50 protein-coding genes, 3 tRNA genes, 1 other RNA gene and 1 pseudogene (1 of these 55 cut by a window edge) are annotated in these 57,184 nt (G+C 70.7%); 27 read left to right on the top strand and 28 right to left on the bottom strand.

What is annotated here, in order from left to right; translation table 11 throughout:
- On the bottom strand, nt 1-4 hold the beginning of the coding sequence (locus AC1DV7_RS04300; protein ID WP_477594932.1) for a (Fe-S)-binding protein. The gene continues 761 nt to the left of window position 1, outside the view; the window shows 4 of its 765 coding nt (coding positions 1-4); it begins with the start codon at nt 2-4; the stop codon falls past the left edge of the window.
- On the bottom strand, nt 1-1,122 hold the full coding sequence (locus AC1DV7_RS04295; protein WP_477594930.1) for a ring-opening amidohydrolase: 1,122 nt from the start codon (nt 1,120-1,122) through the stop codon (nt 1-3). Before AC1DV7_RS04295 ends, AC1DV7_RS04300 begins: the two co-directional genes overlap by 4 nt.
- Complete coding sequence (locus tag AC1DV7_RS04290; protein ID WP_477594928.1) at nt 1,112-2,527, bottom strand: amidase; 1,416 nt, start codon at nt 2,525-2,527, stop codon at nt 1,112-1,114. Before AC1DV7_RS04290 ends, AC1DV7_RS04295 begins: the two co-directional genes overlap by 11 nt.
- On the bottom strand, nt 2,524-3,222 hold the full coding sequence (locus AC1DV7_RS04285) for a GntR family transcriptional regulator (RefSeq protein ID WP_477594926.1): 699 nt from the start codon (nt 3,220-3,222) through the stop codon (nt 2,524-2,526). Before AC1DV7_RS04285 ends, AC1DV7_RS04290 begins: the two co-directional genes overlap by 4 nt.
- Nucleotides 3,223-3,253: 31 nt before the next feature.
- Nucleotides 3,254-4,492, bottom strand: a complete 1,239-nt coding sequence (locus AC1DV7_RS04280; RefSeq protein ID WP_477594924.1) for a CaiB/BaiF CoA transferase family protein — start codon at nt 4,490-4,492, stop codon at nt 3,254-3,256.
- Nucleotides 4,479-5,369 (bottom strand): enoyl-CoA hydratase/isomerase family protein, encoded by an 891-nt coding sequence (locus AC1DV7_RS04275; protein WP_477594922.1) that lies wholly within the window; start codon nt 5,367-5,369, stop codon nt 4,479-4,481. Before AC1DV7_RS04275 ends, AC1DV7_RS04280 begins: the two co-directional genes overlap by 14 nt.
- A complete protein-coding gene (locus AC1DV7_RS04270; protein WP_477594920.1) occupies nt 5,369-6,385 on the bottom strand; it encodes an ABC transporter permease in 1,017 nt (338 codons plus the stop codon). Before AC1DV7_RS04270 ends, AC1DV7_RS04275 begins: the two co-directional genes overlap by 1 nt.
- Nucleotides 6,382-7,947, bottom strand: a complete 1,566-nt coding sequence (locus AC1DV7_RS04265; protein WP_477594918.1) for a sugar ABC transporter ATP-binding protein — start codon at nt 7,945-7,947, stop codon at nt 6,382-6,384. Before AC1DV7_RS04265 ends, AC1DV7_RS04270 begins: the two co-directional genes overlap by 4 nt.
- On the bottom strand, nt 7,948-9,126 hold the full coding sequence (locus AC1DV7_RS04260) for a sugar ABC transporter substrate-binding protein (protein ID WP_477594916.1): 1,179 nt from the start codon (nt 9,124-9,126) through the stop codon (nt 7,948-7,950).
- A 174-nt stretch (nt 9,127-9,300) separates the two neighbouring features.
- Nucleotides 9,301-9,698, bottom strand: an RNA gene (gene rnpB / locus AC1DV7_RS04255) — RNase P RNA component class A.
- Nucleotides 9,699-9,779: 81 nt separating this feature from the next.
- Nucleotides 9,780-11,228 carry an RNB domain-containing ribonuclease gene (locus AC1DV7_RS04250; protein WP_477594915.1) on the bottom strand — a complete coding sequence of 483 codons (1,449 nt, stop codon included), beginning with the start codon at nt 11,226-11,228 and terminating at the stop codon, nt 9,780-9,782.
- A gap of 103 nt (nt 11,229-11,331) precedes the next feature.
- On the opposite strand from AC1DV7_RS04250, the gene AC1DV7_RS04245 reads away from it, so the two are divergent.
- Both AC1DV7_RS04245 and AC1DV7_RS04240 read left to right on the top strand, forming a co-directional pair.
- Nucleotides 11,332-12,078, top strand: coding sequence for a YaaA family protein (locus AC1DV7_RS04245; RefSeq protein WP_477594913.1), 747 nt, complete (start codon nt 11,332-11,334; stop codon nt 12,076-12,078).
- 24 nt (nt 12,079-12,102) lie between these two features.
- Complete coding sequence (locus tag AC1DV7_RS04240) at nt 12,103-13,200, top strand: SLC13 family permease (protein WP_477594911.1); 1,098 nt, start codon at nt 12,103-12,105, stop codon at nt 13,198-13,200.
- 89 nt (nt 13,201-13,289) lie between these two features.
- On the opposite strand, the gene AC1DV7_RS04235 is transcribed toward AC1DV7_RS04240, so the two are convergent.
- The 6 genes from AC1DV7_RS04235 to AC1DV7_RS04210 all read right to left on the bottom strand — a co-directional run bounded on the left by AC1DV7_RS04235 (nt 13,290) and on the right by AC1DV7_RS04210 (nt 17,840).
- Nucleotides 13,290-14,477, bottom strand: a complete 1,188-nt coding sequence (locus AC1DV7_RS04235; protein WP_477594909.1) for an O-succinylhomoserine sulfhydrylase — start codon at nt 14,475-14,477, stop codon at nt 13,290-13,292.
- On the bottom strand, nt 14,474-14,887 hold the full coding sequence (locus AC1DV7_RS04230; RefSeq protein ID WP_477594907.1) for a rhodanese-like domain-containing protein: 414 nt from the start codon (nt 14,885-14,887) through the stop codon (nt 14,474-14,476). Before AC1DV7_RS04230 ends, AC1DV7_RS04235 begins: the two co-directional genes overlap by 4 nt.
- 80 nt (nt 14,888-14,967) lie before the next feature.
- The gene (locus tag AC1DV7_RS04225) at nt 14,968-16,131 is read right to left on the bottom strand and encodes a bifunctional RNase H/acid phosphatase (protein ID WP_477594905.1); all 1,164 of its coding nucleotides are present in this window, start codon (nt 16,129-16,131) and stop codon (nt 14,968-14,970) included.
- A 4-nt stretch (nt 16,132-16,135) separates the two neighbouring features.
- A complete protein-coding gene (locus tag AC1DV7_RS04220; RefSeq protein WP_477595068.1) occupies nt 16,136-16,828 on the bottom strand; it encodes a zinc ribbon domain-containing protein in 693 nt (230 codons plus the stop codon).
- 44 nt (nt 16,829-16,872) lie between these two features.
- Entirely contained in the window at nt 16,873-17,766 is an 894-nt protein-coding gene (locus AC1DV7_RS04215) for a Nif3-like dinuclear metal center hexameric protein (RefSeq protein WP_477594903.1), read from the bottom strand.
- 1 nt (nt 17,767) lies between these two features.
- Nucleotides 17,768-17,840 (bottom strand) — tRNA-Val (locus AC1DV7_RS04210).
- Nucleotides 17,841-18,142: 302 nt separating this feature from the next.
- Here AC1DV7_RS04210 and AC1DV7_RS04205 point away from each other — a divergent pair.
- Nucleotides 18,143-20,992, top strand: a complete 2,850-nt coding sequence (locus AC1DV7_RS04205) for an immune inhibitor A domain-containing protein (RefSeq protein ID WP_477594901.1) — start codon at nt 18,143-18,145, stop codon at nt 20,990-20,992.
- Between the two features lie 113 nt (nt 20,993-21,105).
- On the opposite strand, the gene AC1DV7_RS04200 is transcribed toward AC1DV7_RS04205, so the two are convergent.
- The 4 genes from AC1DV7_RS04200 to AC1DV7_RS04185 form a co-directional block, all read right to left on the bottom strand.
- Nucleotides 21,106-21,582: a peroxiredoxin gene (locus AC1DV7_RS04200; protein WP_477594899.1), complete on the bottom strand. Its 477-nt coding sequence runs from the start codon at nt 21,580-21,582 to the stop codon at nt 21,106-21,108.
- A gap of 20 nt (nt 21,583-21,602) precedes the next feature.
- A complete protein-coding gene (locus AC1DV7_RS04195) occupies nt 21,603-22,028 on the bottom strand; it encodes a DUF3052 domain-containing protein (protein ID WP_477594897.1) in 426 nt (141 codons plus the stop codon).
- Nucleotides 22,029-22,363: 335 nt separating this feature from the next.
- Complete coding sequence (locus tag AC1DV7_RS04190) at nt 22,364-23,818, bottom strand: PH domain-containing protein (protein ID WP_477594895.1); 1,455 nt, start codon at nt 23,816-23,818, stop codon at nt 22,364-22,366.
- Nucleotides 23,815-24,336 (bottom strand): PH domain-containing protein, encoded by a 522-nt coding sequence (locus tag AC1DV7_RS04185; RefSeq protein WP_477594893.1) that lies wholly within the window; start codon nt 24,334-24,336, stop codon nt 23,815-23,817. Before AC1DV7_RS04185 ends, AC1DV7_RS04190 begins: the two co-directional genes overlap by 4 nt.
- 86 nt (nt 24,337-24,422) lie before the next feature.
- Here AC1DV7_RS04185 and fdhD point away from each other — a divergent pair, with 86 nt between their 5' ends.
- The 3 genes from fdhD (at nt 24,423) to AC1DV7_RS04170 (ending at nt 29,118) form a co-directional block, all read left to right on the top strand.
- Complete coding sequence (gene fdhD, locus AC1DV7_RS04180) at nt 24,423-25,259, top strand: formate dehydrogenase accessory sulfurtransferase FdhD (RefSeq protein ID WP_477594891.1); 837 nt, start codon at nt 24,423-24,425, stop codon at nt 25,257-25,259.
- Nucleotides 25,260-25,392: 133 nt separating this feature from the next.
- Nucleotides 25,393-28,158 carry a pyruvate dehydrogenase (acetyl-transferring), homodimeric type gene (gene aceE, locus AC1DV7_RS04175; protein WP_477594889.1) on the top strand — a complete coding sequence of 922 codons (2,766 nt, stop codon included), beginning with the start codon at nt 25,393-25,395 and terminating at the stop codon, nt 28,156-28,158.
- An 87-nt stretch (nt 28,159-28,245) separates the two neighbouring features.
- Nucleotides 28,246-29,118: an NAD-dependent epimerase/dehydratase family protein gene (locus AC1DV7_RS04170; RefSeq protein WP_477594887.1), complete on the top strand. Its 873-nt coding sequence runs from the start codon at nt 28,246-28,248 to the stop codon at nt 29,116-29,118.
- Nucleotides 29,119-29,289: 171 nt separating this feature from the next.
- On the opposite strand, the gene AC1DV7_RS04165 is transcribed toward AC1DV7_RS04170, so the two are convergent.
- Nucleotides 29,290-30,432 (bottom strand): glycerophosphodiester phosphodiesterase family protein, encoded by a 1,143-nt coding sequence (locus AC1DV7_RS04165; RefSeq protein WP_477594885.1) that lies wholly within the window; start codon nt 30,430-30,432, stop codon nt 29,290-29,292.
- Nucleotides 30,433-30,584: 152 nt separating this feature from the next.
- Between AC1DV7_RS04165 and AC1DV7_RS04160 the strand changes: the two genes are divergently transcribed.
- From AC1DV7_RS04160 to fabF, 5 genes are all read left to right on the top strand, one after another.
- Nucleotides 30,585-31,799 carry a PucR family transcriptional regulator gene (locus tag AC1DV7_RS04160; protein ID WP_477594883.1) on the top strand — a complete coding sequence of 405 codons (1,215 nt, stop codon included), beginning with the start codon at nt 30,585-30,587 and terminating at the stop codon, nt 31,797-31,799.
- 67 nt (nt 31,800-31,866) lie between these two features.
- Nucleotides 31,867-32,832, top strand: coding sequence for an ACP S-malonyltransferase (locus AC1DV7_RS04155; RefSeq protein WP_477594881.1), 966 nt, complete (start codon nt 31,867-31,869; stop codon nt 32,830-32,832).
- A gap of 1 nt (nt 32,833) precedes the next feature.
- Nucleotides 32,834-33,853 (top strand): beta-ketoacyl-ACP synthase III, encoded by a 1,020-nt coding sequence (locus AC1DV7_RS04150; protein ID WP_477594879.1) that lies wholly within the window; start codon nt 32,834-32,836, stop codon nt 33,851-33,853.
- Between the two features lie 113 nt (nt 33,854-33,966).
- Nucleotides 33,967-34,215 (top strand): acyl carrier protein, encoded by a 249-nt coding sequence (locus AC1DV7_RS04145; RefSeq protein WP_477594877.1) that lies wholly within the window; start codon nt 33,967-33,969, stop codon nt 34,213-34,215.
- Between the two features lie 100 nt (nt 34,216-34,315).
- A complete protein-coding gene (gene fabF, locus AC1DV7_RS04140) occupies nt 34,316-35,560 on the top strand; it encodes a beta-ketoacyl-ACP synthase II (protein WP_477594875.1) in 1,245 nt (414 codons plus the stop codon).
- 135 nt (nt 35,561-35,695) lie between these two features.
- Here fabF and AC1DV7_RS04135 read toward each other — a convergent pair whose 3' ends face one another.
- Together AC1DV7_RS04135 and AC1DV7_RS04130 are read right to left on the bottom strand one after the other, a co-directional pair.
- Nucleotides 35,696-36,319 (bottom strand): hypothetical protein, encoded by a 624-nt coding sequence (locus AC1DV7_RS04135; RefSeq protein ID WP_477594873.1) that lies wholly within the window; start codon nt 36,317-36,319, stop codon nt 35,696-35,698.
- 115 nt (nt 36,320-36,434) lie between these two features.
- A complete protein-coding gene (locus AC1DV7_RS04130) occupies nt 36,435-36,950 on the bottom strand; it encodes a DUF3145 domain-containing protein (protein ID WP_477594871.1) in 516 nt (171 codons plus the stop codon).
- Between the two features lie 230 nt (nt 36,951-37,180).
- On the opposite strand from AC1DV7_RS04130, the gene AC1DV7_RS04125 reads away from it, so the two are divergent.
- From AC1DV7_RS04125 to AC1DV7_RS04095, 7 genes are all read left to right on the top strand, one after another.
- Nucleotides 37,181-37,254 (top strand) — tRNA-Ile (locus tag AC1DV7_RS04125).
- Between the two features lie 450 nt (nt 37,255-37,704).
- Complete coding sequence (locus tag AC1DV7_RS04120; protein ID WP_477594869.1) at nt 37,705-38,802, top strand: right-handed parallel beta-helix repeat-containing protein; 1,098 nt, start codon at nt 37,705-37,707, stop codon at nt 38,800-38,802.
- A gap of 439 nt (nt 38,803-39,241) precedes the next feature.
- Nucleotides 39,242-39,895 (top strand): ABC transporter substrate-binding protein, encoded by a 654-nt coding sequence (locus AC1DV7_RS04115; RefSeq protein ID WP_477594867.1) that lies wholly within the window; start codon nt 39,242-39,244, stop codon nt 39,893-39,895.
- A gap of 212 nt (nt 39,896-40,107) precedes the next feature.
- A complete protein-coding gene (locus AC1DV7_RS04110) occupies nt 40,108-40,767 on the top strand; it encodes a hypothetical protein (RefSeq protein WP_477594865.1) in 660 nt (219 codons plus the stop codon).
- A gap of 108 nt (nt 40,768-40,875) precedes the next feature.
- Complete coding sequence (locus tag AC1DV7_RS04105) at nt 40,876-42,912, top strand: APC family permease (RefSeq protein ID WP_477594863.1); 2,037 nt, start codon at nt 40,876-40,878, stop codon at nt 42,910-42,912.
- Between the two features lie 4 nt (nt 42,913-42,916).
- Complete coding sequence (locus AC1DV7_RS04100) at nt 42,917-44,386, top strand: sensor histidine kinase (protein WP_477594862.1); 1,470 nt, start codon at nt 42,917-42,919, stop codon at nt 44,384-44,386.
- On the top strand, nt 44,383-45,057 hold the full coding sequence (locus tag AC1DV7_RS04095; RefSeq protein WP_477594860.1) for a response regulator: 675 nt from the start codon (nt 44,383-44,385) through the stop codon (nt 45,055-45,057). The genes AC1DV7_RS04100 and AC1DV7_RS04095 overlap by 4 nt, the downstream gene beginning before the upstream one ends.
- Before the next feature lie 14 nt (nt 45,058-45,071).
- Here AC1DV7_RS04095 and AC1DV7_RS04090 read toward each other — a convergent pair whose 3' ends face one another.
- The gene (locus tag AC1DV7_RS04090; RefSeq protein ID WP_477594858.1) at nt 45,072-45,923 is read right to left on the bottom strand and encodes a hypothetical protein; all 852 of its coding nucleotides are present in this window, start codon (nt 45,921-45,923) and stop codon (nt 45,072-45,074) included.
- A gap of 184 nt (nt 45,924-46,107) precedes the next feature.
- Between AC1DV7_RS04090 and AC1DV7_RS04085 the strand changes: the two genes are divergently transcribed.
- From AC1DV7_RS04085 to AC1DV7_RS04070, 4 genes are all read left to right on the top strand, one after another.
- Nucleotides 46,108-46,848: an amino acid ABC transporter ATP-binding protein gene (locus AC1DV7_RS04085; RefSeq protein ID WP_477594856.1), complete on the top strand. Its 741-nt coding sequence runs from the start codon at nt 46,108-46,110 to the stop codon at nt 46,846-46,848.
- Between the two features lie 26 nt (nt 46,849-46,874).
- The gene (locus AC1DV7_RS04080) at nt 46,875-47,720 is read left to right on the top strand and encodes a glutamate ABC transporter substrate-binding protein (protein ID WP_477594854.1); all 846 of its coding nucleotides are present in this window, start codon (nt 46,875-46,877) and stop codon (nt 47,718-47,720) included.
- Nucleotides 47,721-47,813: 93 nt separating this feature from the next.
- Nucleotides 47,814-48,476, top strand: coding sequence for an amino acid ABC transporter permease (locus tag AC1DV7_RS04075; protein ID WP_477594852.1), 663 nt, complete (start codon nt 47,814-47,816; stop codon nt 48,474-48,476).
- The gene (locus AC1DV7_RS04070) at nt 48,473-49,351 is read left to right on the top strand and encodes an amino acid ABC transporter permease (RefSeq protein ID WP_477594850.1); all 879 of its coding nucleotides are present in this window, start codon (nt 48,473-48,475) and stop codon (nt 49,349-49,351) included. Before AC1DV7_RS04075 ends, AC1DV7_RS04070 begins: the two co-directional genes overlap by 4 nt.
- 65 nt (nt 49,352-49,416) lie before the next feature.
- On the opposite strand, the gene AC1DV7_RS04065 is transcribed toward AC1DV7_RS04070, so the two are convergent.
- The 3 genes from AC1DV7_RS04065 to dnaG all read right to left on the bottom strand — a co-directional run bounded on the left by AC1DV7_RS04065 (nt 49,417) and on the right by dnaG (nt 52,125).
- Nucleotides 49,417-49,489 (bottom strand) — tRNA-Asn (locus AC1DV7_RS04065).
- Between the two features lie 168 nt (nt 49,490-49,657).
- Nucleotides 49,658-50,176 (bottom strand): hypothetical protein, encoded by a 519-nt coding sequence (locus tag AC1DV7_RS04060; protein WP_477594848.1) that lies wholly within the window; start codon nt 50,174-50,176, stop codon nt 49,658-49,660.
- The gene (dnaG, locus tag AC1DV7_RS04055; protein WP_477594846.1) at nt 50,176-52,125 is read right to left on the bottom strand and encodes a DNA primase; all 1,950 of its coding nucleotides are present in this window, start codon (nt 52,123-52,125) and stop codon (nt 50,176-50,178) included. Before dnaG ends, AC1DV7_RS04060 begins: the two co-directional genes overlap by 1 nt.
- Nucleotides 52,126-52,293: 168 nt before the next feature.
- Here dnaG and AC1DV7_RS04050 point away from each other — a divergent pair, with 168 nt between their 5' ends.
- The 5 genes and pseudogenes from AC1DV7_RS04050 to AC1DV7_RS04030 form a co-directional block, all read left to right on the top strand.
- Entirely contained in the window at nt 52,294-53,322 is a 1,029-nt protein-coding gene (locus AC1DV7_RS04050; RefSeq protein WP_477594844.1) for an iron ABC transporter substrate-binding protein, read from the top strand.
- Nucleotides 53,323-54,873 (top strand): ABC transporter permease, encoded by a 1,551-nt coding sequence (locus AC1DV7_RS04045; RefSeq protein ID WP_477594842.1) that lies wholly within the window; start codon nt 53,323-53,325, stop codon nt 54,871-54,873.
- The gene (locus AC1DV7_RS04040; protein ID WP_477594840.1) at nt 54,870-55,904 is read left to right on the top strand and encodes an ABC transporter ATP-binding protein; all 1,035 of its coding nucleotides are present in this window, start codon (nt 54,870-54,872) and stop codon (nt 55,902-55,904) included. The genes AC1DV7_RS04045 and AC1DV7_RS04040 overlap by 4 nt, the downstream gene beginning before the upstream one ends.
- Nucleotides 55,905-55,985: 81 nt before the next feature.
- On the top strand, nt 55,986-56,369 hold the full coding sequence (locus AC1DV7_RS04035; protein WP_477594838.1) for a YciI family protein: 384 nt from the start codon (nt 55,986-55,988) through the stop codon (nt 56,367-56,369).
- A 183-nt stretch (nt 56,370-56,552) separates the two neighbouring features.
- Nucleotides 56,553-57,184, top strand: a pseudogene (locus AC1DV7_RS04030) (hypothetical protein); the annotation flags it as partial.

Raw genomic sequence — 57,184 nt, 5'->3', positions numbered from 1 at the left:
TCACGACGTCGGCCTGACGATGACGGCCAGCGGGTTGCCGTCGGGCGGGCCTTGGTGGGAGTTCTGCTCTCCCCCGCTGACGAAGACCTCCGTGCGGCCAGTCGTCGACGCCAGCAGGAAACCGCCCATCGCCTTGGCGACGTGGTAGCCCACCTGGTCCTCGAGCAAGGTGATGCGGCGCCCGTTCAGCTCGCTGGTGCCGGGCATGATCATCTTGGCCAGGGCGTACACGAGGCTCTCGGATGCCTTGCGGGTGTCACCGTCCTCGACCTCGACACCGGCCGACTCCAGCGCACCCGCCACGGCAGAGCCGTCGATGATGCTGAGCATCGACCGGTGCCCGATCCGCAGGCTGCTCGACGACGTGGTCGAGTTGCCGAGCAGGAGCACCTCGGCGTGCGTCTTCTCACCACCGGACGACGTGAGGGCGACGTCGGAGAAGACCGAGTAGTCGCGACGGACCATGTCGTCGTGGACGTCCTCGTCATGGGCCTCGCCCAAGGCCAGGGCAACGCCCAGCGCGGAGGCGTCGTTGGAGTAGCAGATGGCGCCCTCGGGGCCGATCGAGACGTCGTGGGTCACGGTGTCGTGGCCACGCTGCCTGGCATCCGCGATGCTCTCGGGGCTCAGCGACGGGGCCTTGACGAGGACGGCGTGGACGTCGGCAGGGTCCTGCACCCCGGCGTCGGCCAGCGCCTGCTCGACGGCGGCGCGCACCTTGGTGATCTGACCCATCCGGCCGATCTCCTCGGGCAGGATGTCGGCGGAGTGGGCCAGACCCGCCACCAGTCGTGGCTGCCCGACGGCAGGCTCCGCGGGGTCGTCCGTGCGGGCGAAGACGGCGATGTGGGGGGTGATCACGCCGGGGCTGCCGCCCGACAGCACGATGCAGAGCTGGTCCGCGACGTCGTCGGCGGTGGTGCCGAGCCGTGCGGCCAGGAGCTCCTTGATGGCCCGGTCGGCGGCCTCGCGGCCGGTGTCCTTGCCGAGACCGGTGCCCTCCGACTTCCCGACCAGCGCGATCACGTGCTCGGGCGACACCGTGCCCTCGTCGAAGAGACGCGCGAGCTCCGAGACGTCACCGGGGGTTCGCATCTGGCAGACGTGGACGTCAACGCGCACCTAGCACCTCCCCGGAGTCGCGCCCGGAGTCGGGGGCGGAACCCGCCGCACGGGGAAGCAGCTCCGCGAGGCGGGCGCAGACCGCCAGCGCGATGTCCTCGCGGAACGCGGGCGCCACGACCTGGACGGAGATCGGCGATCCGAGGCGTGACGTGGCGACCGGCACCGAGACCGCAGGTACCCCGAAGAGGCTGATGGCTCGGCTGGGCGCGAGGAGGTGGAAGTCGGCGACCCGACCCGTCAGGTCGTGCGGCGCCTCAGTGCTGACCGGGAGCAGCAGGGCGCGCTCACCGCTGAGCCACTCGCCCAGTCCGGAGATGAGGGCGTCGCGCTCGTCCCACAGCTCGGCGAGCTCGGCGTCGGTGAGGGAGACCCGCGCGTCGAGCATTCCCTTGATGGGCTTGCCGATCAGGTCGGGGTCGGCGTCGAAGAGCTGCTGCACCGCGCGCATCGGCTCGGCCGACCGCAGACGGTCGTAGACGGCGAGGCCGCGGTCGATCTCGGTGGGCACTCCCCTGGCCACCCGGACGCCCGAGCGGGCGAGGGTGTCGGCGGCCAAGGCCACCGCCTCCGCGACCTCGGCGTCGACTTCGACGTCGCCCACGGTCGGGGCCCACGCCAGCTCGAGGTTCTCGACACGCAGGTCGCGGTAGTCGTGGAGCGGCTCGTCGGCGACGAGCGGATCGCGGCCATCAGGGCCGGAGATCACCTGCAGGACGGTGAACACGTCCTGGACGGTTCGTCCGATGGGGCCGACGACCTGCACCGTGTCCTGGAAGGAGCGCGTGGACTCGACGGGGGTCGCGGGCTGCTCACCGTGACGCGAGACCCTGCCCACCGTGGGGCGCAGGCCGATCAGCCCGGTGCACTGGGCCGGCCAACGCAGCGAGCCGCCGTAGTCGCTGCCCAGCCCAACCAGGGACATGCCGGAGGCCACGGCAGCCGCCTCGCCACCGCTCGACCCGCCAGCGGTCCACGGCCCCAACGGGTTCCGCGTGGGACCGAACAGCTCGTTGTCCGTGTCGACGCCGAGGGCGAACTCAGGACAGTTGGTCTTGCCCACCAGCACGGCGCCGGCGGCCCGCATCCGTGCGACCGCGGTCGCGTCCTCACCGGTCAGGTTGCCCTCGAGCGCCCGCGACCCGCAGGTCGTGGGCAGGTCGAGGGTGGCGAGCATGTCCTTGGCAGTGAAGGGGATTCCGACGAGGGCGCCACCGGAGCGCGCGGTCGAGGGCAGCTTGCGTGCCTCTTCGACGGCGGCCTCCCCACGGTCGGCGACGACGGCGTTGAGGCGGGGGTTCTCCTGGGCGATCCGCTCCACCGCAGCACGCACCAGGTGGCTCGTGTCGGCCGACCCCGCGCGGATCTCGTCCGCCGAGCTCACGATCGAGGGAGCAGGACTCACGTGGCCGGCCCGATCAGCTCGTCGAGGTTGTCGAGGATCGACCGGTTGCCGTGGTTGGCGATCTCGTGCAGGACCGCTTCCTTGTCGCCACGCTCGATGCTCTCCAGCAGCCGCGCGTGGCGCGGGTGCACGTCGCCCCGGTCGCCGTAGAGGCGCTCACGGAACTTGAGGTTGTAGGCCATGCACAGCTCCAGCTGCAGCCGGAGCCCTTCGTATGCCGCGATGAGGCGCCCGTGGCCGGCCAGCGAGACCAGCCCCATGTGGAACCTGCTGTTTGCGGCGAGGACCGCGTTGTCGTCGCCGCTGTCCGCTGCGGCCTTCATGTCGGCGAGCGCAGCACGGATCGGCTCGAGGCGGGCCGGGTCCTGGACGGGGACCCCGAGCTCGATGGCGAGCCGCTCGAGGGCGAAGCGGAGCGAGTAGATCTCGCGCACGTCCTCGGCCGTGATCGGGGTGACGATGTAGCCGCGCCGGGGCAGGCTCTGCACCAACCCGTCACGCTGCAGGATCCGCAGCGCCTCACGCAGCGGCGGCCGGCTCACGCCGAACATCTCGGTGAGGCGCTCCTCGACCAGACGGTCGCCCGGCCGCACGTCACCCGACACGATCAGGGCCCGCAGGCGCTGGACGACGGCCTCGACCATCGACGGGATCTCGACCTTGCCCTGCTCCGTGCGGAATGCCTCAGCAGCCATCATCGTGTCCTCCCTGTGTCCCCGGTGCGGCTCATTGTGCAGCATCGATCGTCGAGTCCGGGTCGGGGTGGACGTGCTGCAGGTCGGCGATCACCCGGGCCTTCAGGAGCCTCTGGATGACGTCCTCACCGATGCCGGACTCACGGGCCACCTCGATCGAGTGCTCGCCCAGCATCGGGGCGGCGCGACGCAGCCAGCCCTTCTCGCTGCCCTCGACCTTGACCGCCTGACCGAGCACCTTCATCGGGCCGAGCTCGCGGTGCTCGACGGTCTCGACCATGTCGAGCGCCTCGGTGATCGGGTGGTTCAGCGCCTGCTCGAGGTCGAGCACCGGACCGCACGGGACACCGGCCGCGTTGATCTCCGGGATCCACTCCTCCGCGGACTTCGCGGCGAGCACCTCCTCGATGGTGTGCCGCAGCTCGCCGCGGTTGACCATCCGGGCCGCGTTGTCGACGTACCGCGGGTCCTCGGCGAGCTCGTCGACGCCGAGCGCCGAGCAGAGCCGGCGCCACATCTTCTCGTTGCCCGAGGCCAGGGTGATCGAGCCGTCGCCGGTCTTGAACGTGCCCTGCGGGAACATGATCGGGTGGTCGTTGCCGTCGCGCCCGGGGACGATCCCGAGGCTGAGGTACTTCTGCGCCTGGTACGACATGAGAGTGAGCGTGGACTCCATGAGGGAGGCCTCCACCACGGCGCCGTGACCCGAGCGGTTGCGCTCGTGCAGGGCGGCCAGCACCCCCACGGCGGCGAAGACGCCGGTCGACGAGTCGCTGACGGCGATGCCGACGCGCAGCGCGCCCGTCTCCTGCGTGCCGGTGACGCTCATCAGCCCGGACATGGCCTGGGCCGTCTGGTCGAACCCGGGCAGGGCGTCGCCGGGCGGCCGGGTGCCGAACCCGCTGATGTTGACGTAGATGAGCTTGGGGTTGCGGGCCCGGAGGGTCTCGGCTCCCAGGCCCATGGCCTCGGCGGTGCCGGGGCGGTAGTTCTGGACGAAGATGTCGGCGTCGTCGATGAGCCGCAGGAGCAGCTCGAGGCCCTCAGGCTGGCGCAGGTCGACGGCGAGCGACCGCTTGTTCCGGTTGGACGCCAGGTAGTAGACGCTCTCCTCGTCGTGGAACGGCCCCGACTGCCGGGCCGGGTCCCCCGTGGGCAGCGTCTCGACCTTGACCACGTCGGCTCCCAGGTCGGCGAGCAACATCGTGAGCGTGGGGCCCGAGAGATAGCGGGTGAGGTCGACGACCTTCAGTCCGTCAAGCGCTGCCATGACCAGAGGTCCTCTCGGTGGTGAACTCGGGAGCGCGGCCCGCGAGGAATGCCGCGACGCCCTCCTTCAGGTCTGCTCCGCCGTAGGCCTGCTCGTGGAAGGCGCGGAGCGTGGGGTGGTCGTCGGTGACGGCCGGGTCGAGACCCAGGGCTGCCGTCACCTTGGTGGAACGGATGGTGACCTCGGAGCTGGCCGCGATGTTCGCCACCAGGGCGTTCACCTCGTCCTGCAGGAACTCGGGCTCGACGACCGCCTGCACGAACCCCATCGAGGCGGCCTGGGTGGCGTCGATCAGCTTGCCGCTGGCCACGAGGTACATCAGGTTGGCCCGGCCGAGGGCACCGGCAACGGCCCGCGTCTCGGTGAGGCCCAGCGTCACACCGAGGCGTCCGATCGGGATGCCGAACCGCGAACGGGAGGACGCGATCCGGATGTCACAAGCTGCCGCGAGCTCGCAGCCGCCGCCGACCGCGAGGCCGTCGACCATCGCGATGACCGGCACCGGCAGCGCCTGGACGGCCTGCAACGCCCGGGCGATGGCAGCGTTGTAGGTGTCGGCGTCGTCCGCGGTGAGCCGCTTCGCGGGGAACTCGCTGATGTCGGCTCCGGCGCTGAACGCCCGGCCTCCCGCACCGCGGACGACCACGGCCCGAAGGGACGTGTCGTCCAGCAGGCTCTCGAAGACCTCGCCGATCCGGAGCCAGCCCGCCAGGCTGAGCGCGTTGTGCTGGGCCGGACGGCTGAGGGTGACCACCGCAGTCGTGCGGCCCGCCCCCACCTGTGCGAGCTCGAGCCCGATCATTCCCTCGACACACTCGTCGGACGCCTCTCCTGCGAGGACGGTCCGCAGCGGGGTGTGCTCCGTCATCGTGGTCATCACCCGTTGTCCAGCGGCACGCGGCCACGGGCCAGCTGCGACAGCGCAACTGCGACGAGAAGGGCGCCACCGTAGAAGAGCTGCTGCACGTAGGACTGGACGCCCATGAGCTGGAGCCCGGTGATGCCAGTGACGAGGAAGTACACCGCGATCGCGGTGCCCCACGGGTTGAACCGTCCCGGCATGATGCTGGTCGCGCCGAGGAAGGCGGCGGCGAAGGCCGGGAGCAGCAAGGTCGAACCCGAGCTGGGGTCGGCGCCACCGGAGGTCCCGGCGTAAAGCACACCGGCCAGGGCAGCCAGGGCGGCCGAACCCATGAGGGCACCGACCCGCACGCGGCCCACTCGCACACCGCTGAGCTTCGAGACGCTGCGGCCGCGGCCGACGAAGAGCAGGCGGCGACCGACGGAGGTGTACTCGAGGACCCACCACAGCAGGGCGCAGAGGGCGATCGCGTAGAAGAAGGCCAGCGAGATCCCGGCGAACCGCTTGACGATCACGTAGTCCACGAGCGTCTGCGAGATGCCCGAGATCGTGGCGGAGTCGCTGGCCCACAAGGTGATTCCCGTGAGGAGCGTGCCCATGCCAAGGGTCACGATGAGCGACTCGATGCCGAAGAAGACCATGATGAGGCCGTTGACCAGGCCGACCACGAGCCCCATCACCAGGGCCGCGACGATGGCGGCCCAGATCGGCCAGCCGTGCTGGACGTTGAGGATCGCGACCATCATCGCCGACAGCGTCAGCACACCGGCCACGGACAGGTCGTAGTCACCGGCCGTCAGCGGCACGATGAGCGCGAGCGTCAGGACGAGGAGCACGGCCTGCGAGCCGAGCATGGTCTGGAACGTCGCCGCGGTCAGGAAGACGCCGGGGTTGGCGATGCCGAAGCCGACGATGAGCAGCAGCCAGGCGACCGGCAGCGCGACGCGCTGCACCATGTCGAGGCGGCTCACGCCCTTGCTCGTGGCCTCGCCCTTGCTCGTGGCGTCGCCCCTGGCCGTGGCGGCACTCACGACGCCACCTCCGTCACCGGCGCCTGGGTCGGCTCCAGGGCCGACGGCACCGTCTCCTGCACCGCGTACGAGAGCTCCGAGATCCGCTCCTTGCTGATCTGGTCCCCCGTCAGCTCCGCCACGATCCGGCCCTGTCGGAAGATCAGGACCCGATCGCAGATCAACGCCAACTGTTCGTGATCGCTGCTGGCGCATAGCACGCCCATCCCTTCTGCGGTCGCTGACCGCAACACTGAGAAAATCTCTTCGCGGGCGCCGACGTCGACACCCTGCGTGGGTTCATGGACCATGAGGACGGTGGGCCGGGTCTGGAGCCACTTGGCCATCAGGACCTTCTGCTGGTTGCCACCGGACAGGCTCGAGCACGGCAGGGTCGGGTCGTTCGGTCGCACGTCGAACGACGACAGGACCTTCCGAGCCTCCTCGCGCATCTTCTTGCGCCGCAGGAACGGCCCCTGCTGGTAGGTGCGCAGGGTCTGCATGCTGACGTTGTCGAGCACTGACAGGGTCAGGATCGCCCCGTCGCGCGGTCGGTCCGCCGGCACGAGGGCCAGCCCCTGGTTGAACGCCCTGGTGGGGTTCTGGCGGCGCAGTTCCGTTGCTGCAGAACCGATCTCGATCCGACCTGAGTCGGCACGCTCGGCACCGAACATCAGGTAGGGCAGGTCCTCGAAGCCCGAGCCGGACAGACCGGTCACGCCCAGGACCTCGCCGCGGTGGACCACGAGGGACGCGTCGACGACGAGTCCTCCGCGAGCACCCGTGACCGTCGCCGCCACCTCGGAGGCGGCGAGCTGGGCCGCGCTGCGGTGACTGACTGCCTCGAGGTCGTGGCCGACGATGAGGCGCACGATCTCCTCGCGGGTGTGGTCCGCCGTGGCGCCGCCACCCACCACTCGCCCGTCACGGAACACCGTGAAGCGGTCGGTGAGCTGCTTGACCTCCTCGAGGTCATGCGACACGAAGAGGACGCCGGTGCCCGTGGCCGCGACGTTGCGCGTCACGTCGAAGAGCATCTGGGTGTCGTCCTGCGGCAGGAACACCGTCGGCTCGTCGAGGACGAGCAGGCCGTTGCTCGGCGCGTTCGCCACCGCCCGGACGATCGCGAGCAACGCTCGCTCCACCGGACGCAGGTCGCTGACGAGCTTCGACGTCCCGAGGCTCACGCCATACCGGTCGAAGAGCTCGCGGGCCTTGCCGCGCCACTGCTTCCAGGGGATCGACACCGATCCCTCGGTGGCGAGCTCGTCCAGGAAGAGGTTCTCCAGGACGGTCAGGGACGGGATGAGCCCGAGGTCCTGGTGCACGAACCGCATGCCCAGCGCCTTGTACTCGCCGGGCGCGAGCGGCAGGGATACCTCCGTGCCGTTGATGCGCAGGCGACCACCGGGGTCCGGCTGGTGGAATCCGGCCAGCACCTTGATGAGGGTGGACTTGCCCGACCCGTTCTGGCCGAGCAGGCCGTGGATCTCGCCGGCTCGCACCGTGAGGTCCACGCCCTGCAGGGCCTTCACGCCACCGAACGTCTTCGCCAGACCTTCGATTGTGAGGACGTCAGGCATCTACTTGAGTCCCCACAGGGTGCGGTACCCGTCCTTGAACTGGTTCGGGTCGCCATACCCGTCCTTCTGGTTGACGGGCTTGCCGGCCTCGTCCACGTTGCTGGCGTCGAACACGCGCAGCGGGGTCTTCTCGCTCGCGAGCGGCTCGACGCCGGACAGCACGCGCAGGACCTGGTCCATGTTCGCCCAGCCGAGCCACTCAAGCGGCTCGCCCACCTCGGCGACGACGAGGTTCTTGTCCTGGATCATCTTCATGACCGAGGCCGTGCCGTTGTAGGCGACGATCTTCACGTTGCCGGTCTTGCCGGCCTGGGTGATGCCGGTGGTGAGGAAGGGCGTCATGCCGTCGAAGACAGGGACCGCGTAGTTGATGGACGGGTCCTTCAGCAGCGCCGTCTGCACCTGCGTGGGCACCTTGGTGGCCCAGTCCGAGATCGGGATGTTCACGACCTGCGCCTTGCAGGTGGAGGGGCACTTGGCCGCCAGCTCGTCCTTGAACGCCTTGGCGATACCGGCTGCGGGCTGGACCTCGTTCGAGGTCACGAAGTAGGCGTTGACGTGGCCGCCGGAGTTGACGATTGCGTAGTCGGCCATGAGCGTGCCGGCCCGGTAGTGGTGGGCGTCGACGAAGGCCGCGACGTTCGGCTGGTCCTTCTTGGCGTTCTCGACGTACGACTCGTCGTAGAGGTGCGTGCTGATGACGGGGATGCCGGCGGCCTTGGCGGCTGCGAGCTGCGGTCCGAGCAGCTTCGGGTCCGGCGAGCCCTCGAGCACGATGGCGTCCGCCTTCTGCGCGATGCCGCTCTGGACGCCTTGGATCCACTGCGAGACCTGGCCCTGGTTGGTGAACTGGACGACCTTGACGCCGGCTTCCTTGCCCGCCTCGCCCATCGCCGCGTCGACGATCTGGTTGAACGGGACGGTGCTGTTCAGGCTGACGTTGACGATCGTCTTGCCCTTGGCCTTCGACGCGTCGAAGGTCGGGCCGGGTGCCGTGAACGACGGGAGGGCCTTGGCCTTGTCGATCTCTGCCTTGGCGGCCGACGTGTCGACCGCGGCGCCCGAGCCGTTCGCGGCGGACGCCGTCGGGCTCGTGCCCTCAGAACAACCTGCCAGGCCGAGTGCCGCGACGACCGCCAGAGATGCGGTCAGTCCGTGCGCTCCGAAGTTTCGCCGCATTGCGGTCCTCCATTGAGTCCGAGGGCGGCGAGCACCGTTGCTCACCGCGTGGTGGCATCACCGTAGGGGCCTCGAACGCAGATTGTCTACAATATTCAAGCGACAATCTGCAATTGGCGGAGATCCGCCGCACCGGCCTTCACCAGGGCAGCGTTGGATGGGGTTCGGCTGGGGTGGATGAGTCGGTCGATACGCCGGGTTCTGTCACCGCTGGCCGTTACCAGCCAGCGGGAGACGGTCATCCATCTAGGACAGCCGTTGCCGACTGCCTCCAGCGCCCTACCCGTGCACTCGGGCGGGCCGCCCTCGAACGCGCACTGTCTGAGCTTGCTCCAGGTGGGGTTTACCTAGCCGGTGTGGTCACCCACACCGCTGGTGGTCTCTTACACCACCGTTTCACCCTTACCGCGGTGCCTGTCCGGCCGGAGCCGGGTGGTCCACCGTGGCGGTCTGTTCTCTGTGGCACTGTCCCGCGGGTCACCCCGGGTGGCCGTTAGCCACCACCTTGCCCTGTGGAGCCCGGACGTTCCTCGGCGGTGGTTTCCCACCGACGCGACCGCCTGACCGACTCATCCGTCGCCAAGGATAGGGCAGGTATGCCGCGTGGCCGGCCACGCGGCATACGTCACCACCGCCCCGGCACACGAACCTGCCTAGCGGACGATCTCGAACCGCACCACGCCGGTCGCGACGGTGGCCTCGACGAGCTTGGCCTTGACCCAGCTGCCGAGCTCGGCCGGTCCCTTGGCGTTGGCGAGGACGGCGGGGTCCTGCACCTGCAGCTGCACCGAGCCCTTCTCGCGCTCGTCGACCACCATCGCGTCGAAGACCTCCCCCACCCGGTCCGACAGCGCGGCGGCCTCGACGGCGTCGGCGCACGCGCGCTCGACGGCTGCGGCCAGCTTGTCGGTGGCCGCCATGACCTCGGGCAGGGACGGCAGCGCCTCCCGCGCCCAGGCAGGCACCTCCGTGCCGCTGCTCAGCGCCTCGCAGATCGCCAGGCCGAAGCGGTCGACCAAGCGGCGCAGCGGCGCCGTCACGTGCGCATAGGGAGCGGCAACGGCGGCGTGCTCCGACTGCTCGGGAACCGTGCCGTCGACGGGCGTGTAGCCGGCCCCACGGAACAGTGACGTCGCCTCGTGGATGAGGGCAAGGTGCTTGGGTTCGGTGCGGTCGAGGGTGCGCAGGAACTCGCCGTAGGGCGTGCCCTGGTGCCACTCGACGCCCAGGGCCCGGCTCGCGTGGCGGAAGCGGCCGACGGCGTTTTGGTCCGGTGCTGGCATGGTCCGCAGGATCCCGACCTTGGCCTCGATCATCATCTCGGCCGCGGCCATCCCGGTCATGAGGGAGATCTGGGCGTTCCAGTCCTCGACCTCCAGCGGCGGGCGGAAGTGCAGGCGGTAGTGACCCTGGTCGTCCTCGGTGACCTCCTGCTCGGGCATCGGCAGGCTCGCACCACCGCGGCGGCGCTCGAGCTCGAGCCGCTTCAGCCCGACCTCCTTGAGCAGCAGCAGCCGCTCGTCGGCGGACCCGTCGTCGATGGCCTTCTGGACCCCCGCATAGTCGAGCCGGTCGGTGCTCCTGACCAGCGCGCGGTAGACCGTGGCCTGCGTGCCCTCGCCGTCGCGCGAGAGCGTCATGTCCCAGACGAAGGCCGGCCGCGTCTCCCCCGCCAGCAGGCTGGCGGCGTCCTCGCTGATCACCGGGGGGTGGAGGGGGGTGCGCTTGTCGGGGGCATAGATCGTCTGCCCCCGCTTGCGGGTCTCGGCGTCGACGGCGCCACCGGGCTTGACGAAGGCGGGCACGTCAGCGATCGCGTAGCGGACCCGGTAGCCCTCACCGGCCCGCTCGAGGTGGACCGCCTGGTCGAGGTCCATGGACCCGGGTGGGTCGATGGTCAGGAAGCGCACAGCGGTCTCGTCACGCTCGGGCACCTGGGGTGCCTGCGCAGCGGCCGAGGCCTCGCTCTCGACCTCGGGCGGGAAGGACTCCGGGACCGCGAGCTCGGCGCGGATCGCCTCGAACCTCGCGGTCAGCTCGGCGGACTGCTGGACGGCCGTGTCGCTGCTGGGTTGCTGGACCTGGATCTGGCGCTTGGGCATGGCCCCAACCTAACCAGCCGCTCACGCCCCGTGCCGTGGGACGGGCCAACGACGACGCGGGCCCTCGGATCCCGCGCCGGATTGCGCCACCTAGGCTGTCCCCGTGCTGATCCTGTTGCCGCCCTCGGAGTCCAAGACGGGGCGCACCCGAGGCGGTGCAGTGGTCCACGAACGGCTGTCGTTCGCCGAGCTCAACGGCACCCGCCAGGCCGTCGCCGAGGCGCTGGCCTCGGTCAGCGCCCACCCCGACGCCGCCGCCACGCTCGGCGTCAGCCCGAACCTCACGACCGAGATCGCGCGCAACCTCGTGCTCCACACCGCGCCTGCCGCGCCGGCCTCGCGGGTCTACTCCGGCGTTCTCTACGACGCCCTCGACCACGCGACCCTGGACGGCGCGGCCAAGCGCCGGGCGAACCGGTGGCTGGTCGTCGTCTCCGCGCTCTACGGCGCCGTGCGTCCCACCGATAACATCGCGCCCTACCGCCTGTCGATGGCCGTCAACCTGCCAGGTGTCGGCCCGCTCGCCAGCGCCTGGAAGCCCGGTCTGGGCAAGGTCCTGCCGGTCGCCGCGGGCCGTGGGGTGGTCGTGGACTGCCGTTCCAGCACGTATGCCGCGGCGTGGACGCCCGAGGGCGACCTCGCCGAGCGGTGGGTGCAGGTGCGGGTGCCGGGGGCGACCCACATGGCCAAGCACACCCGCGGACTCGTCGCCCGACACCTGTGCACCGCCGGGCGCGACGTGCGCCGCGTGCCCCAGCTCGTCGACGTGCTGTCCGGCGCCTTCGACGTCGCCCTGACCGAGCCGGCGCGGGCCGGTCGCCCGTGGGTCCTCGACGCGACAGCACGGTGACCGCGTGAACCCGGCCACCACCTCGTGACCAGCACCGAGCTCACAGACCTCGCCGCCCGGGTCCTGCCCGTCCTGGTGTTCTTCGTCGCGATCACGGTCGTGGCCGAGATCGCCGACACCGCAGGGGTGTTCGACGTCGCCGGGCACTGGACCGCACGGGCTGCCCGGCACCGCACGCCCGTCGTGTGGCTGCTGTTCGTCACCCTCGCGGTGGTCTGCACTGTCTTCCTCAGCCTCGACACGACGGCCGTCCTGCTCACACCGGTCGGCCTGGCGGTCGCCGCCCAGCTCGAGATCTCGCCGGTTCCCTTTGCGCTGGCCACCCTGTGGCTGGCCAACACCGCCAGCCTGCTGCTGCCGGTGTCGAACCTGACGAATCTCCTTGCCCTGCATCATTTCGAGCGCCTCGGGCTGGGTCATGGCGGATACCTGCGACTCGCCGCGCTGCCGGCGTTCGGCGCGGTCGTCGGCACGATCGCCGTCCTGTGGGTGCTGCACCGCCGCGAGATCCGCGGGCGCTTCCTGCTCGACGCGCCTCCCGACCCGCACGACCGGGTGCTGCTCGCGATCTCAGGTGCGGTGAGCCTTGCCGTCGGACCGCTGTTCGCGCTGGGCCTCTCCCCCGCCTGGGTCGCGACCGGTGCGGCCGTCGTCCTGGTGACAGCCCTCGCCGTCCGCGACCGGTCACGGCTGCGCGCCATCGAGGTGCCCTGGCAGATGGCCCTCGCGGTGGCTGCCCTCTTCGTGGCCATCGACTTCGCGCTGAGCCACGGCCTGCAACCCGTCCTGGCCAGCCTGGCCGGCACCGGCACCGGGGCCGGCGACCTCGCCCGGGTGGCCGGCAGTGGCGCCCTCGCGGCCAACACGGTCAACAACCTGCCCGCCTACATCGCCCTCGAGTCCGTCGCCTCCGACACCGCACCACGCCTCATGGCGCTGCTGGTCGGCGTCAACGTGGCGCCGCTGGTGACGCCGTGGGCCTCGCTCGCGACGCTGTTGTGGGCGCGGCGCTGCCGCGCCCGCGGCCTGCGGATCTCGGTCTGGTCACTCGCCGTCCAGGGCTTGCTCTGCGCCGCCGTGTCCACCGGCCTCGCCCTGACAGCCCTGGTCGCCGTCGGCTGATCGCCACCCCCAGGGGGGTGCTCGCCGCCGCCGTCCGCCGGGCCGCCGTCTGGCAGCCGTCCGCCGGCCGGTCCGCCGGCTGGCAGCCGTCAGCCGACCCCGTCGAGCCCGCGGCCCAGGTCGTCGATGATGTCCTGGGGATCCTCGAGGCCCACCGAGATGCGGACGGTGCCGTCGGTGATGCCGACCGCCGCGCGGGCCTCGGGCGTCAGCCTGCGGTGGGTCGTCGTCGCCGGGTGAGTGACCATCGACTTGGCGTCACCGAGGTTGTTGCTGATGTCGACGACCTGCAGGGCGTTCATGAGCGCGAAGGCCTCGGCCTTGCCACCGTCGATCTCGAACGTCACGACGGTCCCGCCGCCCAGCATCTGGCGCCGGGCCAGCTCGTGCTGGGGGTGCGACTCGAGCCAGGGATAGAGGACCTTCGTGACCTTCGGGTGCGCCTCCAGCGCCCTCGCGACCTCGAGCGCGTTGGCCGCCTGGCGCTCCACCCGCAGGCTGAGCGTCTCGAGGCCCTTGACCAGGACCCACGCGTTGAACGGGGACATCGAGGGCCCGGTGTGCCGCATGAGGTTCTTCACCGGGCCGTTGACGAAGTCGGTCGTGCCCAGCACGGCACCGCCGAGCGTGCGACCCTGCCCGTCGATGTGCTTGGTCGCGGAGTAGACGACGATGTCGGCGCCGTGCTCGAGCGGCTTGGAGAACACGGGCGTCCCGAACACGTTGTCGACCACGACCTGAGCGCCGGCTGCGTGCGCGAGGTCGCAGACCGCGCGCATGTCGACCAGCTCCTGCATGGGGTTGCTGGGCGTCTCGAAGAACACGGCCTGGGTGGGCTCCGAGAGCGCCTCGCGCCACTGGTCGAGATCCGGTCCGTCGACGAACACGGTCTCGACGCCCCAGCGCGGCAGGATCTCGTCGAGGATCACGAAGCACGAGCCGAACAGCCCGCGCGACGACACCACGCGGTCGCCCTTGCCGAGCAGCGCGGCGAGGGCGACGAAGACCGCGGACATCCCGGAGGCCGTCGCGAAGCAGGCCTCGGCGCCCTCGAGCTGCCGCAGCCGCTCCTCGAACATGGTGACGGTGGGGTTGCCGTAGCGGCTGTAGATGAAGTGGTCGACCTCGTCCTTGAACGCCGCCTCGGCCTGCTCGGCACTCTCGTAGACGAACCCCGAGGTGAGGAACAGCGCCTCGGCCGTCTCGTCGAAGTTGCTGCGTGCGAGCCCCCCGCGCACCGCGACCGTGTCAGGCCGCCACTGAGGTCCGTCGGTCATCCCTGCCTCCACGGCAGGCCCGCTGCCTTCCACCCGGAGACGGTCCGGTGGCCGTGCTCGTCGTGCGGGCCCTCGAAGCCGTCCGCCACGTTGTAGGACGGGCCGAGCCCAGCAGCCGTCGCCGCGCGGGCAGCTGCGGCGGAGCGCACTCCCGAGCGGCACAGGAAGTAGATCGGGGCGCTGTCGGGGATCCCGGCGTCGCGCAGCTGCCCGACGAAGTCCCCGTTGACCGCACCATCGGGAAATCGTTGCCACTCAAGGTAGATCACGCGCTTGCCCAGGTCCGAGAGGTCGGGTACGCCCACGTAGTTCCACTCGGCGGCGGTGCGCACGTCGACGAGGACGGCGTCCTCGTCGGCCGCGAGCGCGGCATACGCCTCGGCTGGCTCCACATCTCCGGCATAGGTCATGGCGCAAGCCTAGGCGCACCCGCCACATGTCGAGACGAGGGCGCCACATCGTGGGCGATCGGTGAGCCGCCCGGCCCGGCTCAGGTGCGGTTGGTGAAGGCCACCGACGCGTTGCCGTCGGGCCAGACCTCGACGGCGGTCAGTGACCCAGGGGCTGCCGCCAGCCGCCAGACGGTCTCGTGCGGAATCTTCAGCAGGTGCGCCAGCACCACCATGATCGGCTTGCGGTGGCAGACGACGACCGTCGTGCCGCCCGCGGCGACGACGCGTTCGAACGCGCCGACCACGCGGGCCGCGAGCTCCTCGTGGGACTCCCCACCCGGGCGTGCGTATGCCGGGTCGGTGCGCAGGCGGTCCAGCTCACCCGGGTGGTCGCGCACCAGGTCCGGGATGGCCGCGCCGTCCCAGTCCCCGAAGTCCTGCTCGTCGAAGTCGGGGTCGACGTCAGGCGTGGCGCCGATCGCCTCGGCCACCGCCGCCCCGGTCTGCACGGCGCGGGCGAGCGACGACGTCACCACCCGCGCCGAGGACCCGCCCAGCAGGTGAGCCACTGCCCGACCGGCGGCAGCGGCCTGCGCCTGGCCGACGGTGTTGAGCGACGGGTCGGCGCCACCACGGCCGTCGAGCCGGGTCTGCACGGTGAAGTCCGTGACCCCGTGCCGGACGAGGACGATGCGGGTCGGCTCGACGTCGCTCCACGGGCCGGACGGCAGGGCCGGCGTGGGGTCGATCACCTCGTCGACGACCTCGTCCACGCTCTCCGTGGCTGCGGCCTCCCTCGGGAGGGCAGCCGTCCCCAGCCTGCGGTCGATACGCCGACCGTCCATGCCGTCGTTGGACAGCGCGTCGGCGGCCTTGTTGTCCTCACGCGGGATCCACGTGAACGACACCGAGCCACCACCGGCCGAGAGCTCGGCGGCCTCGTCGCGCGCCTCGAGGGCGAGTCGGCGCATGTCCTCGTGCTTGATCTTCCAGCGCCCGGCCATCTGCTCGACCACGAGCTTGGAGTCCATCCGGACCTCCACCTGCGCGGCGGGGTCGATCGTGCGGGCCGCGCGGAGGCCGGCGATCAGCCCGGAGTACTCGGCGACGTTGTTGGACGCCTTGCCCAGCGGCGCCGCGCCCTCCCAGAGCACCTCGCCGGTGCCGGCGTCGCGGACCAGGGCGCCCCACCCGGCGACACCGGGGTTGCCCCGCGAGCCACCGTCCGCCTCGATGACCAGCCTGCGAGCTGCTCCACCCACCGGCTCAGAGGCCCGACTCGGCGGTGCGCACCAGGATCCGGCGGCACTCCTCGCACCGCAGGACCTCGTCGGCGGGCGCGGCCTTGATGCGGGACATGTCGACGTTGTTGAGCTCGAGCTGACAGCCACCGCAGCGGCGCTGGCGCAGCGGTGCAGCGGCCAGCCCACCGCTCTGGGTGCGGATCTTCTCGTACAGGGTCACAAGGTCATCGCCGACGCCGGCGACCACGTCGGCACGCGGAGCGCCCACTCTCTGCGCCTCGGTGTCGAGGTCGCGCAGCGCACCGTCGCGGGCTGCCTCGAGCTCGCTCAGCTGGGCGCCGAGGGTCTCGCGCTGGGCGGCCAGCTGGCTCACCGCGGACTCGGCGTCCTCGGCGCGCTCCATCACCTCGAGCTCGACGTCCTCGAGCTCGGACTGGCGCCGCGCGAGGGAGGTCAGCTCGTGCTGGAGCGCCTGCAGGTCCTTGGCGGTCCCGGTGCCGGAGTCGAGGCGGGCCTGGTCGCGCGCGGCACGGTCGCGCACGAGCTGCACGTCGGCCTCGGCCTTGGCGACCTCGCGCTGGATGTCGCCCAGCTCGGTGCGGGCTCGCACGAGGAGGTTGTCGAGCCCCGCGACCTTCTCCTGGAGCGCTGCCAGCTCGGCGTGCTGCGGGAGCGTTCGGCGGGCATGCGCGATCTGGTCGAGCCGGGTGTCGATGGCCTGCAGGTCGAGCAGGCGCCACTGACGGGACGGGTCGGCTTTCAGGACGTACCTCCAAGGCCAGGTGCGGGCGTGGGCGCCTCGGCACCGACCACGAAATCCCAGGGGTCGGTGCGCAGTGTTGAGATGTGGGTCTCCACCCTAGGGGACTGCGTCGCGCCCGGGTCCAGGGCCTCGATGACGCGGCGCGCGGCGGCGCCGAGCCACAGGCTCTCGGTGGCCCAGTGCCCCGCGTCCACGAGGTACGGCGGCCCTCCCCTGGCTTCCTCCCGTGCCTCCAGGACGGGGTGGTGCCGCAGGTCGGCGGTGACGTAGACGTCGGCGCCGCTGCGGCGGACGTGGTCGAACATGTCGTCGCCGGCACCGCCCATGACAGCCACCCGACGCACCGGCGCGTCTGCCGGTCCCGCGACGCGCAGACCCCCTGCGGCTGGAGGCAGGGCGCCAGCCAGGCCGGTCACGAAGTCGACCAGCGGCACGGGCTCCGCGAGGGTGCCGACCCGRCCGAGCGGCTGGCCCTCGACGACGGCGAGGGGCTCGGTCGCCGTCAGGCCGCAGGCGTCGGCGAGGGCGTCGTTGACCCCCGGCTGCGCGACGTCGGCGTTCGTGTGGGCGACGTACAGGGCGATGTCGTGCACCACCAGCGCGGTCACGCTCGCGCCCTTGGCCCCCGTCGTGGCGACGCTGTGGATGCCGCGCAGCAGCAGCGGGTGGTGCGTCACCAGCAGGTCGGCCCCGAGGGTCCGGGCCTCCTCGATGACCGCGAGCGTGGGGTCCACGGCGAAGTGGATCCGACCGACCAGCTGCGTCGGGTCGCCGGCCACGAGCCCGACCTGGTCCCACGACTGGGCCGAGTCCGGCGGGAAGAGCCCCTCGAGGACCGCCACGACCTCGGCCAGGGTCGGAGGGTCGGGGGTCGGGTCGGCGTCCGTCATGTGGGCCCGGCCGGGCTCGAACCGACGACATCCACGGTGTAAACGTGGCGCTCTACCAACTGAGCTACAGGCCCCGAGGCGGTCGGGCGCAGGGCCGGGCCGCGTTCGGGCGTCATTCTGTCAGGTCGGGTCGGCGGCGCGGCTACCCGGACACCGGCACCCACAGTGGCTCACGGGCCCCGACCACCACTCCTGGCGCTCTGGTCACACCGGTGCGGCGATGGAGAGAAATTTACCCGCCATACGCCGATTGACCTGCAGTTACTTCTTCCCAAGGGGGCTTGCACGATGCAGGATGCGCCCCATCGTGTCTTTTCTCGTGTGAGTCGGGACACAGTCCGCGGTCACAGTCCGCGGAACCAACGAAGGGATGCACATGAATCGCAGGATCACGGGGCGCAGGCTCCGGGCCACTGCGCTGGTGCCCGCTGTCGCTCTCGTCGCCGCCGGCCTCGCCGCCGCCGGCGGCACGGGCTCAGCGACAGCGGCACCGTCGCCGGCCAGCGTTCCAGCCGCCAACAACCATGGCGACTACTACATGAACACCGTCGCGCCGCAGGTCGAGTCCGCGCTCGGCAGTGACGTCCAGGTGACGAAGGGCAAGAGCACTGCAGGCCGCGCCAGCAAGAAGGCGGACCTCCTCGCCAGGTCCAACGCCTACGACGCCAAGCAGGCCAAGGGGAACCCGGTAGCCGCACGGCAGCTGGCCAAGCTCGAGGCTGAGGCCGTTCGCACCGGCAAGAGCCCCAAGCAGATCAAGGCCAACAAGTTCAAGCAGGCGAAGTCGATGCAGGAGGCCAAGCTCCTGACGATCCTCGTCGACTTCAACCAGGCGGCCAACGACAACTTCACCGGCTCGATGGTGCCCAGCGCTTGGAGCGCACCCGACTGTGTCGCCGGCACCGTGCAGAACGGCCCGACGCACAACACCATCCCGAACCCGGCCGCGTCCGCCCTCAAGGACAACAACTCGATGTGGGTCCCGGACTTCTCTTCCGCGCACTACAACTCGATGCTCTACACCAAGACGGGCATCACCCAGCGTGTCCGGCCCGACCTCACCGGTCCTGACGGCCAGCCCGGCATCGACATCTCCGGCTACACGATGAAGAACATGTACGAGGAGATGTCCAAGGGCGCCTACACCGTGAGCGGCGCAGCGACCCCGTGGGTCACCGTCGCGCACTCCGAGGCGTACTACGGCGCCACCGTCTGCCACAAGGACGACAAGGGCGTCTGGACCTACGACCGCATCCAGGACATGCAGGGACACCCGAGCAACAAGCTCGGAGCCGGGCAGCTGCCGATCGACGCGGTCGCCGCGCTCGCCAAGGCGCAGCCCAGCTTCCCGTGGGCCGACTACGACGTCGAGGACCAGGGTGACGTCGACGGCGACGGCAACCTGCTCGAGCCCGACGGCGTGATCGACCACGTCGTGCTCGTGCACGCCGGCAAGGACAAGTCCGGTGGTGGCGGCGCCCAGGGCCCGTACGCCATCTGGGCACACTCCTCGACCGTCGTCGGCGGCGCTCCCGTCCCCGGCACCAACCTGCGGTTGTCCAACTACATCGTGCAGCCCGAGGACTCAGGGGTGGGCGTCTTCGCCCACGAGTACGGCCACGACCTTGGCCTGCCGGACCTCTACGACACCGCGAGCGGTGGCGATTCGGACATCGACTTCTGGGACCTCATGAGCTCCGGCTCGCACTCCGGCCCCATCTTCCAGTCGATGCCGACGCACATGGGCATCTGGGACAAGTGGGTCCTGGGCTGGGCCGACCCGGTGCAGCTCAACCCCGGCGACGACCCTCGCGCGGTCAACGTCGGCCAGACGAGCCGCACCCCCAAGGGCACCGCTGACGGCGTCAAGATCAACCTGCCGCCCAAGACGCTGACCCTGGCCGAGCCGCACTCCGGCGCGAAGATGTGGTACTCCAACGCCGACCAGTCGTGGGCCAAGAACAGCCTGACCCGTGACGTGTCCGTCCCGGCCGGCGCCACCGACGCCCGCTTCTGGATGTGGAACAACTACTCCATCGAGGAGGACTGGGACTTCGGCTTCGTCGAGGTCTCGACCGACGGCGGCACCACGTGGACCGAGCAGAAGGTCTTCAACGAGGCGGGCACCGCGGTGACCACCCCGGACGGCTACGTCGACCCGAACGGCCGGATGGCCGACTTCGGCGGCAAGAAGTACGGCCTCACCGGTGCGACGGACGGCTGGGAGCACAACTACGCCAGCCTGACGGCCTTCGCCGGCAAGACGGTCAAGGTGCGTCTGCTCTACGCCACGGACGAGGCGTTCGAGGACACCGGCTGGTTCGTCGACGACCTCTCGGTCACCAACGGTTCGACCACCGTGTGGTCGGACGACGCCGAGGCCAACAACGGCTGGACCGCGACCGTCGGCACCTTCACCGACACCACTGGCGCCGGTTGGGTGCTCGACTCGGGCACCACGCAGAACAACCAGTACTACATGGTGGAGTGGCGCAACTTCGACGGCTTCGACAAGGGCCTGCAGTACGCCTACGACACGACCTACCAGAAGCTCGGCGGAGCCGGCGCCTGGAAGGTCGAGCGCATCAAGTACAACGCGCCCGGTGCCCTCGTTTGGTACCGCGACACGGGGTACGGCAACGTCAACCACGTGCTCAACAACCTCACGTCACTGCCGAGTGAGGGAGCCAAGGGTGGCCTGCTGCTCGTCGACAGCCACTTCGAGCCGTTCCGTCGCAGTGGCGCGAACGCCGACCTCGAGGTGCCCAAGACCACGTTGCACAACCTGCCGTCTCGACCGCAGTCGTCGAACGTCGCGTTCAACGTGGCAGGGACGTACCCCTTCCAGGAGTGCCAGACCAAGCCGGACTTCACCGGCGAGGCCTGCAACTCCTTCGGGGCGCAGCCGGCGGTCAAGTCGTTCACGGACGACAAGACCTGGTACCCCGGCTTCGAGCTTCGTGACGACGGCCGGCTGTTCTACCGCGACGCCGACGCGTCGACGGTGGTTCCCAGCCAGGACAACGCCCCGTACAGCGTCCGCATCGTCGACCAGCGAGGGGCTCTCATCCCCGACCTGTTCGGTGAGGACGTGGGCGCCGCAACCCCGCTCGGCACCGGTAACCCGGCCGATGACGGCGTGGGCTACGGCACCGTGGTCACGGTGGCGCAGGCCAAGGCGGGCAACCTGTCCGCCCTGATCAAGATCACGCCGCCCACCCCGTAACCACGGGGAGACGGCCAGAGGGCCGGTATGCCGCACCCGCGGCATACCGGCCCTCGTGCGTGTGGCGCGTGGCTCGGAACCGAACCATGACCGCCGCAGTCGGCCCGGCGCGGTCAGCGCAGCTCGGCCAGGGCGGCGTGGTAGCCGGAGAAGTCGCGGGCCTGTCCGATCTCGTTGACCAGGGACCACCGGACGATCCCGTCGGTGTCGATGAGGAAGGTGCCGCGCAGCGCCGCACCGGCCGTCTCGTTCAGCACGCCGAACGACCGCGCGACGCCGCCGTGCGGCCAGTAGTCGGACAGCAGCGGGAAGAAGTAGCCCTCACGGTCGGCCCAGGCGCGCTGGGAGAACATGTGGTCGCAGGAGATGCCGAGGACCTGGACGTCGTCGCCCACGAAGGCGCCGAGGTTGTCGCGGATCTCGCAGAACTCGCCCGTGCAGATGCCTGAGAAGGCGAACGGGTAGAAGACCACCACGACGTTCTTGTGGCCGCGGAAGGACGACAGGGAGACGTCCTGGCCGTTCTGGTCCTTGAGCGTGAAGTCAGGCGCCGTGGCGCCCACGGCGAGGGGGCTGCTGGGGCTGGTCATGCCCGCAGTCTGCCAGCGAGTCAGCGCCGGGCGTTCTTGGGGGCGACCAGCCGGGTGGCGGTCCAGTCCTCGCAGGCGTTGACGGCACCCGAGGTGTGCAGGCCGGCCGTCGTGGCGGCCTCCTCGATGTCGCTCGCCTGGACGTGCCCGTCGCGGCCCGCCTTGGGGGTGAGCACGACGATGAACCCGCCCTCGGCGAGGTTGGTGAGGCCGTCGACGACCGCGTCGACGAGGTCCCCGTCGTCGACACGCCACCACAGCAGGACGGCGTCGGCGACATCGCCGTAGTCCTCGTCCTCGAGCTCCGTCGTCGTCAGGTCCTCGATGGCGAACCTCAGCTCGTCGTCGACGTCGGAGTCGTAGCCGAACTCCTGGATCACCTGCCCCGAGGTGAACCCCAGACGACTGGCCGCGTTGCGCGGCGCCGCCTGTGCGGACGTACTCACTGCCATCTCCATCCGGGTCGGGGGTTCCGCCGCAGGTCGCGACGGGGTTTGGTGCTGCGGGACAGTCCACCGGAGCACCAGCGGATTTTCAACCGAACCGGCCGAATACGGTCCCTTTGTCGTCGTGCGCGGTGCTGGTGTCCCAGCAGGTGAGCGGGCCGGAGGGTTGACGGTCAGGACATCGCCGACCGGAACGACCCCAGCAGCCTCGACCCTACCGGGGTCACGGACGCCCCCGAGCCAAAGCAGTGGGCGGCCGGCATCCCGGGGGTCCTCGACTCGGTGCGCCACCGTGTCCTCGTCGTGCGGTTCGAGCGCCGCTGGGGCGGCACCCGTCAGGCGCGCTGGCGGGCCCGGCTCGAACGCTCCACCTGCTCGTTCACGAGCCGCTCGGCCTCGTGGACGTCGAGGTGCGGGACGTGCGGGCTGACGGGTCCGGGCGTCGAGACGATCCGCACCGTGGCGAGTCCCCGCGACCGCTGCAGCGGTCCCTGCTTGACCGCGAGCGACTGGATCCGGGCGTGCGGCACGAACTCCGCCGTCCGGTAGAGCCGGCCGCGGCGCGTCATGAGGCAGTCCGGGAGCACGGCATACCCCAGGCGCCGCCAGGCGAACGGGTCGAGGCGGCGCGCACCCGCGCCCGCCGGCGTGAAGCCCGGCTCCCCACCCGGACCGACGAGAGCAGCCCGCGCGGCGTCGGCCGGTATGCCGGGGCGCACCAGCCGCAGGACCGAGATCGCCTCGTCGAGGGTGCCCACCGGCATGACCACGGTCTGGGTCGTGTCGTCGCCCCGCGTCGCGCCCGCGATGTTGACCTCGACGCGCCACCACCCCGGGAAGCGCCACGGCAGGGACTGGCTGACCTTGATGGCCTGGATCCGGTGGATCGGCACGGAGGTCGTGCGCAGGTCGGTGAGGCCGTGCCGGATCCTCAGCCGGTCACCCTGGTGGTAGAGGGTGAAGTTGAACTCCGTGGTGAGCCGCTTGAGCTGGGCCCCCCCGGTGGCGAGCAGCATCGGACCGAGCCACGCGACCATCTCGGGCACCCCGAGGGCGATCGACCCGACCAGCACCGGCACACCGGGCAGCACGACGGCCGACGGCCCGGAGTAGAGCACCGACTGGAGGATGCGCGAGTTCGGGACCTTCAGCACCTCGTCGGCGCGCTGCGGCGGCGTCCGGTCGAGCGCTCCGGCCACAGGGCCGGACGCGACCACGGCGGCGCCGCCCTCGGCCCCGGCGCCCTGGGCCCCGACGGCCCGCACCTCGGCAGCCTCGTCGCTGTGCCGGGCGAGCTCCATGAGCTGTTCGCGGATCTGCTGGGCCTGCGAGTCGGTGAGGAAGGCCAGCTTGAGGTGGGCGTCCTTGCCACCGGCGGACTGCACGACCACCTCGGAGAGCCCCGTGAGCCGGGCGAGCAGCGGCCGGCCGAGGTCGACGGCCTGGATCCGGTCGAACGGCACCTGACGGTGCTGGCGGAACAGCAGCCCGGTCCGCAGCTCGACCATCGACCCGGTCACGCGGAACCGCGAGAACCGCCAGGAGACCCAGGCCCCCACGACGATGGCGACGAGCACCCCCAGCACCGCGAGCGCCGCCCAGCCGAGGTGGCCGCCGGTGGGGTCCTCGCGGTCCGCACCGAACAGCGTGTCGACCTGCTGCGAGACGACGTAGGCGAGGACCGCGGCGAACGCGATGCCGCCGCGCAGGAGCGGGGAGAGCGGGTGGAGGTGGCGCCACCCGTCAGCCGCCGACGGGTCCTGAGACGCCTGCTCCCGGGGCGCGGTCACAGCCCTGCCCGCTGCGACTCCCCGCGGGCCGCCAGCCGGGTGCGGAGCGCCTCGGCCTCCGCCGTCGGCAGGCCGGGGATCTGGGCGCTGGTCTCGGGCGAGGCGGTGTGCAGCTCGACCGTGGCCATGCCCAGCTTGCGGGCCAGTGGTCCCGACTCGACGTCGACGAACTGCAGCCGGCCGTAGGGCACGCTCACCAGGCTGCGGAACAGCCGACCACGTCGCACGACGAGCTCCTCGGGACCCTCGGCCCAGGTGATGGCGGGCACCTGCCGGCGGATCACCCAAGCGGTCCAGGCCAGCCCGGCGGCGACCAGCAGTGCGGGCACCCAGAACCACGACCACAGCCACACGGCCAGCACGACGAGCAGCAGCAGCGGCGGGCCGAAGCAGGCGCCAGCCACCACGAGCCGTGCGGTGGCGAGGCTCGGGGAGACCGGCTGCCACGGCATACCGGTCTCGCCGAAGAGGCTGACGGAGGGTGCGCCCGGGACCGGGCCGGAGGGGGTGTCGGACACGCTCCCAACCTATCCGGCGGGGACCGCGTCGCGACGCAGCCCGGCCGTGCGCGTGGGTGCCTCGCGCCGCGGCATACATTGGCCCCGTGGGACGAGTGACGAGACGGACGCCGAGCCTTCGGGTCGAGGTGACCGCGGACGGCCCTCGCAGCACGTCCCGTCCCGACACCCTCGCGGTCGAGGAGCCGCTCGAGGTCCGCGTGGGCGGGGTGTCCGTGACCGTCACCATGCGCACGCCGGGCGACGACTTCGACCTCGCCCTCGGCACCCTCCTCACCGACGGGGTCCTGCGCTCGGCCGACGACGTGCGGCACCTCATGCACTGTCTCGACGAGGACGAGTCGGGCTCCCCGACCTACAACGTCGTCGACGTGACCCTGGCCCCCGGCGTGCGCCCGGACCTGGACCGCAGCGCGCGGTCCGGCTACCAGAGCAGCGCCTGCGGCGTGTGCGGCAAGACCAGCATCGAGGCCATCACGGCCACCAGCCCGTATGGCGTCGCCGACGACCCGCTCGTGGTGTCGCCGGAGGTGGTGGCCTCGCTCCCCGAGGCGTTGCGTGCGCGACAGAAGGTGTTCGACAAGACCGGAGGCCTGCACGCCGCCGGCCTGTTCACCGCCACCGGCGAGGTCGTGGTGGTGCGCGAGGACGTGGGCCGGCACAACGCGGTCGACAAGGTCATCGGTGCGGCGGCCCGCGAGGGTCGGCTGCCGCTCACCGGCCACGTGCTCGCGGTCAGTGGCCGGGCCAGCTTCGAGCTCGTCCAGAAGGCCGTGATGGCGGGCGTGCCCGCCATGGTCGCGGTGTCGGCACCGTCGTCGCTGGCGGTCGAGCTGGCCATCAACAGCGGCCTGACGCTGGTGGGTTTCGCGCGCCCGCCCCGGCTCACGGTCTACGCGGGCGCGCACCGGCTGGGCCTCTGACCTGCCCTTGCGGGGTCGCTCCGCATACTGGCCAGTAGCCGGAGCCGGTTGTGACGCGCGCCTCGTTCGGGTGGAGGATGGGTGCAGGTCGCAGGCAACCCCGCGACCCAGGCGCGAGAAAGGACTCACGACCGTGGCCGCACGCGAGGAAGCCGGACCCATTCTCAACGGCATCCCCAGCCAGCTCCCGGACATCGACCCCGAGGAGACCCAGGAGTGGCTCGACTCCCTCGACGGAGTCATCGAGGGTGGCGGCCGTCAGCGCGCCCGCTACGTCATGCTCAAGCTGCTGGAGCGCGCTCGTGAGATGCAGGTCGGGGTGCCGTCGCTCACGGCGACCGACTACATCAACACGATCGCCCCCGAGCAGGAGCCGTGGTTCCCCGGTGACGAGGAGGTCGAGCGCCGCTACCGCGCCTACCTGCGCTGGAACGCCGCGGTCATGGTGCATCGCGCCCAGCGGCCCGGCATCGGCGTCGGCGGCCACATCTCGACGTACGCCTCGGCGGCCACGCTCTACGAGGTGGGCTTCAACCACTTCTGGCGCGGGGCCGACCACCCCGGTGGCGGCGACCAGGTCTTCTTCCAGGGGCACGCCTCCCCCGGCATGTACGCCCGCGCCTACCTCGAGGGCCGCCTCTCCGAGGACCAGCTCGACGGCTTCCGCCAGGAGAAGTCGCACATCGTCGCCGGGCAGCCGCTGGCCCTGCCGTCCTACCCGCACCCGCGGCTCATGCCGGACTTCTGGCAGTTCCCGACCGTGTCGATGGGCATCGGCCCGATGAACGCGATCTACCAGGCGCAGTTCAACAAGTACCTCGACAACCGCGGCATCAAGGACACCAGCCAGCAGCACGTCTGGGCCTTCCTCGGCGACGGCGAGATGGACGAGCCCGAGTCGCGTGGCCTGCTCCAGCTGGCCGCGGGCGAGGAGCTCGACAACCTCACGTTCGTCATCAACTGCAACCTGCAGCGGCTCGACGGACCGGTGCGCGGCAACGGCAAGATCGTCCAGGAGCTCGAGGCGTTCTTCCGCGGTGCCGGATGGAACGTCATCAAGGTCGTGTGGGGCCGCGGCTGGGACCCCCTGCTGGCTGCCGACCGCGACGGCGCGCTCGTCCACCTCATGAACACCACGAGCGACGGCGACTACCAGACCTTCCGCGCCAACGACGGCAAGTACGTCCGCGACTTCTTCTTCGGCCGCGACCCGCGCACCCGCGAGATGGTCAAGGACTGGTCCGACGAGGACATCTGGTGGAAGCTCAAGCGCGGTGGCCACGACTACCGCAAGGTGTTCGCCGCCTACCAGGCCGCGATGAACCACACCGGGCAGCCGACCGTCATCCTCGCCAAGACGATCAAGGGCTACGGCCTCGGCAGCCACTTCGCCGGTCGCAACGCAACCCACCAGATGAAGAAGCTCACGCTCGACGACCTCAAGGGCCTGCGCGACAGCCTCAAGCTGCCGATCTCCGACGAGGTCCTCGAGCGGGACCCCTACGCTCCCCCGTACTTCCACCCCGGGCCGGACGACCCGTCGATCAAGTACCTGCGCGAGCGCCGCGAGAAGCTCGGCGGGCCGCTGCCGGTGCGTCGCGTCGACCACGACACGCTCAAGCTGCCGGACCACTCGGCCTACGACGTCGTCAAGAAGGGCACCGGCAAGCAGCAGGTCGCCACGACGATGGCGTTCGTGCGGCTGCTCAAGGAGCTCATGCGCGACAAGGAGTTCGGCAAGCGCGTCGTGCCGATCATCCCCGACGAGGCCCGCACGTTCGGCATGGACTCGTTCTTCCCGACGATCAAGATCTACAACCCGCACGGGCAGAAGTACACCTCGGTCGACGCCGAGCTGATGCTGGCCTACAAGGAGGCCAAGGACGGCCAGATCCTGCACCTCGGCATCAACGAGGCAGGCTCGATGGCGGCCTTCACCGCAGCCGGCACGTCGTACGCCACGCACGGCCAGCCGATGGTGCCGATCTACGTCTTCTACTCGATGTTCGGGTTCCAGCGCACCGCGGACTCGATCTGGGCGGCGGCGGACCAGATGGCCCGTGGCTTCCTCATCGGGGCGACGGCCGGTCGCACGACCCTGACCGGCGAGGGGCTCCAGCACGCCGATGGGCACTCCCCCCTCATGGCGGCGACGAACCCCGCGGTGATCGCCTACGACCCGGCCTTCGCGTTCGAGATCGGCCACATCATGGAGGACGGGCTGCGCCGGATGTACGGCGACGACCCCGAGAACCTCATCTACTACATCACCGTCTACAACGAGCCGATGAGCCAGCCGCCGGAGCCGCCGGACGTCGACCGCGAGGGCATCCTGCGCGGCATGTACCTCTTCGCCCCCGGCATCACCGAGGGCCTCGGCGACGACGCCCCGCGGGCGCAGCTGCTCGCGTCCGGCGTCGGAGTCCCGTGGGCGCTCGAGGCGCAGGAGCTCCTGCGCAACGACTGGGGTGTCGTGGCCGACGTGTGGTCAGTGACGTCGTGGAGCGAGCTGCGCCGTGACGGCATGTCCTGCGACGAGCAGCGCTTCCTGCACCCCAACCAGGAGGCCCGCACGCCGTACGTCACCCAGCGGCTCCGGAACACCCGCGGCCCGGTCGTGGCGGTCTCGGACTACATGCGCCAGGTGCAGGACCAGATCCAGCCGTGGGTGCCCGGGGACTTCGCGTCACTCGGCGCAGACGGATTCGGGTTCTCCGACACCCGGCCCGCAGCCCGCCGGTTCTTCCACATCGACGGCCCGTCCGTCGCGGTGCGCACCCTGCAGATGCTCGTCGCCCGCGGCGAGGTCCCCGGCCACGTCGCCCGCGAGGCCGCCGACCGCTACCGGCTTCTCGACGTCACCGCCGGCACGTCCGGCAACTCCGGCGGCGAGAGCTGACCCCGGTTCGAGACCTCGTGCACGACAAGGTATGCCGCCCGCTCACCTGAGCGGGCGGCATACCTGCGCCTGGGGCACCATGGGTCCATGGCACCCACTCAACGACGTGTCGCCGTCACCGGTTCCTCGGGCAAGCTCGGCCGGTCCGTGGTCTCCCACCTCCTCGACAACGGGTGGGACGTCCTGGGACTGGACCGGCAGCGACCGGACCCAGCTCCCAGCCCGTTCGTCGCGGTGGACCTCACCGACTACGGCCAGGTGGTCGAGGCGTTGTCCGGGAATGTCGACGAGCACCTCGGCAGGCTGGATGCCGTGGTCCACCTGGCTGCGCTGCCCGCGCCGGGTCTGGCCACCAACGCGCTGACGTTCGCGAACAACGCCAGCGCGACGTACAACGTCTTCGCCGCTGCACGTGCCGCCGGGATCAAGCACGTCGTGTGGGCCTCCAGCGAGACGGTCCTCGGCCTGCCCTTCGACACACCCCCGCCGTACGTCCCGGTCGACGAGGAGTACGACCCACGTCCGGAGTCGACCTACTCGCTCAACAAGGCACTCGAGGAGGAGATGGCGAGGCACTTCTGCCGTTGGGACCCCGAGCTGGTCATGGTGGGCCTGCGGTTCTCCAACGTCATGGATCCCGAGGACTACGCGGCGTTCCCCTCGTTCGACTCCGACCCCTCCCTGCGCAAGTGGAACCTCTGGGGGTACATCGACGGCCGGGACGGTGCCCAGGCGGTGCGCCTCGGCCTCGAGAGGTCGGAGCCCGGGTGCGAGGTCTTCGTGATCGCCAATGCCGACACCGTCATGAGCCGGTCGAGCGCAGACCTCGTGGCCGAGGTGTTCCCTGGGGTGGAGGTCCGCCGGGACCTCGGCGAGCACGAGACCCTGCTCGGCATCGACAAGGCGCGCCGGCTGCTGGGCTACGAACCAGCCCACTCTTGGCGCGACCACGTGGGCTGACCGCCGCTGACCGCCGCGGCCACCCGACGTGAGGTCCGGCAGTGTTCGCTACATGCCTGTGACGCTAGGAACCCCCGGACGGCCGTGGGCGACATCGCCGTGACGCCTGGGTGAAGAGGTCGTGTGCCTGAGGCGTCCCCCTGGGCTCGCGTCAGGCACTCGACCTCCGGGTCAGCGTCGCGGGTCGTAGGTCCGCTTGACCGGCAGGCTTTTCCGAGCGGCGACGCACAGGTCGGGCTGGTCGCAGAACAGCGCGTCCGCACCCGCCTTGAAGTACACCGCGTCCAGCTGCGTCGCGCGTCCGTCAGCGGCGGGGTCGGCGCCGACCCGGTAGTCGAGTGGCAGGAAGGTGTTCTCGCTGCGCAGGGCGTAGACGTGCAGGCGCAGGCCGGCGGCACGGACCCGGGCGGGCAGGGCCGTCACGACGCCGAGCCGCCCGTCCGCCCGGCGGGGGATCACCTGGACCTGGTCTGCCGCGACGACCGACACGAACCCGGACAGCCACGCGAGCCCCGTCGCGGTGTTGAGGTCGGCGTACGAGCGCGGGTCCCCCGAGCTCGCAAGGTCGTAGGGAGCACCGCTGGGACAGGTGAGGAACGTCAGCCTCGCCCGCACGCCGAGGTCGGCCTTGAGCCGGCGCAGGGTGGTGGGCTCGAACGACTGGACGAAGACCGGGGCCGTCGCCGAGTCGAGCCCGGCGGCCCGCAGCTGCTCGGCGAACACCGGCTCGAGCGGCAGCCCCACCTCACGGAAGTGCGACGGCATCTTCAGCTCGGGGTAGATGCCGACCTTGCGCCCGGTCTCCGCAGCCAGCGCGGCCCGCAACGCCAGCACCTCCGCGAAGGTGGGCACCTCGTACTTCCCGTCATAGGCCGTGTTCTCGGGCCGCAGCTGTGGCAGCCGCTCCTTGGCGCGCAGGGTCTTGACCTCGGCCAGCGTGAGGTCCTCGACGAACCACCCGGTCTGGGACCGCCCGTTGACCTCCTTGGTCGTCCGGCGGTCGGCGAGCTCGGGGTGGTCTGCCACGTCTGTCGTCTGCGAGAGCTCGACGTCATGGAGGCACACGAGGACGTGGTCGCTGGTCGAGACGAGGTCCGGCTCGATGAAGTCCGCTCCCTGGCGCACGGCCAGCTCGTAGGCGGCCAGCGTGTGCTCCGGCCGGTAGCCCGAGGCGCCGCGGTGTCCCACGACCAGCCCGGCACTGACCGCCCCGACGGGGCTGATGGGCACGGCGCTCGCGTGCGCGAGCGGTCCCGAGACCAGCGCCAGCCCCGTCACCCAAGCCGCCAGCGCGGCCTGCCCCCGTCGTCCCACGGGCGCCCACCCTAGGGACACCCCGCGCCGCTCGTGCCGATTTGCGGGCAAAGGGACCATTCGGCGTGGCGACCCGCGCCCGCGGTGGTGGGCGGCATACCGGGTCGTGGCCGGCATACAGATTGTGCGCGGCCTACAAATAGAGTGTCCGTATGCCGCGGGCCCAGGAACGCACCTCCCCCACCACCCTGCAGCGGGTGGAGAGGTCGGCGGGCGAGCTGTCCACCGCCGCCATCCGGCGCATGGAGGCGAGCCACGAGTGGTACCGCGCCCTGTCGGCCGAGGACCGCTCGTGGGTCGGGCTGGTCGCGCAGGCGGGCATCGCCGCGTTCATCGCCTGGCTGCGCGAGGGCGGCGAGAACACCCCCGTCACGGCCGACGTCTTCGGAACCGCGCCACGCGAGCTCACCCGGTCGATCACCCTGCGGCAGACCCTCGACCTCGTCCGGTCGGTCGTCGACGTCGTCGAGCAGGACGCCACCGCGCTGGCCAGGCCGGGTGAGGAGCAGGCCCTGCGCGAGTCGGTGCTGCGCTACTCCCGCGAGATCGCGTTCGCCGCGGCCGAGGTCTACGCCCACGCGGCCGAGGCCCGGGGCGCCTGGGACGCACGGCTCGAGGGGCTCGTCGTCGACGCCGTCCTGCGTGGCGAGGCGGACGACTCGATGCAGTCGCGAGCGGCGGCGCTCGGCTGGGGGGCGACCACCCGGGTGGCGGTCGTGGTCGGCGCCACCCCCGCGGGCAGCCCGGCCGGCGTCGTGGACGGTCTGCGGCGTGCGGCCGAGCGCGTGGGGGTCGACACCCTGGCCGCGGTGCAGGGCCGGCGACTGGTGGTGATCCTCGGCAACGTCGACGACCCGCTCGCGGCGAGTGCCGAGATCTCGGGCCACTTCGGCGACGGTGCCCTCGTCGTCGGGCCCACGGTGCCGCACCTGTTCGCGGCCGGCCGGTCGGCCCGGGCAGCCCTGGCGGGGCAGTCGTGCGCCCAGGCCTGGCCGCAGGCCCCGCGCCCGGTGGCCGCGGACGACCTGCTGGCCGAGCGCGTCCTCGTGGGCGACGCCCCCGCGCGGGCCATGCTGCTCGACCGGATCTGGCACCCGCTCACGGGCGCCGGCGGGGCGCTGCTCGAGACGGCGTCGGCCTACCTCGAGTGCGGTGGCAGCCTCGAGGGCACGGCCCGGCTGCTCTTCGTGCACCCCAACACCGTGCGCTACCGGATCGGCAAGGTCGCCGACCTGACCGGCTACCAGCTGTCCGACCCGCGCGACGCGCACACCATCCTGGTCGCCCTGCAGCTGGGCCGCCTGAGCCGCCGACCCACGCCCGCCCCACCAGCCCCCTCCGCGCAGGCTGTTGGAGGAATCCTCTAAAACGACGTCGACTTTGTGGTGCCAAACGGTGACGTGCCGCACCACCCGAGACCGCAAGGCTGGGACCGTGCTCGCAATCGTCTGCCCTGGACAGGGCTCACAGACCCCCGGCTTCCTCGCTCCCTGGCTCGAGGTGCCCGCCTTCCGCAGCCGGCTCGAGGCGCTGGCCGACGTGGTGGGTCTCGACCTCGTCGCGCACGGCACGACCTCGGACGCAGAGACGATCCGTGACACGGCGGTCGCGCAGCCGCTCATCGTCGCGTCGGGGATCGCCGCCGGGGCGGCGCTGCTGCCCGACGGACCCTCCGGTGTCGGGGTGACCGCGGGTCACTCGGTCGGGGAGATCACCGCCGCCGCGTTCGCCGGGGTGCTGTCGGACGAGGACGCCATGGTCTTCGTCCGCGAACGCGGTCGGGGCATGGCTGCCGCCAGCGCGCTCACCCCCACGGGGATGAGCGCGGTGCTCGGGGGCGACCCCGACGAGGTGGCTCAGGCCCTCGCCAAGCACGGGCTCACCGCCGCGAACGCCAACGGTGCCGGCCAGACCGTGGCCGCGGGCACGCTCGAGCAGCTCGCAGCCCTGGCCGCCGAGCCCCCCGCCAAGACCCGGGTCATCCCGCTGCAGGTCGCCGGCGCCTTCCACACCAGCCACATGGCTCCCGCGGTCGACGCCCTGGTCGAGCTCACCTCCGGCATGACCACGGCGGACCCCACGGTGCGCCTGCTGTCGAACGCCGACGGCCAGCCGGTCGACGGCGGCGCCGACGCGCTCACCCGGCTCGTGCGCCAGGTGAGCAGCCCGGTGCGCTGGGACCAGTGCATGCAGACGCTCGTCGACCTCGGGGTGACCGCCCTGATCGAGCTCCCGCCGGCCGGCACCCTCGTGGGTCTCGCCAAGCGGGCGATGCCCGGAGTGACCACACTGGCTGTCAAGACGCCCGACGACCTCGCGGCGGCCCACGACCTGATCCGCGAGCACGGTGACCCCGCGACCGCCCCGTCCCCCACCTCCGACGACGCGCAAGAGGTCTGACATGACTGCACCCGCCCCCAAGGGCACCGGCACGATCACGGTCGCCGAGGGCGCCACCTACTCCCGGATCATGGGCGTCGGCGGCTACCGGCCCGAGCGGATCGTGATGAACTCCGAGATCGTCGAGGCCATCGACTCCTCCGACGAGTGGATCCAGGAACGCTCGGGCATCAAGAGCCGCCGGTTCGCGGCCAAGGACGAGACCGTCGTCGACATGTCGCTCGCGGCCTCGCACGAGGCGCTTGCCGCCGCCGGTCTCGAGGCAGCCGACATCGACGCGGTCATCGTGGCGACGGTGACCCACCCCTACCAGACACCGGCCGCCGCCCCGATCGTCGCCGACCGGCTCGGCATCCGCGGTGCCGCCTTCGACATCTCCGCAGCCTGCGCCGGCTACTGCCACGCGGTCAGCCTGGCCAGCGACATGGTGCGCGGAGGCAGCGCCCGGCACGTCCTGGTGGTCGGCGTCGAGAAGCTCTCCGACTTCACCGACATGACCGACCGCGGGTCGGCGTTCATCTTCGGCGACGGTGCGGGAGCGGCCATCGTCGGCCCGTCCGACACCCCGGCGATCGGCCCGACCATCTGGGGGTCCGACGGCTCCCAGTGGCAGACGATCTCGCAGCGCGACTCGTGGGTCGAGGTGCGTGACGGCGACCTCGCGTGGCCCGCGATCGGCATGGCCGGCCAGTCGGTGTTCCGCTGGGCCGTGTGGGGCATGGCCCCCGTCGCCCAGAAGGCTCTCGATGCTGCCGGCGTCCGGGCCGAGGACCTCGACGCGTTCATCCCGCACCAGGCCAACATGCGGATCATCGACGCCATGATCAAGCAGCTCAAGCTGCCCAGCGACATCCCGGTCGCCCGCGACATCGCCGAGACCGCCAACACCTCGGCGGCCTCCATCCCGCTGGCGACCGAGCGCATGCTGCGCGAGGGTGAGGTGCCGCACGGTGGCCTGGCCCTGCAGATCGGCTTCGGCGCCGGGTTGGTCTATGCGGCGCAGGTCGTGGTCCTGCCCTGACGAGTTCCCGGCGGTCCGCGGGTGAACCGGACCAATGCACCACCAATGTCGTTCCACCCCAATGAAATCCATCGAGAATCCCGAGTGATTCACACGAGAAGGAGCTGAGCCAGATGGCGCAGAGCGAGCAGGAGATCCTCGAGGGTCTCGCCGAGATCGTCAACGAGGAGACCGGTCTGGACACCGAGTCGGTGCAGTCCGAGAAGTCGTTCACCGACGACCTCGACATCGACTCCCTGTCGATGATGACGATCGTCGTCAACGCCGAGGAGAAGTTCGGCGTCCGCATCCCCGACGACGAGGTCAAGAACCTCGTGACCGTCGGCGACGCGGTGGCCTTCATCGCCAAGAACCAGGGCTGAGCCGCCCGTTCGTGCGGTGGTGACCACCCGGCACACGCCGGGCTGGTCACCACCCACGCCCCACTCCCCCGCACGACCGCCACGAAGGAGCAATCCCGCCATGACCGAGCAGCGACGCGTCGTCGTCACAGGCCTGGGTGCCACGACCCCGGTCGGGGGCAACGTCCCGGACACCTGGGACGCGATCCTCGCGGGCCGATCGGGGGCCCGCACCATGCCCTACGAGTGGGTGGAGCAGTACGACCTGCCGGTGAAGTTCGCCGCGCTGATCCACACGCCTCCCGAGGAGGTGCTCTCCAAGGTCGAGGTGCGCCGGCTCGACCCCAGCGCCCAGTACGCGCTGATCGCGGCGCGCGAGGCCTGGTCCCACGCTGGTGCCCCGGAGGTCGACCCCGAGCGGCTCGCCGCGTGCATCGGCACCGGGATCGGTGGTGTCTGGACGCTGCTGTCGCAGTGGGACAACCTCAGGGAGAAGGGTCCGCGCCGTGTCTTCCCGCTGGCCGTCCCCATGCTGATGCCCAACGCGTCCTCGGCTGCCGTGTCGCTCGAGATCGGCGCCCGCGCCGGTGCCCACACGCCGGTCTCGGCCTGCGCGTCCGGGCTCGAGGCGATGGGCTACGCCGCCGAGATGATCAAGAGCGGTCGCGCCGACATCGCCGTCGCCGGTGGCACCGAGGGCGCCGTGCACGCCCTGCCGATCGCAGGCTTTGCCGCGATGCAGGCGCTGTCGACCCGCAACGACGACCCCGAGCGCGCCTCACGCCCCTACGACACCGGGCGCGACGGCTTCGTCCTCGGTGAGGGTGCGGGCGTGATCGTGCTCGAGGAGTACGAGCACGCCAAGGCCCGCGGGGCGACGATCTATGCCGAGCTCGCCGGGCTGGGCATGTCGGCCGACTCGCACCACATCGCCGCACCGGAGCCCGAGGGCGCCGGGGCCTCCCGCGCGATGGCCGAGGCCGTGGAGCGCGCCGGTCTGTCCCCCCGCGACATCGTGCACGTCAACGCGCACGCGACCTCCACGCCGGTGGGCGACGTCGCAGAGTCCAACGCCATCCGCCGCGCCTTCGGCGACGACGCCGACGGTATGCCGGTGAGCGCCACGAAGTCGATGACCGGTCACCTCCTCGGGGCGGCCGGCGCGCTAGAGGGGATCCTCACGATCCTGGCGGTGCACCACCGCATCGCCCCGGCGACGATCAACCTCGACGACTTCGACGAGGACATCAAGCTGGACGTCGTCCACGGTGAGGCGCGCAAGCTGCCTGAGGGCGACATCGCCGCACTGAACAACTCGTTCGGTTTCGGCGGTCACAACGTCGCGGTGGTCTTCACCTCGGTCTGACCCTCGAACCAGCCCATGACGGGCCGCTGCGGGCAACCGTGGCGGCCCGTCCTCGTCCGTGGAGGAGACGGGGGTGGGGCGGGCCGCACCGGGCCGCCCTGGGTGGCACCCGCGCCGTGAGAGGCCGCCGGGCGGTCAGTGGCCCGGCTTGGTGGGCTTCCCGTGGGTCGGCAGGATGGTGATGTCGATGATCGGCGTGGACGTAGTCGTCGTCGGGGCCGGCGGCCGCGTCGTCGAGCTCGTGCGTGGGGGCAGGGACGAGGTGCTCGACGGGGTGGGCGTTGACGACCCGGTGGCGGGCGCGCCGCTCGAGGTGGCGGTCGTCCGCTGCCTGGTCCGGGAGGCCGTCGTCGCCGACGACGTCCGCGCGGCTGCCGCCGCGTCGGGGGCCGCGGTGGCGCTGGTGCCAACCGGGGCCGGCGTCTGCGTGGTCGCGACGGGCTCCTGCCGGGCAGAGGCGCTCGCCGGCATGAGGGCGGTGAAGACCACGAGGCTGGAGGCGCCGCCGAGCCACAGCAGGGCCACGGCCGGCACGGGCTGCCACCGCGCGCCGCGGGTCAGGGCGACGCCCTGTCGCACGAGCTCGCGGACGTAGAGGAAGAAGGTGACGACAGCGGCTGCCAGCAGCAGCCAGAGTGCCCAGGCGAGAACTCGCCCGGTCATCGACAGGTCAGTGCTCAGGATGCGCCAGGCGCTCCACAGCAGGGTCCCCCCGCCCAGTGCTGCCAGCGCCCAGACGAGGGCCGTGCGGCGGGTCAACGAAACCTCCAGGGTCGGTGGATCAGCGCGCCACCCTACCCAAGGGGCACGCGAACTCCGAACCGTGCAGGTCAGCGGGGGTGTTCCCCGTCACCCGCGCGAGGGCCGTTCCCGGTCACCCGACCTTGTGGAGCCAGCGGACGGGGGCCCCATCGCCGGCATACCGGAAGGGCTCGAGCTCGGCGTCCCAGTCGGTGCCGAGCAGCTCCTCGATCATCTCGGTGACCGCCTCGGGCGACCCCTGCGAGAGGCGCACGACCTCGCGCAGCCGGTCCTCGTTGATCACGGCGTCGCCGCTGGCCGAGGTCCAGGTGTGGTGGATGCCTAGGCTCGGCGTGTGCGACCAGCGGGACCCGTCGGCACCCGGGCTGGGCTCCTCGGTGATCTCGTAGCGCAGGCCCGACCACCCGCGCAGGGTGGACGCGAGCTTGGCGCCGGTGCCTTGGGCACCCGACCACGGGAACTCCGCGCGGACGAGCGAGGCACCGGCTGGCTGAGGGGTCCAGTCGATGGACAGACGGGTGTCCAGGGCTGACTCGAGGGCCCAGGTGATGTGCGGGCACAGCGCAGTAGGGGTGGAGTGAATGAACACCACCCCGCGGGTCGTGACACGCGGCATCGCGACAGACATCCGGGCCTCCTTGGGTGCGAGGGACGTCTTCCCCACGAACCTGCGCTCCAGGTGGCCTTGCGTGTCCTGCGACTCTTCAGTTGCTGTGCGTGGCCCATTGTGCACCACGTTTCACATTCGCACCAGCATCCTCACGGGTTTCACGGCGCGCCTCGTCGACCGGCCAGGCAGGACCCACCCGGCTGGGCGATAGGCTCGCCGCGCCCAGTCCGGTGCAGCCGGGCTGGTGCGGGCCAGTAGCTCAGTCGGTCAGAGCAGCGGACTCATAATCCGTCGGTCGTCGGTTCAAGCCCGACCTGGCCCACCGATCCCGTGTATGACTCCGCCTGATGCTTGACGTTTGGGCTTCGGTTGACGCCTGACAGTGTTTCGGCTGACGGACGATCCATCGCGGGCGTACCTCGAGGGCCTCCTGCGAGGCCAAGACCACCGTGCTGCCCGCACCGCCCCCGGGAGCACGCCGGTTTGGGGGTGCCGCCGACGGACCAGTGGTTCGTTGGGGCTCTTCGTCTGTGAGGCAACGTCCCACTCGACTACTGGATCTGTCGTGGCCCACGCCCACGTAGATACGGCTTTTGGTGGGCCCAGCCGCCGGATGGCTCGTGAAACGTTTGGCCGCAAGTCACGACAGCGGGCACCTGCCCCAAGGGCGAGTCCTGGGGACCGGGGTAGCCAGCGACAACCGAGAACATCTGGGGGAAGAATGCGCTCAACAACTCAGCGTCGGGTCGGCCTGCGGAAGACAACCGTCGGCATGGGAATCATCGTCCTTGCCGCTTTCCAGGCGTCACCCGCCTTCGCTGGCGCGACCCAAACCCCGGACTGCGGAGCAGTCGTGACCGCGAACCTCCGACTGGCCACAGACATGGTCTGCGAAGGCGACGCGCTGGTCGTCGATGGTGCCGGAACGATCACCGTGGACCTGAACGGCCACACGATCAGCAGCGGCGGGACCGCCCTGACCATCAGCAACTCCACACTCGTGACGGTGAAGGGCGGCAGCGCCTCCTTCCTCTCTGCAGATTCGGCCGTGAAGCTGTCCGACCTGACCTTGGGGAAACTGGACTTCTCAGGTCCCATCGAAGCTCGTCGGATTACCGTCTCGGGGCGCACGACGGGCTACGGTCACGACGGTCAGACCATAATCCATTCGTCGACGCTGGACGACGTCAGGTTCTACGGCGTCCGTGATGGAGTCCTCAGTGGCAACGTCATCGCTGCCCTGGCCATGGGCGATTCTCACAGAACCATTGTCCGCGGCAATACAGTCGGATCCTTGGCAGTGCACCAGTCGGACGAGGTCACGGTCGAGAGCAACCGCATTCGCACGATCGGCGTCGGGCAGAGTCGCGGGTTCCACGCGATCAACAACCAGGTGATGGGGACCGGAACCAACGGGGGCATCTACCTGAGCACCCTCATCGAACCCGGGCTGCAAGGCACCGTTGTCAGTGGGAACACTGTTCGCGACGCTGCGACGGGGATCCTCGTGAGCGAGGCGGTCGGTGACGTCACGATCTCGGACAACACAATTGTGAACAGTGCGATCGCCGGCCTCGTTGCAGAGGACTCTCGGAGTGGGGTTCTAGTGGTGACGGGGAACACCTTCAAGGGCAACGGCTTCGCCAGCACCTCCCTCGATGCCGCGGGCCGCACGGTCGACGACGGCGCCCACATCTCCCTGCGCGAGGATCGGCCGAGCACCACAGTCCTCCTGGCCAACAACATCTCCAGGGGCAACGCTGGCTTTGGTTTCGAAGTGGTGGGGCCCGCCGCCCAGATCAAGGATGGCGGAGGAAACGTGGCCCTCCGCAACGGCGAAGGCGCCTGCTGGGGCCTCGCGTGCCCGTGACGTTTGCGCTCCTCCGAACGTGGGACTGCGGTGCGCCCCGAGTTCCCATACCGGGCTGGCCTCACGCAAGGGGTCGAAGCGAGCCTGACAGGGGCTAGGCAGGGGGCCATGTGTCGGCGATCTCGTTTCTGACGGGTGCCGGGCCGAGGCGGCAGCGCGTCCGCCGAAGGGTTGACGCCTTGGGGCCTCCTGCATGACGCGGACGTTCGCCCCGAAGGGACGATCTGGGGGGCGCCACAGGCCTCGACTCAGGGCGGTGACCCGCGCGAACCCCAGTCCCGCGCCACGTCATGGGCACGGTCCGGAGGTGTCTTCAGGGTGCAGGGCCCGGGCGGTGGTGCATCCGAACGATGGGTGAGCTGGTGGGCCGGGAAGTCACGACATCGCTGTTCATCAGACGGGGCGCCCGCAGGGGCTACCCCGAGAGGAGAGGCCCATCATGTTGAAGACGAAACTGTCAGGAACCGACGACGGCAAGGCAGGCATCACGAGGAAGGCCCTGACGACACGCACTGTGGCCATCCTCGCCGCAGCCACCGTGGCCACGGCCGGCCCACTCCTGGTCGGTTCGGCGCAGGCAGCTCCGTCCCACGCCCCCGTCACGAAGGCTGCTCACTCGGCGACGAGCGCCGGCAAGGCCTGGAGCTACGAGGGCACGTGGACCGACAAGCAGGGCCGCACCGGCGCAGCCAAGGTCGACATCGTGCCGCAGCAGTTCTGGAGCTCCGGCGACAAGCTCATGATGCGCAGTGCGGTCACGACCACCCTGCAGGGCGCCCGTGGCTCCGTGCCGCACACCAAGACGATGAACCTGCCCGTGCAGCAGGCCACCACCGGAGCGGTGAGCGGCGTGACGGCCGCGAGCTGCGACATCCTGAACCTCGTTCTCGGGCCGCTCGACCTCAACCTCCTGGGACTCGAGGTCCACCTCAACCAGGTCGTGCTCGACATCGTCGCGGTGTCCGGCGCGGGCAACCTGCTCGGCAACCTGCTCTGCGCCGTCGCGGGTCTGCTGGACGGTGGCGGTCCGCTGGGCCAGATTGCTGGTCTGTTGAACCAGATCCTCGCCATCCTCAACGGTCTGGGCGTCTGACCCACTCCCGCACCCAGTCACCGCCGCCCCGGCGGCGGTGACTGTGCCGCGCTTCCTCCGCTGGCCGGGTCCCGATCGGGATTCGAGGTCCCTCTCCCGCGCGGGACCCGGTCCAGGCGTTCGCAAACCCCTATCGACGGTGCAGTCGTGCAAGAACTCCTCGTCGAGACCGGACCACATGGTCCGGTCCAAGCCCTCACAAGGAGGCGCACATGAACAGCACACAGGATTCCCACGACGCAGAGCAGGACGAGCGGCGCGTCGACGACCGTGACCGGCGCGACGACATCGACGACCAGCGCGCCGGGTATGGCGAGCGGCAGGCCGTTGTCCAGGCTGACCGGTTCGGTGGGGTGAAGGTCGGATCCGCCTTCTTCGGCTGGCTCACCGCCATGGGCATGGCCGTCATCCTCACCGCGGTGCTGGCAGCCGCCGGAACCGCGGTCGGGCTGAGCACGGGGACCAATGCCGACGAGGCCGTCGACCAGGCGTCCGCCGACGTGGCGACGGTCGGCATCGTCGGTGCGATCGCCCTGGCCGTCATCCTCTTCGCCAGCTACTACTGCGGAGGCTACGTTGCCGCCCGGATGGCTCGGTTCGACGGCGCCAAGCAGGGGCTTGCCGTGTGGCTGTGGGCACTGGTGATCGCCGTGATCGTGGCCGTGGTCGGTGCCGTCGCCGGCAGCAAGTACGACGTGCTGGGCCAGCTCAACAGCTTCCCCCGACTTCCGCTGAGCGCATCCGACCTCAACACCGCTGGCGTCGTGGCACTCGTCCTTGCCGCGCTCACCAGCCTCATCGGTGCCGTGGTCGGCGGCCGCGCCGGCATGCGGTTCCACCGCATGGTCGACCGAGTCGCCATCGACGGATAGTCCGGGCCCGGCGCCCGGTGTCAAGATCGCGTCAAGAGTCCGGCCCCGGCCGCTAAGGGTGCGTCAAGGCCGGTGACCTGACCCCGCTGCGTGTGTTGCCCTCGTGGGGTGACCGAGATCCTGCGCATCCCCAAACGCCTGCTCGTCGGCAGGCCGCTCCTCAGCTCGCAGATGGGCGAGACCCTCCTGCCGAAGAAGCTGGCCCTCCCCGTGTTCTGCAGCGACCCACTGTCGTCGAACGCGTACGCCACGGAGGAGATCCTGCTCGTCCTCAGCCTCGGCGGGCTGACCCTGCTCCACCTGACGCCGATCGTCGCGTCCGCGGTCGTGGTCCTGCTCGTGGTCGTCGTCCTGTCGTACCGACAGACGTGCCACGCCTACCCGGACGGCGGCGGTGCATATGCGGTGAGCCGCGCCAACCTGGGTCGAGGAGCCGCACTCGTCGCGGCCAGTGCGTTGCTGGTCGACTACGTCCTCACCGTTGCCGTGTCCGTCGCTGCCGGGGTGGCCAACATCGTGTCGGCGATCCCCGCGCTCGCCCCCCACGCGCTGACACTGTCGGTGGGACTGGTCGCACTCCTCGCAGTCATGAACCTGCGCGGGGTCAAGGAGTCCGGCGTGGCCTTCGCCGTCCCGACGTACGGCTTCGTCGCCGCGGTGTTCGTCATGCTCGGCCTGGGGCTGTACCGCACAGCGACAGGTTCGACCCCCGTCGCGGAGTCTGCGGGGATCGGGGTGATGCCCGAGCAGCACGCCTCCGGACTGCTCGTACTGGCCCTGCTGCTGCGTGCCTTCGCCTCCGGCTGCACGGCGCTCACGGGAGTGGAGGCCGTCAGCAACGGTGTCCCGAACTTCAAGCGCCCCAAGAGCCGCAACGCTGCGGACACGCTGGCGATCATGGGCGGCCTAACCATCGTCATGTTCGTCGGCCTGACCGCGATGGCGTTGTTGACCAAGGTCCACGTGGCGCACGACGCGACCCAGCTCGTCGGCGCCCCGCAGGGGTACGAGCAGAAGACCGTGATCGCCCAGATCGCAGGCGCCGTGTTCGGTTCGGACAGCCTCGGGTTCTATGCCGTGCAGGGCTTCACCGCCGCGATCCTGGTCCTGGCCGCCAACACGGCGTTCAACGGCTTCCCCATCCTCGCCTCGCTGCTCGGCGAGGACGGCTACCTGCCTCGGCAGTTCGCCCGGCGCGGAGACCGGCTGGTGTTCTCCAACGGCATCGTGATCCTCGCGCTGCTGGCCATCGGACTGTTGTGGGCGTTCGACGCGAGCACCACCCGCCTGATCCAGCTGTACATCATCGGCGTCTTCGTCTCCTTCACGCTCAGCCAGGCCGGAATGGTCCGTCACTGGCAGCAGCTGCTCAGAGCGCCGTCAGGATCAACTGACCGCGCGAACATCCGCCGCAAGCTGGTCATCAACGCCGTGGGGGCAGTCGTCACCGGGCTGGTCCTGGTCATCGTCCTGCTCACCAAGTTCACGCACGGCGCCTGGCTCGTCGCCGTGGCCATGCCGCTTCTCATCGCGATGATGACCCTCATCCGACGGCACTACGGGACGGTTGCCCGGGCCCTTCGCCCGGCGGCCGCAGGGGTGACCCTGCCGGCCCGCATCCATGCCGTGGTCCTGGTCTCGACCCTGCACGCCCCGACGCTGCGCGCCCTCGCCTTCGCGCGGGCCACCCGCCCGGCAACCCTGCGGGCCGTGACGGTCCGGACCAGCACCGCCGAGACCGACCGGCTCCGGGACGAGTGGGTCCGCCGTGACGTGCCCATCGAACTGACCGTCCTGGACTCGCCCTACCGGGACATGACCCGTCCAGTGCTCGAGCACGTGCGCGAGCTCCTGCGCGACCATCCCCGCGACGTGGTGTCGGTCTTCATCCCGGAGTATGTGGTGAGCCGGTGGTGGGAGCACCTGCTCCACAACCAGTCGGCGTTGCGCCTCAAGGCGCGCCTGCTGTTCGAGCCCGGCGTGATGGTCACCTCGGTCCCGTGGCAGCTCGCCGCAGAGGACCCGGCCGATGACCCGGGCGCCAGCGAGACGGGGCAGGTGGAGACGGCCGCCGTGGAGTATGGCGCGCGGGGCGCCTTGCCCGGGAAGCCGACCCACCGCCATACGACCGGTGTGGGACGCTGACGGCATGCAGCCTGCCGCGCCACCGCGCGGGCCCCTGGTCCCCCTCGGCACGTTGCCGGGTCGGACCACGGGCGTGTCCCGCCGACGCCTCTACGCAGGACTGGGGCTGTGCCTGGTCGGCCTCCCGCTGCTGACGTGGGTGCTGGTCGGGCTGCGCGACTCCGTCCAGGGCGAGAGCGTGCTGCTGCTCTACCTGCTCGCGGTCGTCGTGGTGGCTGTCGTCGGCGGAGCGCTCCCGGGACTGCTCGCCGCGTTCGCCGGGTTCGTGCTGGCGAACTGGTTCCTGACCCCGCCGTACTACACGCTCACCGTCGACGAACCCGGAGCCCTGACCGACCTCCTGGTGTTCGTGCTCGCTGCCGCGCTCGTCAGCGTCACCGTCGAGGTCGGCGCGAGGAACCGGGCCAGCGCCGAGCGCAACCGGCTCCAGACCCACATGGTGGCCACCCTCAGCTCGGCGGAGATGCGCGGGGTCAGCGTCGAGCAGGTGCTCGAGCAGGTGCGGCGGGTCTACGGCATGCGCACCGTCACGCTCGCCCCGCACGCGGCAGCCCACGAGCCTGTGGTGACGGTCGGACCCGCCGCCCCCGACAGCGCCGCTCCCGACGGCGCCGCCACCGATGGCTCCCCCACGCTGACCGCACCGGCGACCGAGAACCTGACCCTGTTCGGCTACGGCGAGGCGGTGTTCGCCGAGGACCGCGTCCTGCTCAGCGCCCTGGCAGGCACCGCCGGCCGGGCCTGGGAGTCGGCCCGCCTGGCCAAGGAGGCGGCCCGGGCGGAACAGCTGGCCGAGACCGACAAGGTCCGGTCCGCCCTGTTGACCGCGGTGGGCCACGACCTGCGCACGCCACTGGCCGGCATCAAGGCGGCGGCGTCCGGACTGCGGCAACCGGACGTCACCTGGGGCCCCGGCGAGCAGGACGAGCTGCTGGGCACCATCGAGGACGGCGCCGACCGGCTCACCGAGCTCGTCGACAACCTCCTGGCCATGAGCCGCATCCAGGCCGGGGCGCTCTCGGTCCACACCACTCAGGTCGACGTCGACGAGGTGGCGTCCCGGGCCCTCCTCACCCTCGACGCCGCGGGTGTCGATCTCGTCGTGCCACCGGCGCTGCCCCCGGTGACGGCCGACGCCATACTCCTCGAGCGCGTGGTGGCCAACCTCGTGGCCAACGCCCTCCGCTTCAGCCCACCGGGCGAGCGAGTGACCATCACCGCCACCCACCCGGACGACGAGCTGGCCACGCTCGAGCTCGCCGTGACCGACCACGGACCCGGCGCCGACCCGCAACGATGGGAGGAGATGTTCGCCCCGTTCCAGCGACTCGGCGACACGACCCCTGGCGGCCTCGGCCTCGGGCTCGCCATCGCGCGCGGGCTCACTGAGGCCATGGGAGGCACCCTCACGCCCACAGCGACACCGGGCGGCGGCCTGACGATGACCGTGCGACTACCCACGGCTCCGGCATGACGAGCGTGCTCGTCGTCGAGGACGACCCGCAGCTGCTTCGTGCGCTCACCATCAACCTGCGTGCGCGCGGCTACGACGTCCGTGGGGTCGGCGACGGCACCACCGCGCTGTCGGCCGCTGCGGCCGAACTGCCCGACCTCGTCATCCTCGACCTCGGACTGCCGGACATGGACGGGGTGGAGGTCGTCGGTGGTCTCCGCGGGTGGACCGGGGTGCCGATCATCGTCCTCTCGGCCCGCGACGGGCAGCGCGACAAGGTCGCGGCCCTCGATGCCGGCGCCGACGACTACGTCACCAAGCCGTTCGGGATGGACGAGCTGCTCGCCAGGCTGCGCGCCAGCCTGCGACGGGCTGCGCCCGCCGAGGACCTGCCCACCGTCTCGGCCGGGGCGTTGGTGATCGACCGCCGCGCCAAGCGCGTCACCCGGTCCGGTGAGGAGGTGCGCCTGACCCCGACCGAGTGGCACCTGCTGGAGGTCCTCGTCCGGGACCCCGGCCGGCTGGTCTCCGGGCGCCAGCTCCTGCAGGAGGTGTGGGGACCCACCTACGGGCAGGAGACCAACTACCTCCGCGTGTACATGGCCACCCTGCGTCGCAAGCTGGAGGAAGTGCCCTCGCAGCCGCGCCACCTCATCACCGAACCCGGTCTCGGCTACCGCTTCGAGGTCTGATCAGCAGGGCGACGTCACGGTCGGGGGATGGTCTCGCCGGTCTTGTCGTCGACGTTGCCGGACCACAGCAGGTCGTAGACGCTGATCGAGGCATAGCCCCAGGCGCCGTACCGGATGCGATTGTTGGTGAACTCGACGCCGCTGATCGGGCCGCCCGAGAAGCGGCCGTCCGAGCGCAGGGTGTAGCCACCGCCCAGCAGCCGGTTCCCGTCCACGATGATGTCGCTGGCCGGGCCGGAGTAGTTGTTGATCATGACGGCCGCGGTCTGCGTCCAGCCGCGCAGGTCGATGGTGTTGTGGCGCACCACGATGTTGCTGCGGGCGCCGTCGATCTGGATGCCGTCGATGTGCGGACGGCCGACCGCGCCGAGGTCGTGGATCCACGAGTCCTGGATGACCGAGCCGCTCTCGGGCTGCAGGCCGTTCTCGACGCCCTTGATGTCGGCGCGGACCACGGTGGCGGGGCCCTCGATGCCGTTGGACCCCTCGGTGGCCTTGGTGCCGTCGATCTCGACATCCTCGATGCGGACGCCAATGACGCCGTCGGCGATCTTGAGCACGGTGAGCGAGTCGGACGTGATGCGGCTGCGCCGGATCACGACGCCATCGGAGTTGACCGTGACCCTGCCCTGGATGTCGAGGCCGTCGACGACCTGCCCGGGGGTGTTCAGGACGAGGCTGCCGGAGGCTGTCAGCGTGGTGCCCGCGGGGACGCCGGTGTTGCTCGCGTCGGGCCACGACGCTGTCGCCGTCGTGGTGGTCGTGGGAGGGAGGACGGTGGGCGGCGGGGTCGGTGCAGTGGTCGCCGCACAGCCGCCGAGCAGCACCAGGGCGGCGAGCGGGGCGAGGGCGGTGCCGATCTCCAAGGGGCGCTCCAGGGCGGGTCTGCGGGGCCGGACGGTGCTGTCGGGCCGGGCCGGTGGGACGACTGTGCGGCACATCTCTCGACCGCACCTCCCCCAGCAGGCGGACGGCCCGAGAGTGTTGCCATTGGGTGACATCACGGGACGGAGGTGTCAAGGAGCGCATTCCACCCGGTAGGTTCTCCGCATGACGGAGCCACTGGTCGTCCTCAAGGACGTCAACAAGCACTTCGGCGATCTGCACGTCCTCCAGGACATCAACCTGTCGATCGGCAAGGGTGAGGTCGTCGTCGTCATCGGTCCCTCGGGGTCCGGCAAGTCGACGCTGTGCCGCACCATCAACCGCCTCGAGACCTTCGAGTCCGGAGGCATCACCATCGACGGCAAGCCGCTGCCCGAGGAGGGCAAGGAGCTCGCCCGGCTGCGGGCCGACGTCGGCATGGTGTTCCAGTCGTTCAACCTGTTCGCGCACAAGACGATCCTCGACAACGTCACCCTCGGGCCGATCAAGGTCCGCAAGATGGCCAAGGCCGAGGCCGAGAAGCGCGCCACGGAGCTGCTGGAGCGCGTCGGCGTGGCCCACCAGGCACAGAAGTTCCCCGCCCAGCTCTCGGGCGGTCAGCAGCAGCGCGTGGCCATCGCGCGGTCCTTGGCGATGGACCCCAAGGTGATGCTGTTCGACGAGCCGACCTCGGCGCTCGACCCCGAGATGATCAACGAGGTCCTCGACGTCATGATCTCCCTCGCCAAGGAGGGCATGACCATGGTCGTCGTGACCCATGAGATGGGGTTCGCGCGCAAGGCGGCCAACCGGGTGATCTTCATGGACGGCGGGCAGATCGTGGAGGAGAACGACCCGGAGGGCTTCTTCACCGCACCCAAGTCCGATCGCGCCAAGGACTTCCTCGGCAAGATCCTCACGCACTGACCCTCACCACAACCAGGAGGAGCAACATGAAGGTTCGCAAGTTTGGCGCGATCACCGCCGCATCGGTGCTCGCACTCGGCCTCGCCGCATGTGGCGACAGCGCCAAGGACGGCGGCGCCAGCGGTGGCGGCGGCGGGGGCGAGAAGTTCAAGGTCGGCATCAAGTTCGACCAGCCCGGCCTCGGCCTCAAGGCCGGCGCGAAGTACACCGGCCTCGACGTCGACGTCGCGACATACATCGCCAAGGAGCTCGGTCACGACGCCGCAGACATCCAGTGGGTCCAGGCTCCGTCCGCGCAGCGCGAGACGCTGATCTCGACCGGTCAGGTCGACATGATCGCCGCGACCTACTCCATCACCGACAAGCGCAAGGCCACCGTGTCGTTCGGCGGTCCGTACTTCATCGCCGGACAGGACCTGCTCGTTCGGGCTGACGACTCGGCGATCACCGGGCCCGAGTCCCTCACCGGCAAGAAGCTGTGCTCGGTCAAGGGCTCGACCTCGGCGCAGAAGGTCAAGGAGCAGTACCCGGGTGTGCAGCTGCGCGAGTTCAGCACCTACTCCGAGTGCGTTGCGGCCCTGGTGTCCAAGAGTGTCGACGCCTTGACGACCGACAACACCATCCTCGCCGGCTACGCCTCCCAGGAGCAGTACAAGGGCAAGCTCAAGGTCGTGGGCAAGACCTTCTCCGAGGAGCGCTACGGCATCGGCATCAAGAAGGGCGACAAGGCCCTCTGCGAGAAGATCAACACGGCGATCGGCAAGATGATCTCCTCCGGCGACTGGCAGAAGGCCATCGACGCCAACCTCGGCCCGGCCGGGTTCAAGGTCGACACCACGAAGAACCCGCCCAAGCAGGACGCCTGCTCCTGACCCGTGTCACAACGCCCTCGGTGTGCCGCCCGCTCCCGGTAGCGGGCGGCATACCGAGGCTCTCCTCACGCACCGCACCGGAAGGGTCCCTGCATGGGTGACATCCTGAGCAACTACGACGTGCTCGGCGCGTTCTGGCTGACGATCAGGCTTGCGTTCTTCTCCGCTATCGGATCGCTGGTCCTCGGCACCATCGTGGCTGTCCTGAGGCTCTCGCCAGTGGCCACCTTGAGGCTGATCGGCACGTCATACGTCAATGTCTTCCGCAACACCCCGCTGACGCTCCTCATGGTGCTCAGCATCCTCGGCCTCTCCGGGATCATGGGGCTGCCGTTGTCGGACGACTTCGACCAGGACGCGATCCGCTGGGCCATCGTGATGCTGTCCGTCTACCACGGCGCCTTCGTCTGTGAGGCGTTGCGGAGCGGTGTGAACACGGTGCCGGCAGGTCAGGCCGAGGCAGCCCGGTCCATCGGTCTGACGTTCGGCCAGAGCATGCGTGAAGTGTTGCTGCCGCAGGCTTTCAGGGGCTCGATCGCCCCCCTGGGGTCCACCCTCATCGCCCTCATCAAGAACACCACGGTGGCGGCGGTCATCGGTACGGCCGAAGCCGCGGGCCTGATGCAGGAGATCATCGAGAACGAGACCGGCTCGATCGGGGTCTTCCTCATCTTCGCGGCGGGCTTCGTCATCCTCACGCTCCCGCTCGGCCTCCTCTTCACGGGCATGTCCCGGCGACTGGCGGTGAAGCGATGAGCGACTCACCGCTGTTCGACGCTCCAGGGCCACGCGCCCGACGCCGTCACGCGATCCTCACCGCCCTCGGAGTCGTCATCGCGGCTGCCGTGGTCTACGTGGTGCTGCGCAAGATGGCCGACGCCAACCAGCTCCAGGGCGGCATGTGGAAACCCTTCGTCGCGGACCGGTCGGTCTGGCGCGACTACCTGCTGCAGGGACTGTGGGGCACCCTCAAGGCGGCCGCCATCTCCATCGTCCTGGCCGGCGCCTTCGGCGTCGTCTTCGGCGTCGGGCGACTGTCGAGCATCGCTCCCGTGCGGTGGTTCTGCGGTGTCGTCGTCGAGTTCTTCCGCGCAGTGCCGGTGCTGCTCATGATGATCTTCGCCTACTTCGGCGTGTACGTCCGCACCGACTTCGTCTCGAGTGAGACCGCGCCGCTCGCCGCCGTGGTCACCGGGCTCACCCTCTACAACGGCTCCGTCATCGCCGAGCTGGTGCGCTCCGGTGTCTACTCGCTGCCGAAGGGGCAGTCAGAGGCCGGGTTGTCGATCGGCCTGACCGCGTCCCAGGTGCTGCGCTCGATCCAGCTGCCGCAGGCGCTGACCGCCATGCTTCCGGCGCTGATCGGCCAGTTCGTGACGATCCTCAAGGACTCGGCCCTGGGCTACCAGGTCACCTATCCCGAGCTCCTCAACTCGGCCAAGACCCTTGGCTCGAACTTCACGAACACGATCCCGGCCTACCTGGTCGCGGCCGTGCTCTTCATCGTCATCAACTACTCGCTGTCGCGGCTGGCGGTCTACGTCGAGCGCCGCCTGTCCCGGCGCGGCCGCACGACGCTCCACGAGGCGACTGCGCTACCGGCGGCCCCCGGCGAGGGCGTCCCTGCCTGACGCAGCCCGTGCAGGCACGACGAAGGCCCCGGACCTGTTGGTCTGGGGCCTCGTGGTGTGGTGCGCTCCCCCGGTTGGACTCGAACCAACAACCTGCCGATTAACAGTCGGCTGCTCTGCCAATTGAGCTACAGGGGAATGTCCGTCGGCGGTCGTCCGCGTTCGGCGCTGCGCAACCATAGCAAAGGATGCGCGGACTTCTGAAAACGGCTGGCGCCCCGTGTCGAGGGGGTGCCAGATCGCCACTTCAGGACGGTATGGCGGCGTTTTGCCACCCCTTCGAGGCGGACCCCCAGCGGCTCCAGCTCAGCCGAGGCCGACCTGCTCGCGCAGATAGGCGAGGGCCTGCTCGGTCGCCGCCACCAGGTCGGGGTCGTCGGCCCGGGCGCCGCGGCCCAGCACCACCTGCTCGACCAGCCCACCCCCACCGAGGTCCTGCCGGATCACGGCCCTGGCGCGACGCCGACCACCGAGGTCCACCAGCTGCGCGAGGACGACGCTGGCCTGGACCCGCTCGCGCACCGCCTCGGGCAGCAGGCTGCCGTCGCCCAGGGTCCACTGGCCCGGTCGCCCACCGTCCACGAAGGTGACGGTCAGCTGGGTCAGCTCCGCCGACCACGTGCCGGCATCCACCTCGTGCCACGCCCGCGCGAGCACGCGCTCGCCGGCCGCCGACACGGCATACAGGTGGTGGTTGGTGGCCACGACGTGGGTGTCACTGGCCTGTTCGACGGTCCAGGCCAGCACGCGCTCCCCCGACCCGAGCGCCAGGGCGCCGCGCACCGGCGCGGGCAGTTTGGGCGAGCGCCGCACGGAGAGGGCCATCAGCTGGCCCGGTCGCGCAGCTGGGCCAGCTCTCGCTGGAGGTCCTGCAGGTCGCTGGACAGCGAGCGCGACAGCGAGGGGTCGCTGTGGGGGTCCGCGGCCATCCGGCGCATGGCCGACATGGCGTCGGCGATCTTGCGGGTCAGCGAGACCTCCTGGACGCGAACCAGCAGGGCGTCGATGTACCGCCGCTCGGGCAGCCCGGTCGCCCGGTCGAAGCGGGTCGGCAGCGACGCGACGGCGAGCTCGGAGACCAGCCCCCGGACCGACATCGGAGCGTTGTCGGCCACCTTGGTGGCCCACGCCTGGGCACTCAGTCCTGGCTGCGGACCACCTGCGCCGCGAACGCCGTCGAACACGGCCCGGTGCGCCGGGGCGGTGAAGGCGTCGGGCCCGATTGCGTCGACCTGGGCGGGGTCGAAGCTGCCGGGGTACTGCAGGAGCGTCTGGAGCAGCTGGCGCTCGGCGAAGACGACGGGGTCGCGCAGGTCCGGGGCGGGCAGCGCGGCGCGCACCTCCTCGAGCGACGGCTCGGGCACGGAGTCGGCGTCCGGACGCGCCGGGCCGTCTGGCCGGGCCGCCGTCTCCTTGGCGTCCCGCTGCGCCATCCGCTGGGCGCGGGACACCTCGGCCTGGACCTGCTCGACCTCCACACCGATCCAGCCGGACACAGTGCGGATGTACTCGGGGCGCATCGAGCTGTCGCGGATGGAGTTCACGATCGGCGCCGCCGCGCGCATGGCCTGGACGCGGCCCTCGGCGGTCGACATGTCGAACCGGTTGATCGTCGTGCGCACCGCGAACTCGAACATCGGCACCGCGTCGTCGATGAGGTGCCGCACGGCGTCGTCACCCTGGGCGATCCGCAGCTCGCACGGGTCCATGCCGCCCTCAGCCACGGCCACGAACGACTGCGACGCCCACCGCTGGTCCTCGCCGAAGGCGCGCATCGCGGCCTTCTGGCCGGCGGCGTCCCCGTCGAAGGTGAAGACCACGCGAGCGGGCGCGAGGTCGGCCTCGTCGCGCATGATCCGGCGCAGCAGCTTGATGTGGTCGACGCCGAACGACGTGCCACAGGTGGCCACGGCACCCTCGATGCCGGCGAGGTGGCAGGCCATGACGTCGGTGTAGCCCTCGACGATGACGGCCTTCCGCTCGCCCGCGATCGACTTCTTGGCGGCGTCGAGCCCGTAGAGGACGGTCGACTTCTTGTAGATGGGCGTCTCGGAGGTGTTGAGGTACTTCGCGGCGATGCGGTCGTCGTCGAACAGCCGGCGGGCGCCGAAGCCGACCGTGTCGCCCGTGATGTCGCGGATCGGCCAGACGAGCCGGCCCCGGAAGCGGTCGTAGGTGCCGCGACTGCCCCGGCCGCAGAGGCCACCGAGGACCAGCTCGTCGTCGCTGAAGCCCTTGCTGCGCAGGTGGCGGGCGAGGTCCTCACCGCCACGCGGGGCGAAGCCGACGCCGAACCGCTTCGCGGCATCGCTGTCGAACCCCCGCTCGCGCAGGAAGTCACGCCCCGCCCTCGCCTCGGGCTGGTTGAGCAGGGCGTGCTGGTAGAACTCCTGGGCCACCCGGTGGGCCTCGACGAGCCGCGAACGCTTGCCGAGCGAGGACTCCCCGTCGCGGGGACGGCCGCCGCCCTCCTCGTAGTGCAGCTCCATGCCGAGCTTCTGGGCGAGGCGCTCCACCGACTCGGTGAAGGTCAGGTGCTCGACCTTCTGGATGAAGGAGATGACGTCGCCGCCCTCACCGCAGCCGAAGCAGTGCCAGGCGCCGACCGCGGGACGGATGTTGAACGAGGGGGTCTTCTCGTCGTGGAACGGGCAGAGGCCCTTCATGGAGCCGGGTCCGGCCGGGCGCAGGGTCACGTGCTCGCGCACCACGTCCTCGATGGACGACCGCTCCTTGACGAGCGCAACGTCCTCAGCCTTGATCCGACCCGCCACTGACCCTCCTGTTCGATGGCCGAGTCTAGGTGCTCCCCACCGGGCCACGACGGGCAACTCCCTGCCGCCACGTGGCTGACCGGCCGCTTCGAGGCCGATTTTCGAGGCCGGCCCCGCGGACAGTAAGGTAAGGCTTGCCTTTGCATCCAACCCCTGGAGACTCGCGTGATGCGCCGACGGACCGCCCTGCTCGCCCTGGCGACCACCGCCACCCTGGCCCTGTCGGCCTGTGGTGACGGCAGCCTCGAGGCCTCTGGCGACCTCGACCCCGACAAGCTGACGATCTACAGCGCGCAGCACGAGAACCTCACCCAAGCCTGGGCCGAGAAGTTCAAGGCGGACACCGGCGTCGACGTCCAGATCCGCTACGGCAACGACTCCTCGATGGGCAACCAGATCGTCCAGGAGGGTGCCAAGTCCCCCGCCGACGTGTTCCTCACCGAGAACTCCCCCGCGATGACGACGGTCCAGAACGCCGGCCTGCTGGCCACCGTCGATGCGACCACGCTCGGGCAGGTCGGTGCGGCCTACGCCCCCAGCAGCAAGCAGTGGGTCGGCATCGCCGCGCGTTCCACGGTCCTCGTCTACAACCCTGGCAAGATCACCGAGGCCGAGCTGCCGAAGTCGATCATGGACCTGCAGGACCCGAAGTGGAAGGACAAGTGGGGGGCGGCCGCCGGCGGTGCCGACTTCCAGGCCATCGTGAGCGCGATCCTCGCGACCCAGGGCGAGACGAAGACCGCCGCTTGGCTCAAGGGTCTCAAGGACGGCGCGCAGGTCTACCAGAACAACATCGCCGTCATGAAGGCCGTCAACGCCGGCCAGGTCCCGGTCGGGATCATGTACCACTACTACTGGTACCGCGACCAGGCGCTGACCAAGGCCGGCAGCAAGAACACCAAGCTGCTCTACTTTCGCCACCAGGACCCGGGCGCGTTCGTCAGCCTGTCCGGCGGCGGTGTCCTCAAGTCGAGCAAGCACGCGGCCAACGCCCAGAAGTTCCTCGCCTTCGTCACGTCCAAGGAGGGCCAGGAGATGCTCGCCACCAGTGACGCCAAGGAGTATGCCGTGGGCAACGGGGTCGCCTCCGACAAGGCCTTGGAGCCGCTCGCCTCGCTCGAAGCCCCGGCCGTCGACCCGTACACCCTCAACGGCCCCAAGGTCATCGAGCTGATGACGAAGGCTGGCATCCTCTAGGTGCCCACGCCCCGCCGAGCGGCCGTCGGCCCCACGCCCGCAGCAGTCGTCACGAGCAGCGTGCTCGTGGCGGCCCTGTGCGTGCTGCCGCTGGTCGTCGTCGGGGTCAAGGCGTTCGACCTCGGCTGGTCCCCGGCGTGGGACCTGCTCTGGCGGCCGCGCGTCGGCGAGCTGCTGCGCAACACCGGCTCGCTCGTCGTGCTCACGGTCGGCCTCACCACCGTCCTGGGCATCGGGACCGCCTGGCTGGTGGAGCGCACCTCCCTGCCCGGTGCGACGTACTGGCGCGTGCTCATGGTGTGCCCGCTGGCCGTGCCCGCGTTCGTCAACTCCTACGCGTGGGTGACGGTCCGCCCCGACCTGCAGGGCCTCGGCGGCGCCGTCCTGGTGACGACCCTGTCGTACTTCCCCTTCGTGTTCCTGCCCGTGGCAGCGGTCCTGCGCGGCCTCGACCAGAGCCTCGAGGACTCTGCGCGGTCGCTGGGGCTGGGGCCCTGGGCGTCCTTCGTCCGGGCCGTGTTGCCGCAGCTGCGGCCGGCGGCCCTCGGCGGCATGCTGCTCGTCGCGCTGCACCTCCTGTCGGAGTTCGGGGTGCTGGCGATGCTGCGCTTCCCGACCTTCACGACCGCCATCCTCGAGCAGTTCCAGGTGGCCTTCTCCAACTCGGCTGGCAGCGTGCTCGCCCTGGTGCTCATCGCCCTGTGCCTCGCCCTGCTCACCGCCGAGCTGCTGCTGCGCGGGACCCTGCGCCACGCCCGCCTGGGCCGGGGGGCCGCCAGACGGGCGCTGCCGGCACGGCTCGGTGCCTGGACCGTCCCGGCGCTGGCGGCGATGGCCGCCCTGACCGCCCTGTCACTCGGGGTGCCGCTCGGCAGCCTCGTCTACTGGTTCCGCGCGAGCAGCCTGGCCGACAGCGGCTTCCACCCGGCCGACCTCGTCTTGACGCTCTGGGGCACCCTCCGCCTGGCCTTCGCCGCCGGGGCCCTGACCGTGCTGGCGGCGTTCCCGGTCGCATGGCTCATCGCCCGCCGCCGCACCTGGCTGGCGGTGCTCGTCGAGCGGGCGACCTATGTCGCGTCCTCGCTGCCCGGAGTCGTCATCGCCCTGGCGCTCGTCACCCTGTCGGTCCGCTACGCCCGCCCGGTCTACCAGACGAGCATCGTCCTCGTCGCGGCATACGGGATCCTGTTCATCCCGCGGGCGATGGTGAGCATCCGCGCGGCCATCGCCCACGCCCCCGAGGAGCTCACGGACGCGGCACGCGCGCTCGGGGACGGCCCCCTGCGGGCGTTCGTCCGCGTGCTCGTCCCGCTCACGGCCCCGGGCGCGCTGGCGGGCTTCGCGATGGTGTTCATCGCGACGTCGACCGAGCTGACGGCGACGCTCCTGCTGGCGCCGACGGGTACGCAGACACTGGCGACGGCCTTCTGGAGCGCGAGTGAGAGCATCGACTACGCGGGTGCCGCTCCGTATGCCGCGGCGCTCGTGCTCGTGTCCGCCCCCCTGACCTTCCTGCTGCTGCGCCGACCCGACGAGGAGCCCGCCCTGTGACCACGCTGCGCATCTCCGGCGTCGCCGCGTCCTACGGCGGCGCACCCGTCCTGCACGGCCTGGACCTGGTCGTGCCGTCGGGGACGACGTCGGCCATCCTCGGCCCGTCGGGGTGTGGCAAGACCACGCTGCTGCGCGTGGTCGCGGGCTTCCAGCCCGCCGACGCCGGGAGCGTCCGGCTCGGTGACCAGACGGTGGTCGGCCCCGGGGTGTGGGTGGCCCCCGAGCGCCGTGGCATCGGCTACGTCGCGCAGGAGGGCAACCTGTTCCCGCACCTGTCGGTCGGGGCCAACGTCACCTACGGGCTGCCCCGCGCCGAGCGCCGGTCCGGCCGTGGCGTGGGCGACCTGCTCGAGCTCGTGGGCCTGTCCCCCGACCTCGCGACCCGACGTCCCGACCAGCTCTCCGGTGGTCAGCAGCAGCGGGTGGCGCTCGCCCGAGCGCTCGCCCGCCGCCCCTCGGTCGTGCTCCTCGACGAGCCGTTCTCCTCACTCGACGCCGGGCTGCGTGCGGCCACTCGCGAGGCTGTCGCCGACGCGCTCGCGAAGCAGGACGTGACCGTGGTGCTGGTGACGCACGATCAGGCCGAGGCCCTGTCCTTCGCCGACCAGGTGGCGATCATGCACGAGGGCAGGTTCTCGCAGGTGGGCCCGCCGGCCGAGGTCTACGGCACCCCCACCGACCGGCACTCGGCTGCCTTCCTCGGCGACGCGGTCTTCCTGCGTGGGACCGCCGACGGCACCTCGGTCGTCACGGCACTCGGCCGGCTGCCGGTGCACCAGCCCGCCCCTGCCGGGACCGTCGACGTGTTGCTGCGCCCCGAGCAGATCCAGCTGCGTGACATGGCCCCCGGCACTCCCTGCGCCGAGGTGCTGTCGACGACCTACTTCGGCCACGACGCCCTCGTGGCGCTGCGGCTCGAGGCCGACCACACCGTGGTGACCTCGCGCGTCCACGGGACGTCCGTGCCCCCGACCGGGTCGATCGTCGGGCTGTCCGTCGTCGGCGAGGCGCGTGCCTTCGAGCACTGAGGTCTGGTGGGCGTCCACTGATGTCGGGCACCATGCACCCATGCCCGCCCCTGCCGCACCCCAGCCGCTGGGGTGACCAGCGTGCCCAGCGACCCCAACATCCCGGACGCCTTCGACGTCTACACCGTCGTCGTGCTGCGCCGGCCGGCTGACGCTCCCGACCTCCCGGACGACGAGCTCGACGCCCTCCAAGCCGCCCACCTGGCGTACCGCGCCGGTCTGGCTCGCGAGGGGCTCCTGGTCGCCAACGGGCCCTTCGACGAGCAGAGCGACCCGTCATACCGCGGGATGTCGGTCTTCGCCTGCGACCCGGCCCGTGCGGCGCAGTTCTCCGACGCCGACCCGTCGGTCGTGGCCGGACGGCTCGCCTATGACGTGATGCAGTGGTGGGTCAGGGCAGGCTCGCTCGCGTTCCCGCTCGCGCGAGGGCCGGTCGGCGAGCGCCGCGCGATGCCCGACGACTGACGGCCTTGGTGGCAACTCCCGCTTGTCCACAGGGAGACTTGGGCCGCGCCGCTTGTCCACAGGCTGGGGCTCGGGGGTTGTCTTCGCTGGGTGGTTTGTGTCTGCGAAAGTCGTTGCGGTGCAACGGAACTCGCGTCGTGTGGTTGTTGGGGGCTGTCGGTGGTCTCTCATAGTGTTGTGGTCATGCAGGGGGATCTGACGTTGGAGCAGCGCCGCGACCGCGTCGCGGCTGCGCGTGAGGCCTTGGCCGGTCTGGACGGGTCCTTGTGGCAGGTGCCCAGTGGTGGCGGGCCCGAGGGTTTGGCCGGTTTGCTGAGCGAGGTCGACGCGTTGGGTGCGGCGTGTGATCTGGCGCGGGTGACGGTGACGGCCGAGGCGATGGACCGGGGCGAGACCTCCGGCGGKGCGGCGGCGWTGACGGTCACCCAGTGGGTGCGGTGTCACGCGCCGTCGACCAGGGCCGGTGGGGCGCGGCAGGTGGTGGAGCTGGCGGCGGCGTTCGGCAAGCCGGTCAACGCGCCGGTGCGGGCTGCCGTGGAGGCGGGGGTGTTGCCGGTGCGGTCCGCGGCSGCGGYCGTGGTCGAGGCCGACAAGCTGCGCCCGCTGCTGGCCGACGGGGCGGAGCCGGCCGTGCTGCGTGGCCTCATCGACCTCGCCGCCGCCGACGGTCCCCGCGCGTGCCGCCGTCTGCGGCCCGCGCTGCTGGCGAAGTACGGCCGGGACGGGCAGCTGCAGCTCGAGCAGGACGCCGCGGCCCGGTTCGTGAGCTTGTCGCAGCCGGTCGAGGACGGCACCGGGATCGCGGAGTACCGGCT

It is taken from the genome of Pedococcus sp. P2_E4, from assembly GCF_056403935.1.
The sequence above is the reverse complement of the archived record's forward strand: the minus strand, read 5'-3'. Positions and strand labels throughout refer to the sequence as shown.

Bases quoted from the DNA above. Each gene is read 5' to 3' on its own strand.
- AC1DV7_RS04285 (WP_477594926.1), bottom strand. From the start codon at position 3,222: ATGGCTGCTGAGGCATTCCGCACGGAGCAGGGCAAGGTCGAGATCCCG.
- AC1DV7_RS04280 (WP_477594924.1), bottom strand. From the start codon at position 4,492: ATGGCAGCGCTTGACGGACTGAAGGTCGTCGACCTCACCCGCTATCTC.
- AC1DV7_RS04275 (WP_477594922.1), bottom strand. From the start codon at position 5,369: ATGACCACGATGACGGAGCACACCCCGCTGCGGACCGTCCTCGCAGGA.
- AC1DV7_RS04265 (WP_477594918.1), bottom strand. From the start codon at position 7,947: ATGCCTGACGTCCTCACAATCGAAGGTCTGGCGAAGACGTTCGGTGGC.
- AC1DV7_RS04260 (WP_477594916.1), bottom strand. From the start codon at position 9,126: ATGCGGCGAAACTTCGGAGCGCACGGACTGACCGCATCTCTGGCGGTC.
- AC1DV7_RS04250 (WP_477594915.1), bottom strand. From the start codon at position 11,228: ATGCCCAAGCGCCAGATCCAGGTCCAGCAACCCAGCAGCGACACGGCC.
- AC1DV7_RS04235 (WP_477594909.1), bottom strand. From the start codon at position 14,477: ATGACCGACGGACCTCAGTGGCGGCCTGACACGGTCGCGGTGCGCGGG.
- AC1DV7_RS04230 (WP_477594907.1), bottom strand. From the start codon at position 14,887: ATGACCTATGCCGGAGATGTGGAGCCAGCCGAGGCGTATGCCGCGCTC.
- AC1DV7_RS04205 (WP_477594901.1), top strand. From the start codon at position 18,143: ATGAATCGCAGGATCACGGGGCGCAGGCTCCGGGCCACTGCGCTGGTG.
- AC1DV7_RS04200 (WP_477594899.1), bottom strand. From the start codon at position 21,582: ATGACCAGCCCCAGCAGCCCCCTCGCCGTGGGCGCCACGGCGCCTGAC.
- AC1DV7_RS04170 (WP_477594887.1), top strand. From the start codon at position 28,246: ATGGCACCCACTCAACGACGTGTCGCCGTCACCGGTTCCTCGGGCAAG.
- AC1DV7_RS04160 (WP_477594883.1), top strand. From the start codon at position 30,585: ATGCCGCGGGCCCAGGAACGCACCTCCCCCACCACCCTGCAGCGGGTG.
- AC1DV7_RS04150 (WP_477594879.1), top strand. From the start codon at position 32,834: ATGACTGCACCCGCCCCCAAGGGCACCGGCACGATCACGGTCGCCGAG.
- AC1DV7_RS04145 (WP_477594877.1), top strand. From the start codon at position 33,967: ATGGCGCAGAGCGAGCAGGAGATCCTCGAGGGTCTCGCCGAGATCGTC.
- fabF (WP_477594875.1), top strand. From the start codon at position 34,316: ATGACCGAGCAGCGACGCGTCGTCGTCACAGGCCTGGGTGCCACGACC.
- AC1DV7_RS04130 (WP_477594871.1), bottom strand. From the start codon at position 36,950: ATGTCTGTCGCGATGCCGCGTGTCACGACCCGCGGGGTGGTGTTCATT.
- AC1DV7_RS04120 (WP_477594869.1), top strand. From the start codon at position 37,705: ATGGGAATCATCGTCCTTGCCGCTTTCCAGGCGTCACCCGCCTTCGCT.
- AC1DV7_RS04115 (WP_477594867.1), top strand. From the start codon at position 39,242: ATGTTGAAGACGAAACTGTCAGGAACCGACGACGGCAAGGCAGGCATC.
- AC1DV7_RS04110 (WP_477594865.1), top strand. From the start codon at position 40,108: ATGAACAGCACACAGGATTCCCACGACGCAGAGCAGGACGAGCGGCGC.
- AC1DV7_RS04100 (WP_477594862.1), top strand. From the start codon at position 42,917: ATGCAGCCTGCCGCGCCACCGCGCGGGCCCCTGGTCCCCCTCGGCACG.
- AC1DV7_RS04095 (WP_477594860.1), top strand. From the start codon at position 44,383: ATGACGAGCGTGCTCGTCGTCGAGGACGACCCGCAGCTGCTTCGTGCG.
- AC1DV7_RS04085 (WP_477594856.1), top strand. From the start codon at position 46,108: ATGACGGAGCCACTGGTCGTCCTCAAGGACGTCAACAAGCACTTCGGC.
- AC1DV7_RS04080 (WP_477594854.1), top strand. From the start codon at position 46,875: ATGAAGGTTCGCAAGTTTGGCGCGATCACCGCCGCATCGGTGCTCGCA.
- AC1DV7_RS04075 (WP_477594852.1), top strand. From the start codon at position 47,814: ATGGGTGACATCCTGAGCAACTACGACGTGCTCGGCGCGTTCTGGCTG.
- AC1DV7_RS04070 (WP_477594850.1), top strand. From the start codon at position 48,473: ATGAGCGACTCACCGCTGTTCGACGCTCCAGGGCCACGCGCCCGACGC.
- AC1DV7_RS04060 (WP_477594848.1), bottom strand. From the start codon at position 50,176: ATGGCCCTCTCCGTGCGGCGCTCGCCCAAACTGCCCGCGCCGGTGCGC.
- AC1DV7_RS04050 (WP_477594844.1), top strand. From the start codon at position 52,294: ATGCGCCGACGGACCGCCCTGCTCGCCCTGGCGACCACCGCCACCCTG.